Origin of the sequence: Streptomyces sp. NPDC058326 (assembly GCF_042879855.1) — a bacterium.
Lineage (GTDB): Bacteria > Actinomycetota > Actinomycetes > Streptomycetales > Streptomycetaceae > Streptomyces.
In genome coordinates this window covers 200,655-258,084 of record NZ_JBHVZO010000004.1, presented here as the reverse complement: position 1 = coordinate 258,084, position 57,430 = coordinate 200,655, and the positions used below count along the sequence as shown (strand labels likewise).

The 57,430-nt window shown below is 73.0% G+C and carries 46 protein-coding genes (1 of these 46 running past the window's edge); 32 read left to right on the top strand and 14 right to left on the bottom strand.

Translation table 11 applies throughout. The features are described from left to right. The 3 genes from ACFVYX_RS09810 to ACFVYX_RS09800 all read left to right on the top strand — a co-directional run. Positions 1-1,398 carry the 3' portion of a serine/threonine-protein kinase gene (locus ACFVYX_RS09810; protein ID WP_389680835.1) on the top strand. 393 nt of this gene lie to the left of the window's left edge, so only the last 1,398 of its 1,791 coding nucleotides appear in the window; its start codon lies beyond the left edge, outside the window; the stop codon is at positions 1,396-1,398. Between the two features lie 153 nt (positions 1,399-1,551). Next, the gene (locus ACFVYX_RS09805; RefSeq protein WP_389680834.1) at positions 1,552-3,210 is read left to right on the top strand and encodes a succinic semialdehyde dehydrogenase; all 1,659 of its coding nucleotides are present in this window, start codon (positions 1,552-1,554) and stop codon (positions 3,208-3,210) included. A 39-nt stretch (positions 3,211-3,249) separates the two neighbouring features. Next, on the top strand, positions 3,250-5,055 hold the full coding sequence (locus tag ACFVYX_RS09800) for a GMC family oxidoreductase N-terminal domain-containing protein (RefSeq protein ID WP_389680833.1): 1,806 nt from the start codon (positions 3,250-3,252) through the stop codon (positions 5,053-5,055). Between the two features lie 746 nt (positions 5,056-5,801). On the opposite strand, the gene ACFVYX_RS09795 is transcribed toward ACFVYX_RS09800, so the two are convergent. Beyond that, positions 5,802-6,092, bottom strand: a complete 291-nt coding sequence (locus ACFVYX_RS09795) for a chorismate mutase (RefSeq protein WP_389680832.1) — start codon at positions 6,090-6,092, stop codon at positions 5,802-5,804. Positions 6,093-6,421: 329 nt separating this feature from the next. Here ACFVYX_RS09795 and guaA point away from each other — a divergent pair, with 329 nt between their 5' ends. The 4 genes from guaA to ACFVYX_RS09775 all read left to right on the top strand — a co-directional run bounded on the left by guaA (position 6,422) and on the right by ACFVYX_RS09775 (position 11,013). Beyond that, positions 6,422-8,023, top strand: a complete 1,602-nt coding sequence (guaA, locus tag ACFVYX_RS09790; RefSeq protein WP_389680831.1) for a glutamine-hydrolyzing GMP synthase — start codon at positions 6,422-6,424, stop codon at positions 8,021-8,023. A 105-nt stretch (positions 8,024-8,128) separates the two neighbouring features. Continuing rightward, entirely contained in the window at positions 8,129-8,917 is a 789-nt protein-coding gene (locus ACFVYX_RS09785) for a class II aldolase/adducin family protein (RefSeq protein WP_389680830.1), read from the top strand. 175 nt (positions 8,918-9,092) lie between these two features. After that, positions 9,093-10,325: a hypothetical protein gene (locus ACFVYX_RS09780; RefSeq protein ID WP_389680829.1), complete on the top strand. Its 1,233-nt coding sequence runs from the start codon at positions 9,093-9,095 to the stop codon at positions 10,323-10,325. A 91-nt stretch (positions 10,326-10,416) separates the two neighbouring features. Continuing rightward, positions 10,417-11,013, top strand: a complete 597-nt coding sequence (locus tag ACFVYX_RS09775) for a DoxX family protein (protein WP_389680828.1) — start codon at positions 10,417-10,419, stop codon at positions 11,011-11,013. A 156-nt stretch (positions 11,014-11,169) separates the two neighbouring features. Here ACFVYX_RS09775 and ACFVYX_RS09770 read toward each other — a convergent pair whose 3' ends face one another. Further along, a complete protein-coding gene (locus ACFVYX_RS09770) occupies positions 11,170-12,516 on the bottom strand; it encodes a PspC domain-containing protein (protein WP_389680827.1) in 1,347 nt (448 codons plus the stop codon). A gap of 156 nt (positions 12,517-12,672) precedes the next feature. Between ACFVYX_RS09770 and ACFVYX_RS09765 the strand changes: the two genes are divergently transcribed. Both ACFVYX_RS09765 and ACFVYX_RS09760 read left to right on the top strand, forming a co-directional pair. Continuing rightward, a complete protein-coding gene (locus tag ACFVYX_RS09765; protein WP_389680826.1) occupies positions 12,673-13,935 on the top strand; it encodes a PspC domain-containing protein in 1,263 nt (420 codons plus the stop codon). Then, positions 13,932-14,648 (top strand): LuxR C-terminal-related transcriptional regulator, encoded by a 717-nt coding sequence (locus ACFVYX_RS09760; protein ID WP_389680825.1) that lies wholly within the window; start codon positions 13,932-13,934, stop codon positions 14,646-14,648. The genes ACFVYX_RS09765 and ACFVYX_RS09760 overlap by 4 nt, the downstream gene beginning before the upstream one ends. Before the next feature lie 8 nt (positions 14,649-14,656). On the opposite strand, the gene ACFVYX_RS09755 is transcribed toward ACFVYX_RS09760, so the two are convergent. Next, entirely contained in the window at positions 14,657-15,772 is a 1,116-nt protein-coding gene (locus ACFVYX_RS09755) for an NlpC/P60 family protein (RefSeq protein ID WP_389680824.1), read from the bottom strand. A gap of 340 nt (positions 15,773-16,112) precedes the next feature. Here ACFVYX_RS09755 and ACFVYX_RS09750 point away from each other — a divergent pair, with 340 nt between their 5' ends. Together ACFVYX_RS09750 and pcrA are read left to right on the top strand one after the other, a co-directional pair. Continuing rightward, positions 16,113-16,466 carry a hypothetical protein gene (locus tag ACFVYX_RS09750; protein ID WP_389680823.1) on the top strand — a complete coding sequence of 118 codons (354 nt, stop codon included), beginning with the start codon at positions 16,113-16,115 and terminating at the stop codon, positions 16,464-16,466. Between the two features lie 123 nt (positions 16,467-16,589). Continuing rightward, the gene (pcrA, locus tag ACFVYX_RS09745; RefSeq protein ID WP_389680822.1) at positions 16,590-19,040 is read left to right on the top strand and encodes a DNA helicase PcrA; all 2,451 of its coding nucleotides are present in this window, start codon (positions 16,590-16,592) and stop codon (positions 19,038-19,040) included. Positions 19,041-19,105: 65 nt separating this feature from the next. On the opposite strand, the gene ACFVYX_RS09740 is transcribed toward pcrA, so the two are convergent. Next, a complete protein-coding gene (locus tag ACFVYX_RS09740) occupies positions 19,106-20,779 on the bottom strand; it encodes a M23 family metallopeptidase (RefSeq protein WP_389680821.1) in 1,674 nt (557 codons plus the stop codon). A 223-nt stretch (positions 20,780-21,002) separates the two neighbouring features. Further along, positions 21,003-21,794, bottom strand: a complete 792-nt coding sequence (locus tag ACFVYX_RS09735) for an esterase/lipase family protein (protein WP_389680820.1) — start codon at positions 21,792-21,794, stop codon at positions 21,003-21,005. Positions 21,795-22,098: 304 nt separating this feature from the next. Between ACFVYX_RS09735 and ACFVYX_RS09730 the strand changes: the two genes are divergently transcribed. Continuing rightward, a complete protein-coding gene (locus ACFVYX_RS09730; protein ID WP_389680819.1) occupies positions 22,099-22,506 on the top strand; it encodes a cobalamin B12-binding domain-containing protein in 408 nt (135 codons plus the stop codon). Positions 22,507-22,767: 261 nt separating this feature from the next. Here the strand turns inward: ACFVYX_RS09730 and ACFVYX_RS09725 are convergent, their stop codons facing one another. After that, the gene (locus tag ACFVYX_RS09725; RefSeq protein ID WP_389680818.1) at positions 22,768-24,438 is read right to left on the bottom strand and encodes a DUF5691 domain-containing protein; all 1,671 of its coding nucleotides are present in this window, start codon (positions 24,436-24,438) and stop codon (positions 22,768-22,770) included. A gap of 35 nt (positions 24,439-24,473) precedes the next feature. Further along, positions 24,474-25,820: an SWIM zinc finger family protein gene (locus ACFVYX_RS09720; protein WP_389680817.1), complete on the bottom strand. Its 1,347-nt coding sequence runs from the start codon at positions 25,818-25,820 to the stop codon at positions 24,474-24,476. 149 nt (positions 25,821-25,969) lie between these two features. Between ACFVYX_RS09720 and ACFVYX_RS09715 the strand changes: the two genes are divergently transcribed. The 6 genes from ACFVYX_RS09715 to sucD all read left to right on the top strand — a co-directional run bounded on the left by ACFVYX_RS09715 (position 25,970) and on the right by sucD (position 33,908). Beyond that, entirely contained in the window at positions 25,970-26,383 is a 414-nt protein-coding gene (locus tag ACFVYX_RS09715) for a hypothetical protein (protein WP_389680816.1), read from the top strand. A 267-nt stretch (positions 26,384-26,650) separates the two neighbouring features. Then, positions 26,651-27,808, top strand: coding sequence for an AAA family ATPase (locus ACFVYX_RS09710; protein ID WP_389680815.1), 1,158 nt, complete (start codon positions 26,651-26,653; stop codon positions 27,806-27,808). Beyond that, entirely contained in the window at positions 27,805-30,096 is a 2,292-nt protein-coding gene (locus tag ACFVYX_RS09705; protein ID WP_389680814.1) for a DUF5682 family protein, read from the top strand. The genes ACFVYX_RS09710 and ACFVYX_RS09705 overlap by 4 nt, the downstream gene beginning before the upstream one ends. Beyond that, positions 30,093-31,403, top strand: a complete 1,311-nt coding sequence (locus tag ACFVYX_RS09700; protein ID WP_389680813.1) for a VWA domain-containing protein — start codon at positions 30,093-30,095, stop codon at positions 31,401-31,403. Before ACFVYX_RS09705 ends, ACFVYX_RS09700 begins: the two co-directional genes overlap by 4 nt. 422 nt (positions 31,404-31,825) lie before the next feature. Continuing rightward, positions 31,826-33,004 carry an ADP-forming succinate--CoA ligase subunit beta gene (sucC, locus tag ACFVYX_RS09695; RefSeq protein WP_389680812.1) on the top strand — a complete coding sequence of 393 codons (1,179 nt, stop codon included), beginning with the start codon at positions 31,826-31,828 and terminating at the stop codon, positions 33,002-33,004. Between the two features lie 19 nt (positions 33,005-33,023). Beyond that, the gene (gene sucD, locus ACFVYX_RS09690; protein WP_189832909.1) at positions 33,024-33,908 is read left to right on the top strand and encodes a succinate--CoA ligase subunit alpha; all 885 of its coding nucleotides are present in this window, start codon (positions 33,024-33,026) and stop codon (positions 33,906-33,908) included. A gap of 130 nt (positions 33,909-34,038) precedes the next feature. On the opposite strand, the gene ACFVYX_RS09685 is transcribed toward sucD, so the two are convergent. Beyond that, positions 34,039-35,340, bottom strand: coding sequence for a sigma factor-like helix-turn-helix DNA-binding protein (locus ACFVYX_RS09685; protein ID WP_389680811.1), 1,302 nt, complete (start codon positions 35,338-35,340; stop codon positions 34,039-34,041). Between the two features lie 120 nt (positions 35,341-35,460). On the opposite strand from ACFVYX_RS09685, the gene ACFVYX_RS09680 reads away from it, so the two are divergent. Further along, positions 35,461-37,251 (top strand): DUF6350 family protein, encoded by a 1,791-nt coding sequence (locus ACFVYX_RS09680; RefSeq protein WP_389680810.1) that lies wholly within the window; start codon positions 35,461-35,463, stop codon positions 37,249-37,251. A 129-nt stretch (positions 37,252-37,380) separates the two neighbouring features. Here ACFVYX_RS09680 and ACFVYX_RS09675 read toward each other — a convergent pair whose 3' ends face one another. Next, entirely contained in the window at positions 37,381-38,127 is a 747-nt protein-coding gene (locus tag ACFVYX_RS09675; protein WP_389680809.1) for a hypothetical protein, read from the bottom strand. Positions 38,128-38,425: 298 nt separating this feature from the next. On the opposite strand from ACFVYX_RS09675, the gene purN reads away from it, so the two are divergent. The 3 genes from purN to ACFVYX_RS09660 all read left to right on the top strand — a co-directional run bounded on the left by purN (position 38,426) and on the right by ACFVYX_RS09660 (position 42,235). Beyond that, positions 38,426-39,055 (top strand): phosphoribosylglycinamide formyltransferase, encoded by a 630-nt coding sequence (gene purN / locus ACFVYX_RS09670; protein WP_389680808.1) that lies wholly within the window; start codon positions 38,426-38,428, stop codon positions 39,053-39,055. Next, complete coding sequence (gene purH / locus ACFVYX_RS09665) at positions 39,030-40,595, top strand: bifunctional phosphoribosylaminoimidazolecarboxamide formyltransferase/IMP cyclohydrolase (RefSeq protein WP_389680807.1); 1,566 nt, start codon at positions 39,030-39,032, stop codon at positions 40,593-40,595. Before purN ends, purH begins: the two co-directional genes overlap by 26 nt. A gap of 185 nt (positions 40,596-40,780) precedes the next feature. Then, entirely contained in the window at positions 40,781-42,235 is a 1,455-nt protein-coding gene (locus tag ACFVYX_RS09660; protein WP_389681117.1) for a DUF2079 domain-containing protein, read from the top strand. A gap of 110 nt (positions 42,236-42,345) precedes the next feature. Here the strand turns inward: ACFVYX_RS09660 and ACFVYX_RS09655 are convergent, their stop codons facing one another. Beyond that, positions 42,346-42,948 carry a hypothetical protein gene (locus tag ACFVYX_RS09655; RefSeq protein WP_389680806.1) on the bottom strand — a complete coding sequence of 201 codons (603 nt, stop codon included), beginning with the start codon at positions 42,946-42,948 and terminating at the stop codon, positions 42,346-42,348. A gap of 250 nt (positions 42,949-43,198) precedes the next feature. Between ACFVYX_RS09655 and ACFVYX_RS09650 the strand changes: the two genes are divergently transcribed. The 7 genes from ACFVYX_RS09650 to ACFVYX_RS09620 all read left to right on the top strand — a co-directional run bounded on the left by ACFVYX_RS09650 (position 43,199) and on the right by ACFVYX_RS09620 (position 50,570). Beyond that, a complete protein-coding gene (locus tag ACFVYX_RS09650; RefSeq protein ID WP_389680805.1) occupies positions 43,199-44,059 on the top strand; it encodes a bifunctional methylenetetrahydrofolate dehydrogenase/methenyltetrahydrofolate cyclohydrolase in 861 nt (286 codons plus the stop codon). Continuing rightward, positions 44,001-44,582 (top strand): DUF3017 domain-containing protein, encoded by a 582-nt coding sequence (locus tag ACFVYX_RS09645; RefSeq protein ID WP_389680804.1) that lies wholly within the window; start codon positions 44,001-44,003, stop codon positions 44,580-44,582. The genes ACFVYX_RS09650 and ACFVYX_RS09645 overlap by 59 nt, the downstream gene beginning before the upstream one ends. Before the next feature lie 233 nt (positions 44,583-44,815). Then, entirely contained in the window at positions 44,816-45,934 is a 1,119-nt protein-coding gene (locus ACFVYX_RS09640) for a DUF2690 domain-containing protein (RefSeq protein ID WP_389680803.1), read from the top strand. 221 nt (positions 45,935-46,155) lie between these two features. Continuing rightward, positions 46,156-47,145 carry a malate dehydrogenase gene (locus ACFVYX_RS09635; protein ID WP_389680802.1) on the top strand — a complete coding sequence of 330 codons (990 nt, stop codon included), beginning with the start codon at positions 46,156-46,158 and terminating at the stop codon, positions 47,143-47,145. A gap of 252 nt (positions 47,146-47,397) precedes the next feature. After that, positions 47,398-49,143: a hypothetical protein gene (locus tag ACFVYX_RS09630; RefSeq protein WP_389680801.1), complete on the top strand. Its 1,746-nt coding sequence runs from the start codon at positions 47,398-47,400 to the stop codon at positions 49,141-49,143. After that, positions 49,136-49,528, top strand: a complete 393-nt coding sequence (locus ACFVYX_RS09625; protein ID WP_389680800.1) for a hypothetical protein — start codon at positions 49,136-49,138, stop codon at positions 49,526-49,528. The genes ACFVYX_RS09630 and ACFVYX_RS09625 overlap by 8 nt, the downstream gene beginning before the upstream one ends. A 1-nt stretch (position 49,529) precedes the next feature. Beyond that, entirely contained in the window at positions 49,530-50,570 is a 1,041-nt protein-coding gene (locus tag ACFVYX_RS09620) for a hypothetical protein (protein WP_389680799.1), read from the top strand. Between the two features lie 85 nt (positions 50,571-50,655). On the opposite strand, the gene ACFVYX_RS09615 is transcribed toward ACFVYX_RS09620, so the two are convergent. Continuing rightward, complete coding sequence (locus tag ACFVYX_RS09615; protein ID WP_389680798.1) at positions 50,656-51,402, bottom strand: isocitrate lyase/phosphoenolpyruvate mutase family protein; 747 nt, start codon at positions 51,400-51,402, stop codon at positions 50,656-50,658. After that, a complete protein-coding gene (locus ACFVYX_RS09610; RefSeq protein WP_389680797.1) occupies positions 51,399-51,914 on the bottom strand; it encodes a carboxymuconolactone decarboxylase family protein in 516 nt (171 codons plus the stop codon). Before ACFVYX_RS09610 ends, ACFVYX_RS09615 begins: the two co-directional genes overlap by 4 nt. Before the next feature lie 46 nt (positions 51,915-51,960). On the opposite strand from ACFVYX_RS09610, the gene ACFVYX_RS09605 reads away from it, so the two are divergent. Then, a complete protein-coding gene (locus ACFVYX_RS09605) occupies positions 51,961-53,382 on the top strand; it encodes a PLP-dependent aminotransferase family protein (protein WP_389680796.1) in 1,422 nt (473 codons plus the stop codon). A gap of 143 nt (positions 53,383-53,525) precedes the next feature. Here ACFVYX_RS09605 and ACFVYX_RS09600 read toward each other — a convergent pair whose 3' ends face one another. Further along, positions 53,526-54,404, bottom strand: coding sequence for a hypothetical protein (locus ACFVYX_RS09600; RefSeq protein ID WP_389680795.1), 879 nt, complete (start codon positions 54,402-54,404; stop codon positions 53,526-53,528). Between the two features lie 144 nt (positions 54,405-54,548). Between ACFVYX_RS09600 and ACFVYX_RS09595 the strand changes: the two genes are divergently transcribed. Both ACFVYX_RS09595 and ACFVYX_RS09590 read left to right on the top strand, forming a co-directional pair. Next, positions 54,549-54,842, top strand: a complete 294-nt coding sequence (locus ACFVYX_RS09595; protein ID WP_389680794.1) for a hypothetical protein — start codon at positions 54,549-54,551, stop codon at positions 54,840-54,842. Positions 54,843-54,855: 13 nt separating this feature from the next. Further along, entirely contained in the window at positions 54,856-56,040 is a 1,185-nt protein-coding gene (locus tag ACFVYX_RS09590) for a glutathionylspermidine synthase family protein (RefSeq protein WP_389680793.1), read from the top strand. A gap of 32 nt (positions 56,041-56,072) precedes the next feature. On the opposite strand, the gene rocD is transcribed toward ACFVYX_RS09590, so the two are convergent. Beyond that, positions 56,073-57,278, bottom strand: a complete 1,206-nt coding sequence (gene rocD, locus ACFVYX_RS09585; protein ID WP_389680792.1) for an ornithine--oxo-acid transaminase — start codon at positions 57,276-57,278, stop codon at positions 56,073-56,075. Positions 57,279-57,430: the final 152 nt, after the last annotated feature.

Sequence of the window (57,430 nt, the reverse complement as noted above, 5' to 3'; positions counted from 1 at the left end):
CTGCGCGCCGCGCACGCGGCCGGGGTGCTGCACCGGGACGTCAAGCCGGGCAACGTGCTCCTCGCGCGCGACGGGCGCGTCCTGATCACCGACTTCGGGATCGCGGCGATCGAGGGGGACGCGACGATCACCCGGACCGGCGAACTCGTGGGCTCCATCGACTATCTCGCGCCCGAGCGGGTAAGGGGCGGCGACCCGGGCCCGGCCTCCGACCTCTGGTCCCTCGGAGCCACGCTGTACACGGCGGTGGAGGGCACCTCACCCTTCCGCCGCACCTCGCCGATCAGCACCATGCAGGCCGTGGTGGCCGAGGAGCCCCCGTACCCCGAGAAGGCGGGGCCGCTGGCCGCCGTCATCGTGGCCCTGCTGCGCAAGGACCCGGAGCAGCGGCCGCAGGCCGACGAGGCCGGGCGGATGCTGCTCGACGCCATGGAGGGGCGGACGCCGGAGGCGGCGCAGGCGTACGTACCGACCCAGCGCGTGGCCAGGGAGGACCTGGACCGGACGGGGGACGGGCCTGGCTTCGGCCACGGCCTGGTGGAGCTGAGCGAGGAGGACGACGGGGAAGGGGCGCGGGATGCCACGGGGCCGACGGGTGCGTCCCGTGCGTCCGCACCGGCGCGTACGGCCCAGTGGCCCCACCAGCCGCATGACCCCCACCAGCCCCACGACCCCCACCGGCCGCAGCGGCCCGAGTCGCGCACGCACCACCCCGCCGCCGCCCCGCCCACCGTGGTGCCGCCGTCCGCCGCTCCCGCGTCGGCCCCCGGCCGGGGCCGTTGGCGTACCGCGGTCCTCGCGGCCGTGCTCGCCGGACTCGTCGCGGGCGGCGCCGTCTTCGCCGCCATGAACTACGCGGACGACGACCGGAACGGCGGCGGAGGCGGGCGGACCTCGACCACCGGGTCCGCCCCCTCCACCGCCGCCGACGGCCCCGCGAACGACGTGCCGGCCGGCTGGCACCGCGTCCACGACCGGGAGGGCTTCAGCCTGCTCGTACCGGACGGCTGGAAGCGCCAGACGGAGGGCGACCAGATCGACTACACCCCGGACAACGGCAACCACCGCATCCGGATCAGCATCGACCGGAACCCCGACTTCGAGAACCCGTACATGCACGCCCTCGACCTGGAGCGGGTCCTGCGGAAGCGGATGGACTACACCAGGATCAAGCTCAATCAGGTCACCTACCGCGACCAGGTCAACTCCGCCCAGTGGGAGTTCACCTGGACCGAGAAGAAGGACTTCCCCGGACCGCGCCACGCGATCGACCTCATGTACTACGAGGACGACGGCACCGAGTACGCCGTGTACATGTCGTCCCCGGAGTCGAGCTGGGAGACCACCCGAGAGCAGTTCGACATCGTCCTCCAGCACTGGCGGGCGCCGGGCGACTGAGCCCTTCGGGAAATCTCGGAGGAGGGCCTGCTTCCGTCATAAGCCCCTGATCAGGGCTTATGTGCCAGTGATCGCTGGCGCGATGTGTGTACCCGGTGAAAACGCGTTACCGACGGGTACCCAAAGGGCGGAACGCCGCCTACGCTCGCCCTCATGACGGACTCGCAGGCCCCCGCCGCCCCCTCGGTTCCCGACGTCCCCGCCGCGAAGGCCGGAGCACCCGCCGCGGCGACCAACCCGGTCGCGCCCGCGCCCGCCGGCGCGCGCACCGCCGCCGACGTCGTGACGCCCGAGGTGGTCGCCCGGCTCACCCGTGGCGTCGTCGGCTCCGGCCGCACCGCCAACCACACCCCGTTCACCGGGGAGAAGCTGGCGGACCTGCCCGAGTCCACCCCCGAGGACGTCGCCGAGGCCTTCACGCGTGCCCGCGCCGCCCAGGCGGTCTGGGCCGCCACCCCGGTCAAGGCCCGCGCCGCCGTCCTCCTCCGCTTCCACGACCTGGTCCTCCAGCGTCAGGCCGAGGTCCTCGACCTCATCCAACTGGAGACCGGCAAGGCCCGCCTGCACGCCCACGAGGAGGTGCAGGCGGTGGCCGTCGCCGCACGCCACTACGGCCGCAAGGCCTCCTCGTACCTGCGCCCCCGCCACCACACCGGTGTCGTCCCGACCCTCACCAAGGTCACCGAACTGCGCCAGCCCCGCGGGGTCGTCGGCCAGATCGCCCCGTGGAACTACCCCCTGGAGCTCTCCGTCGGCGACGCGCTGCCCGCCTTCGTCTCGGGCAACGCCGTCGTCATGAAGCCCGACACGGAGACCGCGCTCACCGCGCTCTGGGCCCGTGACCTGCTCATCGAGGCCGGCCTGCCCGCCGAGGTCTTCCAGGTCGTCCTCGGCGAGGGCCCGGTCGTGGGCCCGGAGGTCGTCAAGCACGCCGACTACGTCTCCTTCACCGGCTCCACCCGCACCGGCCGCGAGGTCGCCCAGGGCGCCGCCGCCCGGCTCGTGGGCGTCTCCCTCGAACTCGGCGGCAAGAACGCGATGCTCGTCCTCGAGGACGCCGACATCGAGAAGGCCGCCGCCGGAGCCGTCCGCGCCTGCTTCTCCTCCGCCGGCCAGCTCTGCATCTCCATCGAGCGCCTGTACGTGCACGAGTCCGTCGCCGACGACTTCCTCGCCCGCTTCGCCGCCCGTACGAAGGCGATGCGGCTCGGCAAGGCCCTCGCGTACGGCGCCGACATGGGCTCCCTCGTCGGCGAGCGGCAGCTGGAGACCGTCACGAAGCACGTCGAGGAGGCCGTCGCCAAGGGCGCCACGCTCGTCGCCGGCGGCGTCGCCCGCCCCGACATCGGCCCCCTCTTCTACGAGCCGACCATCCTCGACGGCGTCGAGGCCCCGATGGCCGTCTGCACCGAGGAGACCTTCGGCCCGGTCGTCTCGATCTACCGCTTCACGGACGAGGACGAGGTCATCGCCCTCGCCAACGCCACCCCGTACGGTCTGAACTCCTCCGTCTGGACGAAGGACTCGCGCCGCGGCCACGCCGTCGCGGCCCGCCTGCGCACCGGCACCGTCAACATCAACGAGGGGTACGCCCCCGCCTACGGCAGCGTGCAGTCCCCGATGGGCGGCATGAAGGACTCCGGGCTCGGCCGGCGCCACGGCTCGGAGGGCATCCTCAAGTACACCGAGGCCCAGACCGTCGCCCAGCAGCGGCTCATGCCCCTCGCGCCCTCCTTCGGGATGGACGACGAGAAGTACGCCGCGTTCATGAGCGTGTCCCTGAAGGCGATGAAGGCCCTGCGCCTGCGCTGACGCCCTTCCCCTTCCACCCCTTTTCGTACGAGGAGAGCCATGACCGTGGTACCCCCTGCCCAGAATCAGGACGAGGACAGTGCGTACGACTACGACGTGCTCGTCGTCGGCTCCGGCTTCGGCGGTTCGGTCACCGCCCTCCGTCTCACCGAGAAGGGCTACCGGGTCGGCGTCCTGGAAGCCGGGCGCCGCTTCACCCGCGCGACCCTGCCGAAGAACTCCTGGGACGTGAAGAACTTCCTGTGGGCCCCCGCGCTCGGCCTCTACGGCATCCAGCGCATCCACCTGCTCGGCAACGTCATGGTGCTCGCGGGCGCAGGCGTCGGCGGCGGCTCCCTCAACTACGCCAACACCCTCTACGTACCGCCCAAGCCGTTCTTCGACGACCCGCAGTGGAAGGACATCACGGACTGGCAGGACGAGCTGCGGCCGTACTACGACCAGGCGCAGCGCATGCTCGGCGTCCGGCTCAACCCGACGACGACCCCCTCCGACGTGCACCTCAAGGCGGCCGCCCAGGCGATGGGCATCGGCGACACCTTCCACATGGCACCGGTCGGCGTCTTCTTCGGCGACGGTGACGACGCCGACGGAACGGCGAAGGCGAAGCCGGGCGGCGAGGTCGCCGACCCGTACTTCGGAGGTGCGGGGCCGGCCCGGCGCGCCTGCACCGAATGCGGTGAGTGCATGACCGGCTGCCGTCACGGCGCCAAGAACACCCTCAACGAGAACTACCTCCACCTCGCCGAGCAGGCGGGCGCCACCGTCCACCCCCTGACCACGGTCGTCACCGTCACCGAGGACTCGCGGGGCGGCTTCGCGGTGAAGACCCTTCCCACGGATCGGCGGAGGAAGGGGAAGGGGCGGACGTTCACCGCCCGCCGTGTGGTGATCGCGGCCGGCACGTACGGCACCCAGACCCTGCTGCACCGGATGAAGGACAGCGGGCTGCTGCCCCGGATCTCGCACCGGCTCGGCGAACTCACCCGTACCAACTCCGAGGGACTGGTCGGCGCGCAGACCACCGACCGCCGCTACCGCAGGAAGTTCGGCAAGGAGAAGGCCGACTTCACCCGCGGTGTCGCCATCACCTCCTCGGTCCACCCCGACGCCAACACCCACATCGAACCGGTGCGCTACGGCAAGGGCTCCAACTCCATGGGCAGCCTCACCGTCCTCCAGGTGCCCTACGGCGCCCACCGGGTACGCAACTGGTTCCTCAACCTGGTCAGACACCCCGCCCTCGCCGCCCGCTCCCTCTCCAACTGGCACTGGTCGGAGCGGACCATCATCGGCCTGGTCATGCAGTCCCTCGACAACTCCCTGACGACCTACCGCAAGCCGGGCGGCCTCGGAAAGGGCCTGCTCACCGCACGTCAGGGGCACGGCGCACCGAACCCGGTCCAGATCCCGGAGGCCACCCGGGCCGCCACCCTCCTCGCCGAGGAGATCAACGGCTTCGCCGGCTCCAACATCGGCGAACTGATGGGCACCCCGCTCACCGCCCACTTCCTGGGCGGCTGCCCCATCGGCGCCGACGCGGAGACCGGCGTCATCGACCCCTACCACCGGCTCTACGGCCACCCCGGGATCTCCGTCGTCGACGGGGCCGCCGTCTCCGCCAACCTCGGCGTCAACCCGTCGCTGACGATCACGGCCCAGGCCGAGCGGGCCATGTCCTTCTGGCCGAACAAGGGCGAGGAGGACACCCGCCCGCGGCAGGGGGAGGCGTACGTACGGCTCGCGGCGATCGAACCGAAGTCCCCCGCGGTCCCGGCCGAGGCCTTCGGCGCCCTGCGGCTGCCGTTCCTTGGGATGCCCGCGGTCCCGCCGAGGAAGGCCTGACACGGCCCGGACGGCCCGGCTCACAGGAAAGGGCGCTGCACCCCCCTCCGAGTGCAGCGCCCTTACCAGTTTTGGTGATGCTGCATAGATGACCCGCGACCGACGGGATTGGTTGTAGCGGTTGCGCAGGATCTTCGTGTGACGTGCGTCACGCTCGTGTCGGGTGGGTGTCAGCTCCCTTTCGGGCCGCGCGTCAGGGTTCCTTCTCGGGTCGCGCGCACAAGGAAGGGCCCCGCGCGCGCGACGTCTGGTCGCGGCGGCACGGGGCCCTGGGGGTCGGCACCGGTGACAGGGCAGCGGCGGTGCCGAGCGGGGCGGCGCCGGGAGGTCGCGCCGCGTGGGGGGAGGAACGGGAGGACGGGAGGTTCGGAAGATCGGCCGGGTGCGGCCGGCCCCGGGCGTCCCCGGGACCGACCGCCCTTTCTGGGCGACCGGGCTGCTGTCCCCTGCTGTCCGGTCACAAGCGCTGGTGCGAGGTCCCACGACGTACCGGAGTACGCCACACGCCCCAGCGAAGCCACGCGTGGTTTCTTACGGGCCCGCCCCTGGCTGGCACGGACACCAGGACCAACGAAGCCGGGTCGGAGCCGGTCACGCGCCGTACGGGTGAGAGCGGGCCCGAACTCAGATGCGGGGGCCCACCCCATGGCCGGGCGGGGCCGCCGTGAAGCCGTGGGCGCCGGCCTGAAGCCGCGGGGCGCCCACCCCGAAGCCGGGCGGGGACCTCCTCGCCGCCCGGGGGCGTCTCAGATGCGCCCCCGGCACAGCTCCAGCATCGTCATCGCCAGCGTCGTGCCCGGCTTGCCCAGCGCGTCCCGGTAGTGGCCGAGGACCTCCATCTCGCGGGCCAGGTTCACCCGGCGGCCGCCGGAGGAGATCCGGGCCTCCTGGATCACGGCCGAGACGGCCATCCGTTCCTGGATCAACCCGATGATCCGGTCGTCGAGCGCGTCGATGCGCTCACGGGAGTCGCCGATCAGCGCCGCCGCCTCGTCGGTGCGGGCGCCGGTCTTCTCGGTCTCGGTCAGTGCGGTCATGGTGGGCTCCTCGTGATGTCGGAATCTCGGAGGCCCTGGACCGATCCGGCCCGGAAACAGCAGAACGCCCCGGGCCTTGTCGGCCCGGGGCGCCTGGGAAGTCGCTTGTCAGTTGCTCAAGCAGCACGACCATGGCAGCCGGTGGGCCGGTTGCCATAGGTAAAGACGAAGGTCGTGAGCTCGCGCATGACGACAGTATGGACCCGGCCGCCGAGCCCGAGCCAAACCGGGTTCGGATGGTGAGACGAAGAACGTCACCGGCGCGCCGGTAGAATCGACAAATAGCCCCCCTCTCGGGGGATCCTCCCTACCGCCGGAAGGCCGCCGTAGTGTCATCAGCGACTCCCGCTGCCGCGCCCGACGTCTCCAACCCGGACGTAGTCCTCGTTGTCGACTTCGGCGCCCAGTACGCCCAGCTCATCGCCCGCCGCGTCCGTGAGGCCCGGGTCTACAGCGAGATCGTCCCGTCCACCATGCCGGTGGCCGAGATGCTGGCCAAGAACCCGAAGGCGATCATCCTCTCCGGCGGCCCGTCCTCCGTGTACGCGGAGGGCGCTCCCCGTCTCGACCGCGCGCTCTTCGAGGCGGGTGTCCCCGTCTTCGGCATGTGCTACGGCTTCCAGCTGATGGCGACGACCCTCGGTGGCACCGTCGACAACACCGGCGCCCGCGAGTACGGCCGGACCCCGCTGCACGTCTCCAAGGCCGGCTCCACCCTCTTCGAGGGCACGCCGGTCGAGCAGTCCGTCTGGATGTCGCACGGCGACGCCTGCTCCGCCGCCCCCGAGGGCTTCTCCGTCACCGCGTCCACGGACGTCGTGCCGGTCGCCGCCTTCGAGAACGACGAGAAGAAGCTGTACGGCGTCCAGTACCACCCCGAGGTCATGCACTCCACGCACGGCCAGCAGATCCTGGAGCACTTCCTCTACCGCGGTGCCGGTATCCAGCCGAGCTGGACCACGGGCAACGTGATCGAGGAGCAGGTCGCGGCCATCCGCGCCCAGGTCGGCGACAAGCGCGCCATCTGCGGCCTCTCCGGTGGCGTCGACTCCGCCGTGGCCGCCGCGCTCGTCCAGAAGGCCATCGGCTCGCAGCTCACCTGCGTGTACGTCGACCACGGCCTGATGCGCAAGAACGAGACCGAGCAGGTCGAGAAGGACTTCGTCGCCTCGACCGGCGTCAACCTCAAGGTCGTCGACGCCCAGGACCGCTTCCTCGCCGCCCTCGCAGGGGTCTCCGACCCCGAGGAGAAGCGGAAGATCATCGGCCGCGAGTTCATCCGCGTCTTCGAGCAGGCCCAGGCCGAGATCGTCGCCGAGTCGGCGGGCACCGGCGAGGACGTCGCCTTCCTCGTCCAGGGCACGCTCTACCCGGACATCGTCGAGTCCGGCGGCGGCACCGGCACCGCCAACATCAAGTCCCACCACAATGTGGGCGGCCTCCCCGAGGACCTGGAGTTCGAGCTCGTCGAGCCGCTGCGCCAGCTCTTCAAGGACGAGGTCCGCATGGTCGGCCAGGAGCTCGGCCTGCCCGAGGAGATCGTCCAGCGCCAGCCGTTCCCCGGCCCCGGCCTCGGCATCCGCATCGTCGGCGAGGTCACCAAGGAGCGCCTGGACCTGCTGCGCGAGGCCGATGCCATCGCCCGCGAGGAGCTCACCGCGGCCGGCCTCGACCGGGAGATCTGGCAGTGCCCGGTCGTCCTGCTCGCCGACGTCCGCTCCGTGGGCGTCCAGGGCGACGGCCGCACCTACGGCCACCCGATCGTGCTGCGCCCCGTCTCCTCCGAGGACGCCATGACGGCGGACTGGTCGCGCCTGCCGTACGACGTGCTCGCCAAGATCTCCACCCGGATCACCAACGAGGTCGAGGACGTCAACCGCGTCGTCCTCGACATCACCAGCAAGCCGCCGGGCACCATCGAGTGGGAGTAGTCGCTCCCGCGGATGTGTGAGGCCGTCGTCCCGGTAGCCCGGGGCGGCGGCTTCGTCGTGTCCGGGCTCTGGTGACTTGCCCGGCCGGGCGTTACCTTCCGGCGCATGAGCGCGATACCCGAACCCGTCCCCGTCGACCGGCTCCCCTTCGCCCTGCCGCCCGTCCACGCGACGGCCGAGGAGGAACGCGTCCACCGCAAGCAGCGGCTCGCGGGCGCGCTCCGGCTCTTCGGACGGTTCGGCTACGAGGAGGGCGTCTCGGGCCACATCACCGCCCGCGACCCCGAGTACCCCGACGCGTTCTGGGTGAACCCCTTCGGGGCGCCGTTCGAGGAAGTGACCGCGAGCGACCTCATCCTGGTCAACGGCGAAGGACAGGTCCTCCGGGGCGGCCGGCACGTGAACCAGGCCGCGTTCACCGTGCACGCCCAGGTCCACCGGGCCCGGCCCGACGCCGTCGCCGTCGCCCACACCCACTCCCTCCACGGACGGGCCCTCGCCGCGCTCGGTGAACTCCTCGACCCGATCACCCAGGAGGCCTGCGCCTTCTACCAGGACCACGCCCTCTACGACGCCTACACCGGAGTCACCGTGGACGCCGAGGAAGCCCGCCGGATCGCCGTCGCCCTCGGTGCCTTCAAGGCGATCGTGCTCCGCAACCACGGAGTCCTCACCGTCGGCACCTCCGTCGACGCGGCGGCCTGGTGGTTCATCACCGTCGAGCGCTGCGCGCAGGTGCAGCTGGCCGCGCGGGCGGCCGGCAAACCGGTCCTGATCGACCACCGCGAGGCCGTCGCCACCCGCGAACAGCTCGGCGGCGACCTCGTCGCCTGGATCAACTACCAGCCCCTGTGGCGCAGGATCAGCCGAGCGGAGCCCGAACTCCTGTCGTAACACCATCGCTTCACCCTTCTGTACGTCAATGAGATGGCGCGGCAATCACTCTCCGGCGGGGCGCACGCGGGAGGCGCGGGAGCCGCCGGTACGGCACAATTCCGTGGAACCGACGACTGGTTGGCCCTGCGGACGCCCGGTACGTGTCGTGAAGTGAGCTCGGGAAGTGAGCACCGTGGCGGTTCAAGAGGCGAGACAGTACGGCGAGCACGCGACGGCCTGTGCCGGCTGCGCCCACTGCGGCGGGGCCGGCCACCGCCGCGCTGTCGCCGCCTTCCTCGCCCGGCGCGACGAACTCGCCGCCGGACACGGCGTCCCCGCGGCCGTCGCCCACTCCCCGGTCGCCGCCCGCCAGTGGGTCTCCGACGAGCTCGCCCAGTCCGCCCGCGCGGTTGCCGTACGGGACCGGGAGGCCGGCGCGGCGTGGCTCGACCGAGTACGGCGCGGAACCCTCGGCGTCGTCTGGGGCGCCGTCCTCGCCCTCCTCCTCGGCCAGGCCCTCACCGCTGTCGGGGCCGGCTGGACCGGCGCCCGCACGGCCGGCCTCTGCACCGCCCTCGTCCTCGCCGTCCTCCTCAGCGCCGCAGCCCACGTCCACCGCTCCCGAGGCGGACTCCTCGCCCCTCTCATCGGCGAGGACAACCGGCTCTCCACCACCCGTGCCGTCGCTGCCGCCTGGCTCCTGCTCCTCGGCTACACCCTCCTCTTCCTCGCCTTCCGGTCACCGGGCGCGACCGCCTTCGGCCTGGCCCGGGGCGCCGGTCTGCTGACCGCCCTCGCCCTCGTGTCGGCCCTCACGGTGGCCGCCCGCATCGTCGTGACGGTGGGGATCGCCGCCCGCCGCCTCCAGAAGGTGCGCGCCGACCGCCCGCGCCCCTCCGACCTCCTCTGCGACGACAACGGCCGGGCCGACCTCGCCGACGTCCAGTACCTCCTCGTCTCCGGTTCCGTCCTCGTGCTCGCGGCCGCCGGACTCGCCCGCCACCCCTCCGGGCTCCCCGAGGTGCCCTGGACCCTGGTGCTCCTCCTCGGCGGCTCGGCGGCCTGGCACCTCGCCGCCAAGTGCGCCGAGGGCGTCCGCCCCGCCATCCACTCGGTGGTCCGGTCCCGAGAGGCGGGCGACCTCGACGCCCCGATCCGGACGGGCGACGACATCGAGATCCGCGGCTACGGCTTCGTCCCGCCCGGCGCCCGCGCCCCCGACCCGCTGACCCGGCTCGTCGTCCGCATCGGCCCCGTCCACGCCCATGTGCCGCTGGTTCCGGTCCCGGGCGGCTTCGCCAACCCCACCGACACCTCCCTGACCGTCCCCCTCCCGGCCGATGTGGAACCGGGCCGGGTGGAGGTCTCGGTCGTGACGGCGGCGGGCCTGGAGAGCAACCGGGTCACGATCGATGTCGTGGACTGAGCGTCCGGCCCCCTTCCCGTATCCCCGGAGCGCGAGGACGAGGAGAATCGTTCAGCGAACAGTCGTACGGGGCGTGGAGAGGTGACCGACGATGACGGGACAGTCGAACCGGACGGACGACACGGGTGACGGCGCCCAGGGCACCGGCGGCACCGTCCGCCCCACCGAGAACACCCACCTCGACCGACGCGGGGCCGTCCGTGCCCGGTGGACGACCGTCCTCGAAGGGTGGAAGGCGGTTGCCTCCCGCTACGCCCTCCTTCCGCTCCGCCTCTTCCTCGGCATCACCTTCGTCTACGCCGGTCTGGACAAACTCACCGACTCCGCCTTCCTCGCCGACACCGGCAGCGGCTCCATCGGCGAGACGATGCGCGGTGTCCGGGACACCTCGGCCGTCCCCGCCCTGGTCGACCTCGCCCTCAGGAACCCCACCGGATTCGGCTACGCCATCTCCATCGGAGAGCTCGCCGTCGGGATCGGAACCCTGCTGGGCCTCTTCGCGCGACTGGCGGCCCTTGGGGGCGCGCTGATCTCGCTGAGCCTCTGGCTGACCGTGAGCTGGCAGGTGCAGCCCTACTACCTCGGCAACGACCTCGCCTATCTGATGGCCTGGCTCCCGCTGCTGCTGGCAGGTGCGTCCGTGCTGTCGTTGGACAGGCTCCTCGCCGATCGGCGCCGTATTCGGTAGGCGACCCAGGTCGCGAAGCCGGCCGCTCCCAGGCCACCACAGAGCACCGGGACCACTACGTACCAGGGGGTCGTCCAGGACCCGGTGGCGTCCCCCGCGTACACGGCGGCCAGGGCGAGGGCGGTGAGGCCGACGAGAAGCCGGCCGGGGCGGAACTCATGAAGCAGCACGGGTGACCTCCACCTGTCCGATGCCGACCTCGAGCGAGAGGTCCAGAGTGCCCGCCGGGGTGGTCCCGGCCGGCGGGTTGAGCGTGCGGTTCTCCGTACGGTCCGGCGAGATGTCGATGTCGTTCGGGGGCTGACCCGGCAGCTGCAGATCACCGAGCCCCACCTCGGCGCGCACCTTCACGACCGCGTCGTTCGGGACGATCACCTTGAGCTGCCCGGCGCCCACCCCGGCCGACGTCGAGACGGTCGTGCCCGCCGGCACCGGGAGCCGAGACAGATCGAGCGTGCCGACTCCGGTGCCCACCTCGTAGTGGGGCTGCACGGCGGTGACCGCGGTCGGTTCCCATGTCTCGCGGATCCACTCCGTGGAGATCCGGTCGGGCAGCGCCGTGGCCAGCGCCAGCAGTCCCGCCGTGAGCACGGTGTGGAAGATCGTGCCGAACCCCGTCCGGCCGAGGAAGCTGCTGACGGCCAGGCCGAGACCGAACACCGCGAGGGCGGCGACCAGACCGGTCTGCAGGCTTGTGCCGAGCGGCTCCGTCTCCCAGGTCAGCGCGGTGCCGAGAACGGCCGCGACCATGGCGAGCAGGTGGACGAGACCGCCGATGGAGAGCGGACTGCGCCGGACCGAAGGCGTAGGACGCCCGGGGACAGAACGATCGGGGCCCCACTGGCTGCCGGGCTTCGGCACCTCGCCGTCCACCCGGCCGTCCTCGTCCAGGAAACCGTGCGGCCCCCACAGATAGCCCACGGCCACCTTGCCCGTCGAGCCGTCCTTGACTATCGGGTCCTTCCACCACGAGGGGAACTCGACCAGCGGCGGCGCCTTCGTCTCCGGCGGGGCCTCGGCGACCGCGAGAGCGGCGGCGGCCGATTCCACCCGGCCTTCGGGCTCCACCGCACCGACCTGCCGGCGCCGCGACCAGACCGCGGCCGCGCACACCGCGAACGACACCAGGAGGGCGGACCCCAGCATCGTGCCGCTGTGCAGCATCGACAGGAAGATCCCGCAGCCCACCAGTGCCATCAGCACGGCGGCCAGCGACCCGCCGGAGACCCGGCCGGTCAGCAGTCTGCGCCCCTCGCTCTCCTCCTCGCCCGCGAGCGGGATCAGCAGCCAGGCGAAGCCGTAGAAGATCAGCCCGAGGCCGCCCGGCACCGACAGCACACCGATCGCGACCCGGAAGATCACCGGGTCCAGGTCGAAGTGCCGGCCGAGGCCGCCGCAGACTCCGCCCACGACCTTGCTGCCGCGCGAGCGCCGCAGTGGCGGGGCGGTGACGGCCTCCGCCGGCGGCGGGGCCACGTGCTGCGATGGCATCGAACTCGTCATGCCTCCATGGTGACGGCCCGTGACGTCGAAAGGCACCGGGGCCGACCCTGGCCCGACCCTGATATTCGGCACCCCTCCCTCCCTGAGGCGTTACCAGGGACGATCTCAGGGCAGACCCTGATGCCCCGGGCCCGCCGATCGTGTGACGATCAGTGCATGTCCGCAGCCGCTCGTCTCACCGAGACCGACGAACCGCCCGTGCGCAGGCTCTACAGGAGCGCCGACGGGCGATGGCTCGGCGGTGTCGCCCGTGGTCTCGCCGGACACCTCGGGCTGCCCGTCGTCTGGGTGCGGGTGGTCTTCCTGGCCCTCTTCCTCGCGGACGGCCTCGGCCTCCTGCTCTACGCGGCGTTCTGGATCGTCGTCCCGCTCGGCGTCGGCGGCCGCACCGCCCCGCGGCCCGTCTTCGAGATCACCCCCGACGGGCGTCGAAGACTGCGCAAGCCCGATCGCGGACAGGTCGTCGCCCTGATAGCCCTGGCGATCGGCGGCGCGGTCCTCGTCGGGAGCATCAGCTTCGAGAACGAGTCCGGGCGGTACATCTGGCCCTTGATCCTCGTCTGCGGCGGCGTCACCCTGGTCTGGCGCCAGGCGGACAACGCCCGTCGGGCCAGTTGGACCGACGGCGGGCGCCACAGCCGCGCCTTCCATCTCGCACGCGGCCTCGCCGGCGTCGCCCTGGTCGGCACCGGTCTCGCGGTCTTCGTGGTGGTCCGCGGCTCCGTCGCACAGCTGGGCACGGCCCTCACCGCCGCCGTCGCGGTGCTCACCGGGATAGCCCTGCTCGCCGGTCCCTGGCTCGTGCGGATGTCGCAGGACCTCACGGAGGAGCGGACCATGCGCATCCGCGCCCAGGAGCGTGCCGAGGTGGCGGCGCACGTCCACGACTCCGTGCTGCACACCCTCACCCTGATCCAGCGCAACGCCGACGACGTGGGCGAGGTACGCCGCCTCGCCCGGGCCCAGGAGCGGGAGCTGCGGAACTGGCTCTACAAGCCCGAGGGCACCGGCAGGGACGAGGAGCCCGACACCCTCGCCGAGGCTGTGAAGAAGGCCGCGGCCGAGGTCGAGGACAAGCACGGAGTCCCCCTCGAAGTCGTCGTCGTCGGAGACTGCCCGCTCGACGACGGACTGGTCGCGCAGATGCAGGCCGCGCGCGAGGCGATGGTCAACGCCGCCAAGTACGGTGGCGAGGGCGGCGCCGTGCAGGTGTACGCGGAGGTGGAGGGCCGCACGGTCTTCGTCTCGGTGCGGGACCGGGGGCCGGGCTTCGACCTGGACGCGGTGCCCGAGGACAGGATGGGCGTACGAGAATCGATCATCGGCCGGATGCAGCGCAACGGCGGCACCGCCCGGCTGCGGTCCGTGCCGGGCGGGGGCACCGAAGTGGAGCTTGAGATGGAGAGGGCGGACGGATGAGCGACGAGACCGGGGCGGCTACCGGGACCGATGCGGGGGCGGCGGGCACGGAGCGCCGGGTGCGGGTGGTGCTCGTCGACGACCACCGGATGTTCCGTACGGGAGTGCAGGCCGAGATCGGCCGGACCGAGGTCACCGGCGTCGAGGTGGTCGGCGAGGCCGCCGACGTCGACCAGGCGGTCACCGTCATCACGGCGACCCGCCCCGAGGTCGTCCTCCTCGACGTGCACCTTCCGGGCGGCGGCGGGGTGGAGGTGCTGCGGCGCTGCGCGAGCCTGATGGGCGCGGCGGAGGACCCGGTCCGCTTCCTGGCCCTCTCCGTCTCGGACGCGGCCGAGGACGTGATCGGGGTGATCCGGGGCGGTGCCCGTGGCTACGTCACCAAGACGATCACCGGTACCGATCTGGTCGACTCGATCTTCCGGGTCCAGGAGGGCGACGCCGTCTTCTCCCCCCGGCTCGCGGGGTTCGTCCTGGATGCCTTCGCCTCGACGGACGCGCCCCCGGTGGACGAGGATCTGGACCGGCTGACCCAGCGGGAGCGGGAGGTGCTGCGACTGATCGCCCGGGGGTACGCGTACAAGGAGATCGCGAAGCAGCTCTACATCTCGGTGAAGACGGTCGAGTCGCACGTCTCGGCGGTGCTGCGGAAGCTCCAGCTCTCCAACCGCCACGAGCTGACCCGCTGGGCCACCGCCCGCCGCCTGGTCTGAGCCCGTCCTCAGCTCACCCGGGTCGCTCCGGCGAAGGGCATCTCGTCGATCGGGGCGACCCGGATGGGGGCGCCCGGCCGGGGCGCGTGGATCATCCGGCCGCCGCCGATGTAGAGCCCGACGTGGCTGATCCCGGAGTAGAAGAAGACGAGGTCGCCGGGGGCGAGCTCGGAGCGGGAGACGCGCCGGCCGGCGTTGATCTGGGTGTACGTGGTGCGGGGCAGGGAAACGCCGGCCGCGCGCCAGGCCGCCTGGGTGAGGCCCGAGCAGTCGTACCCGGAGGGACCCGTCGCCCCCCACACGTACGGCTTGCCGAGCTGGGCGCGGGCGAAGGAGATGGCCTCGGCGGCCCGGCTGTTCGGCGCGGTCACCGGTCCCCGCTCGCCTCCCGTGGAGCGGTCGGCCCGCACCGTGGCGGAGCCGCCGGAGGCGGTCGTACCGGCGGTGCCGCCGTTCCCCGCCGAGGCGGCGGATCCGTCCCGGGCCGCGGTGGCGGCCTCGTACCGGGCCCGCTCCTCCGCGGTCAGCCGGGCGAGCAGGGTGCGCGCCGCCCGCAGCTTGCCGAGCACGGCCGTCTTCTGGCGCCGCAGCTCCGCCTCGTGCCCGCGCAGCGCCGTCAGGCGTCCCGCCGACTCCTCGCGCAGCTGCCGGATCGCGGCGAGCTCGCGCCGTACGGCGCTGACGGCGACCGCCTGCCGGTCCCCGGCCCTCTCGGCGAGCGCGGCCCGCTCCAGGTACTCGTCGGGGGCGGAGGTGAGGGCGAGCTGTACCGCGGGGTCGAGGCCTCCTGACCGGTACTGGGCGGCGGCCATGGCGCCGAGCCCGTCCCGCGCGGTGTTGAGCCGCTGGGTTCGGCGGGCGGCCTCGTCGCGCAGCCGGTCGAAGGCGGCGCGGGCCTCGTCCGCCTTCTCCTCGGCCCCGTTGTACCGCTCGGTCGCGACCTCGGCCTCCTCGTAGAGGCGGTCGACCTTCGCCTTGACCTGAGCGGTGGTGGGCCGGGGATCCGCGTGACCGGACCCCTCGAAGAGCGTCGCTGTCGCCGCGGAGGCGAGGGCGAGTGTGGCGGCGGTGCGGACCGCCTGACCACCGAGGGGGGACTGCTTGGGTTTTCGGTGTGCTGCCACGAGGGCGGGTCACATCCTCTGCCTGGGGGAACGGGCCCACCGGGCCGACGGCGGGCCGCACAGGGGGACGGCCCGCCGCCGGGTTCCTCGGCGGGGGTGACCGACGGCCGCCGGAGCGCCGGCGGTGGTGGGGAGCCGGCCACCTGGTGGAGGACGCTAAACCTGGGGTCACGCCAGGGCGGTGAGTTGACCGCTATTGGCGAGAGTTGACGGCCGGAGACCGGACTCTTTCGCCCGGGAGGACAGGCCGGGGGGCAATCCGGCGCCCGGCCGACCGAAGCGCCGGAGCGGGTGGACCCGGCCAGTGGGCGGTGCTATGGCCCCGGTTAGGCTCCGCTCCATGGACGTACTCATCAATGTCTTCGTCGCCCTGCACATCATCGGAATCGCCTCCCTGCTGGGCGGATTCCTCACCCAGATGAAGGCGATGGGCGCCGGTACGGCCCGCTTCAACCCCGCGATGCTGCACGGCGCGCTGCTCATGCTGGTCACGGGCGTCGCGCTCGTCGGCCTGAACCAGGCCGACGGCCAGACCGTGAACAACATCAAGATCGGCGTGAAGCTCGCGGTGCTCGTCGTCGTCCTCGGCCTCGTCTACGTCAAGCGCGACGAGGAGAAGATCGACAAGGGTCTCTTCGCCACCGTCGGCGCCCTGACCACGGCGAACATCTTCATCGCGACCCTCTGGACGTGACGCGCGGGCACCCCGGCGGCAACGGCGGAGCCCCGGGGTGTGACCGGTTCCGCAGGCCTCTGAGGAAGGCGGCTCCCGAAGGCGGGCCCGGATGTCGGTGGGGCGTCCTAGACTCGTGAGGCGATGAGCAGCCTCTTTGACGACAGCTTCCTGGCAGGCCTCCAGAACCACTCCTCGGAGGAGCCCCCGCCCCACCCCGAGGACCACGAGCACGGCTCACCGGCCGCGGAGGAGGTCCCGCACGACCTCTTCGGGGAGCACTTCGACGTGCCCCCGCCCGCCCGGGACCCGTACTACCGGGACGGCGCACCGCGCCCCGTCGTGGACCCCGCCACGCTCCTGGAGGGGCTGAACGAGCAGCAGCGCGCCGCCGTCGTCCACACCGACACCCCGCTGCTCATCGTCGCGGGCGCCGGCTCCGGCAAGACCCGGGTGCTCACCCACCGCATCGCCCACCTCCTGGGCACGCGGCACGTGCACCCCGGCCAGATACTGGCGATCACCTTCACGAACAAGGCCGCCGGCGAGATGAAGGAGCGCGTCGAGCACCTCGTCGGACCGCGGGCCAACGCGATGTGGGTCATGACCTTCCACAGCGCCTGTGTCCGCATCCTGCGCCGCGAGTCGAAGAAGCTGGGCTTCACCTCCTCCTTCTCGATCTACGACGCCGCCGACTCCAAGCGGCTGATGTCCCTGGTCTGCCGTGACCTGGACCTCGACCCGAAGAAGTTCCCGCCGAAGTCGTTCAGCGCCAAGATCTCGAACCTGAAGAACGAGCTGATCGACGAGGAGACCTTCGCCGACCAGGCCGTCGACGGCTTCGAGAAGACGCTCGCCGAGGCCTACCGGATGTACCAGGCGCGGCTGCGCGAGGCCAACGCCCTGGACTTCGACGACATCATCATGACGACGGTCCACCTGCTCCAGGCGTTCCCCGACGTCGCCGAGCACTACCGCCGCCGCTTCCGCCACGTCCTCGTCGACGAGTACCAGGACACCAACCACGCCCAGTACACCCTCGTACGGGAGCTCGTCGGCACCGGCTACGAGGACCTCGGCCCGGCCGAACTGTGCGTCGTCGGTGACGCCGACCAGTCGATCTACGCCTTCCGCGGCGCGACCATCCGGAACATCCTCCAGTTCGAGGAGGACTACCCGGACGCGACCACGATCCTCCTGGAGCAGAACTACCGCTCCACGCAGACGATCCTCTCCGCCGCCAACGCCGTCATCGAGCGCAACGAGTCCCGCCGTCCCAAGAACCTGTGGACGAACGCGGGCGCGGGTGCGCAGATCACCGGCTACGTCGCGGACACCGAGCACGACGAGGCCCAGTTCGTCGCCGACGAGATCGACCGGCTGACGGACGCGGGCGAGGCCAAGGCCGGGGACGTCGCCGTCTTCTACCGGACCAACGCCCAGTCCCGTGTCTTCGAAGAGATCTTCATCCGCGTCGGACTGCCCTACAAGGTCGTCGGCGGCGTGCGCTTCTACGAGCGCAAGGAGGTCAGGGACGTCCTCGCGTACCTGCGGGTCCTCGCCAACCCCGAGGACAACGTCCCGCTGCGCCGCATCCTCAACGTCCCCAAGCGGGGCATCGGCGAGCGCGCCGAGGCGATGATCGACGCCCTCTCGCTCCGCGAGAAGATCACCTTCCCGCAGGCCCTCAAGCGGGTCGACGAGGCGTACGGCATGGCCGCCCGCTCGGCGAACGCCGTCAAGAGGTTCAACGTGCTGATGGACGAGCTGCGCACCGTCGTCGAGTCCGGCGCAGGACCCGCCGTCGTCCTGGAGGCAGTCCTGGAGCGCACGGGCTATCTGGCCGAGCTCCAGGCCTCGACCGACCCGCAGGACGAGACCCGGATCGAGAACCTCCAGGAACTCGCGGCCGTCGCCCTCGAGTTCGAGCAGGAGCGCGGCGAGGAGCCCGCGACCCTAGCGGAGTTCCTCGAGAAGGTCGCGCTCGTCGCCGACTCCGACCAGATCCCGGACGAGGACGACGAGGGCAGGGGCGTCATCACCCTGATGACGCTGCACACCGCCAAGGGCCTCGAGTTCCCGGTGGTGTTCCTCACCGGCATGGAGGACGGCGTCTTCCCGCACATGCGGGCCCTCGGGCAGGCGAAGGAGCTGGAGGAGGAGCGGCGCCTCGCGTACGTCGGCATCACGCGCGCGCGTGAGCGGCTCTACCTCACGCGGTCGTCGATGCGCAGCGCCTGGGGTCAGCCCTCGTACAACCCGGCCTCGCGTTTCCTGGAGGAGATCCCGACCGCGTACCTGGAGTGGAAGCGGACCGGTCCGATGGCGAAGCCCGCCGGGCCGACCTCGGGGATCACCTCCTCGCTCTCCTCCTCCCGTTCGCGCTCCGGCCCCTCGGGCTTCGCCACCCGGCGCGCCGGGGAGAAGCCGGTGATCTCGCTCCAGGTCGGCGACCGGGTCACCCACGACCAGTTCGGGCTCGGCACGGTCATGGCGATGAAGGGCGCGGGCGTCGACGCCGAGGCGACGATCGACTTCGGCGACGAGAAGCCGAAGCGGCTGCTGCTGCGGTACGCGCCGGTCGAGAAGCTGTAGCGGATACGGGAGAGGCCCCGGACGGAAGTCCGGGGCCCTCTTTCGTGCGTGCGCGAAGGCGCGGGTCAGCTGGTCGGGTCGAGCCCCTGGCTCCGCAGCCAGGCCAGCGGGTCGATCGCGTAGCCCCCGCCCGGCCGGACCTCGAAGTGGAGGTGCGGGCCGGTGGAGTTGCCCGAGTCGCCGGAGTACGCGATGACGTCACCGGCTTTGACGGAACCGGAGCGGTACTTGGCGCTGCTGAGGTGGCAGTACCAGGTCTCGGTGCCGTCAGGGGCGGTCACGATCACCATGTTGCCGTAGGCGCTGTTGATCTGGGTGCGGACGGTGCCGTCCGTCGCGGCGCGTACGGGGGTGCCGGTCTGCACGGGGAAGTCGATGCCGGTGTGTACGGACATCCAGTTGACGCCGGACTGGCCGAAGCGGGCGCTGAGCTGGTGGAGCTCCACCGGCAGGCTGAACTTGGGGCGCAGTGCCTCCTTGCGGGCCGCCTCTTCCTCGCGCTTCTTCTTCTCGGCCACCTGGCGGGCCTTGAGGTCGATGCGTTCCTGGGTGCGGCTGGCGCGGTCACCGAAGTCGCGGGCGTCGGCGCTGAGCGCGGCGAGCTGGGTGTCGAGCGCGTTGTTCGCGGCGACCTGCTTGACGGAAGCGGGGTCGGAGGCGGCGAGCGAGGTGGTGTCGTCCTTCTTCTGCCCGCCGTCGCCGCCGGCTCCGGTGAGTCCGCCGACGGAGGCGGCGGCGATGCCGGCCACCCCCATGACGCAGGCGGAGGGGACGGCGACGGTCAGCAGCGCGGACCGTTTGGCGGGGGTACGGCGGCGGCCGCGGCTGCCACCGGGGGAACGGCGCACGGGGCGGCCGGCCGGCGGGGAGTCCGCGCGGACCTCGGCGGCGGGTTCGTCGCCGGGGCTGTCGGGGCTCTCGTGGCGGTCGTCGGTGAGGCCGTACGAGGCCTCGTCGTCGCCTTCGCCGGCGGCGTGGTCCCCGGCGTCACGGGTCTCGCCGGAGTGGCCGGTGTGCTCCGTGTGTTCCGCGGGGTGTTCGTCGTACGCGTACTCCGCCTGGGCGTGGGCATCGGCGGCCGCCCCTGTCTCGGGGACGTACTCGAACGCGAACTCCGCGGTGTGCTCGGCAGGGACGTACTGCTGGGGGACGACCGGCTCGGCTGCCGCGGCCTGGTTCCAGGCCGTCGCGTCGTAGGCACCGGTGTCGGTCGCGAAGGCGGGGGCGGCCCACTGGCCGGTGGCGTCGTAGGCCTCGTAGCCGTACGCGCCCTGGGCGGCGTAGGCGCCGGAGTGGACGGTCTCGTACTGGCCGGGGTGCTGGGCCTCGGTCCAGGCGGACGCGTCCCACTGGCCGGTGGTGTCGTACGACGGGGCGGCGTCGTACTGCGGGTTCGTGTCGTACTGCCCGCTCGTCTCGTACGACCCGGTCGTTGTCGCGTACGAGCCGGTGTCCTGATGGACGCCGGTGGTGTTCCACTGCCCGGTGGTGTCGTACGGGCCGGTCGTGTCGTACTGCCCGGTGGCGGTGCCGTACTGGGTGCCGCTGTCGTACGCCGTGGTGTCGTACTGCCCCGTCGTGCCGTACGCGCCGGAGGCGTCGTACCCGCCGAGATCCCACTGGCCGCTGTGGTCCGACGAGCCGTCGGCGTAGGCGCCGAACAGCGGGTCGGTGGCGAAACTGCCGGTGGAGTGGGTGCCGTCTCCGACGTACCCGGCGTGGGGGTGCTGGTCGTTCACCAACGTCTCTCTCGCCTCGGCAGCAGGACCAGTCCGGGGCGATCCCGACGAGGGGTGTCCCGGGGGTAAGCAGTGGCGCGACTGTACCCGGCGGTATGCGCAGCCGACAATCTTCGAAGGGGCCGGGGGCCGCAGGAAACGGGCAATCGGCCGTGTTTCGCCAGCTCACGGGCTGAGCTTTGGCCTTGTGTTCGATGAACGTTCGAAGAACGGTGTCGGAGTGTCAGGCGACGAAGCCCGCACCGGGCTCCTCCGGCCGGGCTTCCGTGGCACCCGTCCCCTCGGCGTCGAGGGCCTCCAGGACCCCGGCGGCCACCGTCGGGTGCACGGGCAGCGCGAGATGGCCGACCCCGCTGACCCGGACGTTGTGCACGAGGAGGTCGGCGTGGTCGAGACGGGCCGTCTCCGCGGGGACCATGACCTGGTCGAGATCGCTCCAGAAGCTCACGAACCGGGTCCGGCACCCCGGCGACGGACCGGCGAGCTCCCGCAGCACCTCCGAACCCGGCCGCATCTGCCGCACCAGCGGATGCGCGTCGGCGAGCGGAGCGATGGTGGTGCCGGCGTGCGGGGTGCCGAGCATGACCAGGGTGCGTACCCGGCTGTCACCGCCGAGACGCTGTACGTAATAGCGGGCGATCAGCCCGCCCAGGCTGTGTCCGACGACGTCGACCTCGGCGTGTCCCGTACGGGCGCGGATCTCCTCGACCCGGCGCCCGAGCAGCTCGGCGGCGGCCCGCAGGTCGCAGGTGAGCGGGGAGTAGTTGAGCGACTCGACGCAGTCACGGCCGTTGCGGGTGAGCGCGCGGCGCAGCAGGACGAAGACGGAGCGGTTGTCCACGAAGCCGTGCAGCAGGACGACCGGGCGCCGGCCCGGGATGTCCGCCGCCGGAGGAAGGGTGGGGGCGAGGCGCTCGGCCACGATCCCCGACGGGTAGAGGACGAGGTGGCCGGTGAGGATCGCCAGCTCCAGAGCGGTGGCCTTCATCAGGGCGGTGACCTTGGTGAGCTCCATGGCCGGCCTCCCGAACGGCACGCGGGGCCGGACGGCACGCCGGTCCGCCGTGCCCCCGTGCCGCACGGACGGCGGCGCGGAGGCGCGGCGGACCTCGTCGCGGCTCCCTTTGCGACCGGTCCCCGCTTGCGGCTGGTGGGCCCAGGAGGAGGGCCCGTAAGCGGGGGACGGTGCAGAGCGAACATGTCCCACGTGTGATTTCCCCCTCGCTCGCCTCCGCGAAACAGCCGGGTGCATGATGCTGGAGATAACGTTCGTTCACCTCCCCGGCAATCAGGCGCGGGGGTCGCATGTGGAGGCAGTGATGGGTGTGAGCGGTCCGATCCGCGTGGTGGTCGCCAAGCCGGGTCTCGACGGTCACGATCGCGGGGCCAAGGTCATCGCGCGGGCACTCCGCGACGCCGGTATGGAGGTCATCTACACCGGGCTCCACCAGACACCGGAGCAGATCGTCGACACCGCGATCCAGGAGGATGCCGACGCGATCGGTCTCTCGATCCTCTCCGGAGCGCACAACACGCTGTTCGTGAAGGTCCTGGAGCTCCTCAAGGACCGCGACGCGGAGGACATCAAGGTCTTCGGTGGCGGCATCATCCCGGACGGGGACATCGCGCCGCTGAAGGAGAAGGGCGTGGCCGAGATCTTCACGCCGGGCGCGACGACGGCGTCCATCGTCGACTGGGTGAACGCGAACGTCCGGGTGGCCGTGTAACACGCGTCGGTCTGGTACGCACCTCACGATCAGGCCTTCGGGGCCCTCTTCCCGGGATGGATGCCGGGGGAGGGCCCTTCGTGCTGTCGGGCCGGACGCCGGGTTCCGCTCGTCGGGCCGGTCGCTCGGTTCCGCCCGTCGGGCCGGGTGCTCGGGTCAGGGCCGTTGTCAGGGGCGCTCACGTCGGATTCGTCGTGTCGGGGCGTCGGCGTCAGGGCCGCCGCGTCACGGGCTCGTCGGTTCGTAAGGTCATCCGTGCGGTCATCCGTCCTGGGCTGTCGGCGGTTCCATGAGTTCGGCTCTCATCGCCGCGCGCAGGCGGAGTGTGGACACCAGGCGCTGGAAGGCCTCGGACCAGTAGCCGCCCGCGCCGGGGGAGGCGTGCTCCGTCTCGTCCGGCCGGGTCGTCAGGGATTCCAGCCGCAGCGCCGCCTCCGGGGCCAGGCAGCGCTCCGCGAGACCCATCACCCCGCTGAAGCTCCACGGGTAACTGCCCGCGTCGCGCGCGCTGTCGAGGGCGTCGATCACCGCCCCGCCGAGCGGCTCCGCCCAAGGAACCTCGCAGACGCCGAGCAGCTGGAACGCCTCTGACAGACCGTGCGCCGCGACGAACGAGGCGACCCAGAGCGCCCGTTCCGCCGGGGCCAGCGTCGACAGGAGCTGGGCCCGCTCGGCCAGCGAGGAGGTGCCGGGGCCCGTCGCGGGTGGGGTCGCCGGGGAGCCGAGGAGCGCGCGCGACCAGGCGGCGTCCCGCTGCCGCACGGCCGCACGGCACCAGGCCGCGTGCAGTTCGTCCTGCCACTCGTCGGCGACCGGGAGGGCCACGATCTCCTCCGGGCCGCGTCCCCCGAACCGGGGCGGCCAGCAGGACAGCGGAGCGGATTCGACGAGCTGGCCCAGCCACCAGGACCGCTCGCCCCGGCCCGCCGGAGGCGTCGCGGTGAGACCGTCCCGCTGCATGGCCGCGTCACACTCGTGCGGGGCCTCCACGACGATCGTCGGCGTCCGCGCCGTCCGGTCGAGACCGACGCAGGAGACCGCCCGGCCCGCCATCCGGCCCGCGAGAGCCGAGGCGGGCAGGGCGGACAGCAGCTCGGCGGCGGTGGCCCGGACGTTACGGCTGCGGTCGCCGAGGGCCGCCTCGAGGAACTCCTCGTCCGCGCCGGAGAGTCCGGTACGCAGCGAGTCCAGGAACATCAGCCGGTCCTCCGCACGCTCGGCGGACCAGGTGGACGCGAGGAGGGAGAGTCCGGCCGCCGGGTCCTCCGTCCGTACGGCGACGAGCAGGGCGACCCGCTCGGCGAACAGGCCCTCGTCCCACAGGGCCCTCACGCCCTCCCGGTCGTCGAGGGCCGGCAGGGAGCCGCCGGCGCCCGCACCGCGGAGGGCGAACCTCCACTCGGGATTGAGCCGGGCCAGCCACAGGCCGCGCGGTCCGGCCAGACGCAGGGCCTGGGGCCGCAGATCGGTGCGGGCACGCGCCGCGTCGAGCAGGGCGGGCAGGGCGGCGGCGGGCGCCTTGTACCCGAGCTCATTGGCGAGTGCCAGCCACTGCGGGAGCAGTTCGGCGAGGTCGGGGGCCGCCCCGCGACGCCCCGCCGGCGAGGGTGCGGTCCGGCCGGCGAGCAGCTGGCCGAGCCGCCGCCCGGCCGCCTCGGGCAGGGGTCCGCGCGGGTCCTCGGGAGCGGGCTCCGGCGGCGCCGCGGCGGGCCCGGGACGCAGCCCCGCCCTGCGCCGTACGGTGAGCAGCGCGGCGGCGTCGAGCAGGGCGCCCGGCAGGTCCCGGCCGCCCGCCCCGGCGAGCGCGGCGGGCGGCCGTCGGTCCGTACCGAGCAGCGCCGAGGTGACCAGGTCCTCCCAGACGCCGTCCTCCCCGGCGCCCTCGCCGACGGTGGGAACGGGCGCGGTGGGGCTCGTCGTGTCCTTCTCCATCGGTCCTCCGGGAGGGTTGTGGGCCGTGGGCGGGGTCATATGAGCGGGACCGTCTCTCCCGGGACCTCCGGGGACCAGGCGGCGAGCGGGGTGAAACCCCGGTGCCCGCACTCCCCGAAGACCGTGACCGGCGCGCCGCCCGACAGAGCGACGAGGCGCCAGAGCCCGGGCCGGGACTGGGCGGCGGGCGTCAGCGGCAGGGCCTCGCGGCCGTTCGCGTCGGCGAGCTGCCAGCCGTACTCCGCGCGCGCGGGGACGACCCCGCTCAGCGTCACGGGCCAGGAGTCCAGCCAGGGGTCCTGGGTCAGCGCGCGGCCGTACGCGTCGAGAGCGTCGCCCACCGGGCCGCCCGGCGGCGGGGCGGCCGGGACGGCGACCGGGACGAACTCCCCGCCCGGCTCCGCCCGCAGCTGACCGGAGCCCCCGTGCGGAGTGATCTCGCCTTCGAGCACCGCGCCCACGGGGAGCGCGAGGAGGGGGGCCCGGCCGGCCGCTCCGAAGGAGAGCAGCAGCGCCGTGCGCCCGCTCGTCGTGCCGTGCAGCCAGATGCGACGGGTGGTCAGCCGCGCGTCGGCCGCGTCGTACTGGGCGAGGACAAGCCAGTGGTCGCGCACCGGGGCACCGTCGACCGGGGCGGTGAGGCCCACCCGGGTCCGTACGGTCGTCGCGAACGGAGCGGGCAGCCGGTCGGCCGCCAGCCAGGCACGGTCGAGGAGGTGGGTCAGCGCGCACTCCTCAAGAAGCCGCACGGGCCAGCCGGGCCCCGAGCCCGGTATCGACGCCAACTCCCTGACTCTTCCCGCGAGTCCGGGCGCCTGGGCGTCGACCATGCGGGCCGCAGTCTCCTCCCACAGCCCGTACCCCGGCTGCTCGGCCGCCGCGAGACCGCCGCGCAGCAGGTCGGCGAGCCGCTGCTCCAACTCCTGGGCGCCCGAGGTGATCCGGGCGGCTCTCCGCTCGGCCCTCCGGCGCGCCGCCTCGGGGTCCCCCGGACCTTCGGGGGCGCCGTCCCCGGTCCGCCCGGCGGTGCTCCCGGCGCGCCCGCGCCGTGCCTTCAGCCAGGGCCCGGCCCAGTCGGGCGCGGCCGACTCCTCGAACCCCGCCCCGTCCGACGCGTGGAGCAGCAGCAGGCCGAGGGCGTGCTTGCACGGGAACTTACGGCTGGGGCAGGTGCACGTGTACGCCGGCCCCGTGGTGTCGACCACCGTCCGGTACGGCGAGCTGCCGCTGCCCTTGCACTCGCCCCAGACGGCGCCTTCGCCGCAGCCCGTGCCGGACCACGGCCCGGCCGTGCCGAGCCTGCTTCCCGCTCTGCGCGACGCGTCGTCAGGAGCCAGTGCCAGCACCTGCTCGGACGTGAAGCGCACCCCCATGGCATTCATGTCACCGACGGTAGATGCCGCCACTGACAACGCCGTTGGCCTGGGCGTTCGGGCATGACAGATGAGCAGGAGGCAATTTGACTTTACCCTCCCTTTACGATTCCCTGCCCGGACCAATCGATCCGCACCACGCGTCCAGGGGGAACCCCATGAAGCGCACTGTCCGCACCGCCGTCTCGGCCTTCGCCGTCGCCGGCCTCGCCCTCGGCCTCGGCGCCTGCTCGGAGGCCGCGGAGAAGGCCGTCGACCAGGTCGACAAGTCGGTGACCGAGTCCTACGAAGTCACCTACGAGGTCACGGGCACGGGCATCGAGTCCATCGACTACCACGCCGGTGACGGCACCGCGATGGAACCGAAGGTCGAGTCGGAGAAGAAGCCGACCACGCCGTGGAAGAAGACGGTGAAGCTCCGGGGCATCATGCCGCCGGCCGTCATGCCGGTCTCCCTCACCCCCGCCGACCTCACCTGCAAGGTGATCTACCAGGGCAAGGTCATCAAGGAGGCCAAGGCCGAGCAGGCGATGGCCGGCGGCTGCGTCGCCGTCTCCCCGGTCGTGGGCTGACCTCGGCCACTCCCGCGGCCGCGCGGGGCTGACCTCGGCCACTCCCGTGGCCACGCGGGGCTGACCTCGGCCACTCCCGTGGCCGCGCGGGGCTGACCCTGTCCGCTCCCGTGGCCGCGCGGGACCCCCGGCCGCTCCCGTGGCCGTACCCGGGTGAGCTGCCCCCCTCACCCCACCAACCGCCCCTGACCAGCGGCGACATCCGATTGTCAGTGGCATGGTGCACGGTGGATCACACAGCAGGTCGAACGATCTGGAGGGGGATCCATGCCCGTGCCCGAAACCATCGCGCAGCCCGGTTCCGGTGTCGAGACGGACACCGGACAGGTGCGGCCGCAGCCTGCGACCGAGGTCCTGCGGCCGCACGCCGAGCACGCCTTCGCCGGCGAACTCGCCGCGCTGCGCGCGGCCGACGACCGGCCCCGCCCCGCCCGCTGGCGCCTCTCGCCGTGGGCCGTCGCCACCTACCTCCTCGGCGGCACCCTCCCCGACGGGACGGTGATCACACCCAAGTACGTGGGACCGCGCCGCATCGTGGAAGTCGCCGTCACCACCCTCGCCACCGACCGGGCGCTGCTGCTTCTCGGCGTGCCAGGCACCGCCAAGACCTGGGTCTCCGAGCACCTCGCCGCCGCCGTCAGCGGCGACTCCACCCTTCTCGTCCAGGGCACCGCCGGCACCCCCGAGGAGGCCGTCAGATATGGCTGGAACTACGCCCGGCTCCTCGCCCACGGCCCCAGCCGGGACGCCCTCGTGCCCAGCCCCGTCATGCGGGCGATGGCACAGGGCCTGACCGCCCGCGTGGAAGAGCTCACCCGCATCCCCGCGGACGTCCAGGACACGCTCATCACGATCCTGTCCGAGAAGACCCTCCCCGTCCCCGAACTGGGCGAGGAGGTGCAGGCCGTCCCCGGTTTCAACCTGATCGCCACGGCCAACGACCGCGACCGCGGCGTCAACGAACTCTCCAGCGCGCTGCGCCGCCGCTTCAACACGGTGGTCCTGCCCCTGCCCGCGACCCCCGAGGCGGAGGTCGACATCGTCGCCCGCCGCGTCGAGCAGCTCGGGCGCTCCCTGGAACTGCCGGCCGGCCCCGAAGGAGTCGACGAGATCCGACGGGTCGTCACCGTCTTCCGTGAGCTGCGCGACGGGGTCACCACCGACGGGCGGACGAGGGTCAAGTCCCCCTCGGGGACCCTCTCCACCGCCGAGGCCATCTCCGTCGTCACGGGCGGCCTCGCCCTCGCCGCCCACTTCGGCGACGGCGTCCTGCGCCCCTCCGACATCGCGGCCGGCATCCTCGGCGCGGTCGTCCGTGACCCGGCGGCCGACCGGGTCGTCTGGCAGGAGTACCTGGAGACGGTGGTCAGAGAGCGGGACGGCTGGAAGGACTTCTACCGTGCCTGCCGCGAGGTGAGCGTATGACGCCCCCCACCACCGCCCGGGGCGGCGGCGGGCCGCTCCTGCTCGGGGTGCGGCACCACGGGCCCGGGTCGGCGCGTGGAGTGCGGGCCGCCCTGGAGGCCGAGCAGCCCGCCGCGGTCCTCGTCGAGGGTCCCGCCGAGGCCGACGCCCTCGTCGCGCTCGCCGGGGATCCCGGCATGCGGCCGCCGGTCGCGCTGCTCGCCCACGCCGTGGACGACCCCGGGCGGGCCGCGTTCTGGCCGATGGCCGCGTTCTCACCCGAGTGGGTGGCGATCCGCTGGGCCCTCGACCGGGGCGCCGCCGTCCGGTTCATCGACCTGCCCGCCGCCCACACCCTCGCCGCCTCCGACCCCACCTGGGACGACAGCGAGGACGAGGTCTCCGGAAGCGGCCGGCGGATCGACCCGGTCGCCGAACTCGCCGGGGCGGCGGGGGCCACCGGACCCGAGGACGCCGAGCGCTGGTGGGAGGACGTCGTCGAACTGCGCGGCGACGGCGGCCCCACCGCGCCCTTCGAGGCCCTCGCCGAGGCCATGGGCGCACTCCGCGAGGCGTACGGGCACGGTGGACACCCCCGCGACCTCGTCCGCGAGGCCCACATGCGGATCCAGCTCCGCGCCGCCCGCAAGGAGTTCGGCGACGCCGTCGCCGTCGTCTGCGGCGCCTGGCACGTCCCCGCCCTCACCCGCAGGACCACCGTCGCCGCCGACCGGGCCCTGCTCAAGGGCCTGCCCAAGGTCAAGACCGAGATGACCTGGGTCCCCTGGACCCACCGCAGGCTCGCCCGCCGCTCGGGGTACGGCGCCGGGATCGACTCGCCCGGCTGGTACGCACACCTCTTCGCGGCCCCCGACCGGCCCGTCGAGCGCTGGATGACCAAGGTCGCCGGACTCCTCAGGGCCGAGGACCACCCCGTCTCCTCCGCCCATGTCATCGAGGCCGTCCGGCTCGCCGAGACCCTCGCCGCCCTGCGCGGCCGGCCGCTGCCAGGCCTCGACGAGACGACCGACGCCGTCCGCGCCGTCCTGTGCGAGGGCTCCGACGTGCCGCTCGGCCTCGTCAGGGACCGCCTCGTCGTCGGCGACGTCCTCGGCGAGGTCCCGGCCGATGCCCCCGCCGTACCCCTCCAGCGGGATCTGGCCCGCCGTCGGCGCACCCTGCGCCTCAAGCCCGAGGCCACCGAGCGCGACCTCGAACTCGACCTCCGCAAGGAGATGGACGGCGACCGCAGCCGGCTGCTGCACCGGCTGAGGCTCCTGGGCGTCCACTGGGGCGAACCGGCCACCGGACGCGCCGGCACCGGCACCTTCCGGGAGACCTGGCGGCTGCGCTGGGAGCCCGAGCAGCACGTCCAGGTCGCCGAGGCCGGCGTGTGGGGCACCACCGTCGAGGCCGCCGCCACCGCCAGGGCACGCTCCCGCGCCGCGTCGGCGACCGCCCTCGGTGACATCACCGCCCTCGCCGAGCAGTGCCTGCTCGCCGGGCTCGCCGACGCGCTCCCCGCCGTGATGCGGGCGCTCGCCGACCGGGCGGCACTCGACACCGACGTCGCCCACCTCGCCCAGGCCCTTCCGGCCCTCGCCCGCTCCCTGCGCTACGGCGATGTCCGGGGCACCGGCACGGAGGCCCTCGCCGAGGTCGCCGCCGGCCTCGCCGAGCGCATCTGCGTCGGCCTGCCGCCCGCCTGCGCCGGGCTCGACACCGATGCGGCGACCGCCATGCGCGAGCGGATCGACGAGGTCCACCATGCCGTCGGCCTGCTGCCGGGTGCGGACGGTCTGACCGAGCGCTGGGCGGGCGTCCTGCACCGGCTCGCCGACCGCGACCGGATCCCGGGCATCCTCAGGGGCCGGGCCGCCCGGCTCCTCCTCGACGAGGGCCGGATCGCCGACGGGGAGGCCGCCCTGCTCATGAGCCGTGCCCTCTCGCCCGGAGCCCCGCCGCCCGACGCCGCCGCCTGGATCGACGGCTTCGTCGGCGGGGCCTCCGGCGGCGGACTGCTCCTCGTCCACGACGAGCGGCTCCTGGGCCTGGTCGACGCCTGGCTCACGAGCGTTCCGGCCGAGGCGTTCACCGGTGTGCTGCCGCTGCTGCGCCGCACCTTCTCCGCGTACGAGCCCGGCGTGCGCCGCACCCTCGGCGAGCTGGTCGCCCGCGGCCCCGGGACCCGAGGCCCGAGGCACGCCGCGGCGGGGGTCCCCGGCTTCGCCGCCACGCCCGACCGGGAGCGGGCGGACGCCGTGCTGCCCCTCCTTCACCTCGTCCTCGGCACGGAGGTCATGGCATGAGCACCGCCACCAGCACCAGCGCCGTCACCGCCATCAGCACCGCCACCAGCGCCACCTGCGCCAGCACCGTCACCGGCGCAGGCGCCCGTACCGGCGCCGACACCGGCACCCGGGCCGACGTCGGCACCCGGGCCGACACCAACCCCCGCGCCCGCGCGGGAAACGCGAATGACGAGCGGCTGCGCCGCTGGCGGCTCGTTCTGGGGGGCGGGGAAGCCGACGGCACCGGCCGGGCGCTCACCGGCACCGACGCCGCCATGGACGGAGCCCTCGGCGCGCTCTACGGGAGCAAGAGCCAGGGCGAGCGCGCCGGGCGGGACCGTTCGGCCGGGCTCGGTGCTTCGGCGCCCTCCGTCGTCCGCTGGCTCGGCGACATCCGGACGTACTTCCCCAGCTCCGTCGTGCAGGTCATGCAGCGCGACGCGATCGACCGCCTCGGCCTCGCCACCCTCCTCCTGGAGCCGGAGATGCTGGAGGCCGTCGAGCCGGACGTCCACCTGGTCGGCACCCTGCTCTCCCTCCACAAGGCCATGCCCGAGACGACGAGGGAGACGGCGCGGGCCGTCGTCCGCAAGGTCGTCGACGACCTGGAGAAGCGCCTCGCCGCCCGCACCCGCGCCACACTGACCGGCGCCCTCGACCGCTCCGCCCGGATCAGCCGGCCCCGCCACCGGGACATCGACTGGGACCGCACCATCCGCGCCAACCTCCAGAACTACGTGCCCGAGCACCGCACGGTCGTCCCCGAGCGGCTCATCGGCCACGGGCGGGCCTCCCGGGGGATACGGAAGGAGGTGGTGCTCTGCGTCGACCAGTCCGGCTCCATGGCCGCCTCCGTCGTCCACGCCTCGGTCTTCGGTGCGGTGCTCGCCTCCATGCGGTCGATCGCCACCCGGCTCGTCGTCTTCGACACGGCCGTCGTGGACCTCACCGACCGGGTCGACGACCCCGTCGACGTCCTGTTCGGCACCCAGCTCGGCGGCGGCACCGACATCAACCGCGCCCTCGCCCACTGCCAGGCGAGGATCACCCGTCCGGCCGACACCGTCGTCGTCCTCATCAGTGATCTCTACGAGGGGGGGATCCGTGACGAGATGCTGAAGCGGGTCGCGGCGATGAAGGCCTCCGGCGTCCAGTTCGTCACCCTGCTCGCCCTCTCCGACGAGGGCGCCCCGGCCTACGACCGCGACCACGCGGCGGCGCTCGCCGCGATCGGGGTTCCGGCCTTCGCCTGCACCCCCGACCTGTTCCCGGAGGTCATGGCGGCCGCCCTGGAGAAGCGCCCCCTGCCGATACCCACCGACTGACGTGCGGCCGCGTGCGCGGCCGACGCCGGAGGTGCGGAATTCGTCGTCGCGGGACCCCCGCACGGGTGTCCGTGACCCCACTGAGGCCCATATCACACCGGTGCGGGAATGCCCCTCACTCACTTTCCCGGCGCGTCGTGAGGGGCCGGGAAGCCAAGCCCCGCCTACGGCGAACACCGCACGTCCCCACCCTTCGCCCCCTACGGACGGCCTGTCGGCCCCTACGGTCTGTGACCCGTATCACCGCTCTGGTGTGACCTGCGATTTAGGGACCCACGTGCCTCGGCGATAACCTGCGAGACGGACATGCCGCGTCCACGGACACCGTGAACGCCTCCCTTGTGACAGTGCAGTCACGTTGCCCTTCGCGGCACGCCCACGCAGACAACGAACCGCGATCATCAGAAAAGGGACGGACGCGCGTGGACCTGTTCGAGTACCAGGCGAGGGACCTCTTCGCCAAGCACGGTGTACCGGTGCTGGCCGGTGAAGTCATCGACACGCCTGAGGCGGCGCGCGAGGCCACCGAGCGTCTTGGCGGCAAGTCGGTCGTCAAGGCGCAGGTGAAGGTCGGTGGCCGAGGCAAGGCCGGCGGCGTCAAGCTGGCCGCCACCCCCGACGAGGCCGTCGCCCGCGCGACGGACATCCTCGGGATGGACATCAAGGGCCACACGGTCCACAAGGTGATGATCGCGGAGACCGCTCCGGAAATCCTCGAGGAGTACTACGTCTCGTACCTCCTCGACCGCACCAACCGCACCTTCCTCGCCATGGCGTCCGTCGCCGGTGGCATGGACATCGAGGAGGTCGCCGCGACGACCCCCGAGAAGCTGGCGAAGGTGCCCGTCGACTCCAACACCGGTGTCGACATCGAGAAGGCCCGCGAGATCGTGGCCCTGGCGCAGTTCCCGGCCGAGGTGGCCGAGAAGGTCGCCGAGGTCCTCGTGACCCTGTGGAAGACCTTCGTCGCCGAGGACGCGCTCCTCGTCGAGGTTAACCCGCTGGCCAAGGTCGCCTCCGGCGACATCCTCGCGCTGGACGGAAAGGTGTCTCTCGACGAGAACGCCGACTTCCGTCAGCCCGAGCACGAGGCGCTCGAGGACAAGGCCGCAGCCAACCCGCTCGAGGCTGCCGCCAAGGCCAAGAACCTCAACTACGTCAAGCTCGAGGGCGAGGTCGGCATCATCGGTAACGGTGCCGGTCTGGTCATGTCGACCCTGGACGTCGTCGCGTACGCCGGTGAGAACCACGGCGGCGTGAAGCCGGCCAACTTCCTCGACATCGGTGGCGGCGCCTCCGCCGAGGTCATGGCGAACGGCCTGGAGATCATTCTGGGCGACCCGGACGTCAAGTCCGTGTTCGTCAACGTCTTCGGTGGCATCACCGCCTGTGACGAGGTCGCCAACGGCATCGTCCAGGCCCTGGAGCTCCTCGCCTCCAAGGGCGAAGAGGTCACCAAGCCGCTGGTCGTGCGCCTCGACGGCAACAACGCGGAGCTGGGTCGCAAGATCCTGTCGGACGCGAACCACCCGCTCGTGCAGCGTGTGGACACCATGGACGGCGCGGCCGACAAGGCCGCCGAGCTCGCGGCTGCGAAGTAAGGGACGAGGTCAGAACACCATGGCTATCTTCCTGACCAAGGACAGCAAGGTCATCGTCCAGGGCATGACCGGTGCCACGGGCATGAAGCACACCAAGCTCATGCTGGGTGACGGCACCAACATCGTCGGTGGCGTGAACCCGCGCAAGGCCGGCACGTCCGTCGACTTCGACGGCACCGAGGTCCCGGTCTTCGGCTCCGTCGCCGAGGCGATGAAGGAGACCGGCGCCAACGTCTCGGTCCTCTTCGTCCCGCCGGCCTTCGCGAAGGCCGCCGTGGTCGAGGCGATCGACGCCGAGATCCCGCTGGCCGTCGTCATCACCGAGGGCATCGCCGTCCACGACTCCGCCGCCTTCTGGGCGTACGCGCAGGCGAAGGGCAACAAGACCCGCATCATCGGCCCGAACTGCCCCGGTCTCATCACCCCGGGCCAGTCCAACGCCGGCATCATCCCGGGCGACATCACGAAGCCGGGCCGCATCGGCCTGGTCTCGAAGTCCGGCACGCTGACGTACCAGATGATGTACGAGCTCCGTGACATCGGCTTCTCGTCCGCCGTCGGCATCGGTGGCGACCCGGTCATCGGCACCACGCACATCGACGCCCTCGCGGCGTTCGAGGCGGACCCCGACACCGACCTGATCGTCATGATCGGCGAGATCGGCGGCGACGCCGAGGAGCGTGCGGCCGACTTCATCAAGGCCAACGTCACCAAGCCGGTCGTCGGCTACGTCGCGGGCTTCACCGCGCCCGAGGGCAAGACCATGGGCCACGCCGGCGCCATCGTCTCCGGCTCCTCCGGCACCGCCCAGGCGAAGAAGGAGGCCCTTGAGGCCGCGGGCGTCAAGGTCGGCAAGACGCCGACCGAGACGGCCAAGCTGGCACGCGCCATCCTCGCGGGCTGAACGGGCTGACACGCACAGCAGCCTGACAGGCAGTACGTGAGAGGGCCCCGCCCCTCCCGGGAGACCGGGTGGAGCGGGGCCCTCTCACGTACGGGCGGGCCGTGTCGCCTGCGGCGGGTCCCTCCCGGGGCTACTCGGCCGCCGGGATCAGCCGCTCGGGGCCCGGGTTCGGCTGGGAGCGGAGCTGGTCGCGGAGCTCCAGGTCCTCCGGGCGGAGCTTCTCCGGGCCGCCGCGCACCGGCACCCCGTTGACGGTCTCGCCGGGGGCGTTCACCGGGATGTACCGGGTCGGCGCGGTCGCCGCCGTGAAGCCCGTCACGCCGATGAGGACCGCCGTCACCCCGAGGACCGCGCGCGTCCATGTACGGGCGAGCCGCTCGCTGCCCGTACGGACCACGCGGGCCGCCGGGAGGGTCGCCGTAGGCGCCTCCGTGACCAGCGCGGCCATCCGCCGGTGCAGGGCCTCCGGCTCCGCGAGCTCGGGGATCCGCTGCCCGAGGACCGTCCGGGCGTGCAGCAGCCGGTTGGCGGCGGCCGGGGTGCTCGCCTCGGTCTCGGCCGCCGTCTCCGGCAGGTCGAGGCCGAGCCCCTCGTAGAGCAGGACGGTACGGCGGTACGGCGGCGGCAGTTCGAGGAGCGCCGTCAGCAGCGCCCTGCGGTTCGCCTCGGTCGGCGGGGCGTCGGGGTGCTTGTGCGCCCGGCGCAGCCGGTGCCAGGGGGACAGGGCGTACTCGTACGCCGTCGCCCGCACCCAGCCGACCGGGTCCGCGTCGACGGCGACCTCGGGCCAGTGCTGCCAGGCGTGGTGGAAGGCGTACTCGACGGCCTCGCGGGAGAGCCGCCGGCGGCCGGTCAGCAAGTACGTCTGGTGGACGAGACCGGGCGCGGCGTGGGCGTAGAGCGCGTCGAAGGCCTCCTCCGGGGTGAGCTCCGGAACGGGGGGCGGCGGCGCCGGCTCAGGGGCCGGGGCCGGTGCCTCCGCCACCACCGGTTTCAGGCGCTCCTGCGGCCTGGGTGTGCCCTTGCGCGCGGAGCCCGGGGCGACGGCCGGGGAGGGGGAGGGGCCTCGTGGCGGCTTGGCGGCCCGCTTGGCAGCGGCCTTGGGCCGGACGTTGGCGGAGACGGACGCGGAGCCCTCGCGCCTCGGCGGTGCGGGGGTCTCCGGTTCCGGTGGCGCGGACCCCGTCGGCCGTTCGGGTGAGGGAGCGGCGCCGTCCGGCTCGTACGAGCCGAGCAGCTTCGCGTACGCCTCGCGCTTGCGGCCCCGTGGCGCCGAGCGCCCGGTCTCCCACGACTTGACCGTGGCCTTCGTGACGCCCATGGCCTCGGCGACCTGCTCCTCGCTCAGCGCGAGGGCCTCACGCAACCTGCGCCGCTCCTTCGGGGTCGGCAGGGTGACGGAGGGTGCGGAATCCGCTGTGCTCCGGCTCATCGGTGTCGACCTCCCGCAGAGCTGCTCTGGGCGGAAAAGTACATAAAACGTATATTGAGCGACACAGCGGAGGTTTGCCTGTTACGCGGTAGAAGCGCGTGTCGTTGGCAGCATGACCCCGTGACCCATGTGACCGAGTACCCGCTGGTCCAGGGCGGCCGCTCCGCCGCGCTCGCCACCGCCTGCGTCCGCGGCGGAGTCGCCGCCGGACTCGGTCTCGGTGCCCTCGCGGTCCTGGTGGTCGCCGCCTGGATCAGCTCCCCGTACCCCGACAGCGGCCCCGGCGGCGCGCTCCACCTCGCGGCCGGGCTCTGGCTCCTCGCCCACGGCGTGGACCTGGTCCGTACGGACACCCTGTCCGGCCTGGCCGCGCCCCTCGGCATCGTCCCGCTGCTCCTGGCCGCCCTGCCGGTCTGGCTCGTCCACCGGGCCGCCCGCGACACCCTCGACCCGGGGGCTGCCCCGGACCGGCCGCGCCTTTCCGCGAGCGCCGCCGTCGCCTCCGTGGCCGGGGGATACCTGCTGGTCGCCGCCGGGGTCGTGCTCTACAGCGCGAGCGGCCGGCTGCCCGCCGACCTGATCACCGCCGGACTCTGGCTGCCCGCCGTCGCCGTGGGCGCGGCGGGCGCCGGGGTCTGGACGGCCCTCGGCCGCCCGCTGCCAGGGCAGCGCCAGGCGGCCGCGGCACTGCGCGCGGCGGTGCTCGGGCTCGTGACCCTGCTCGGCGGCGGAGCGGTGGCCGCGGCGGTGTCGCTGGCCTGGCACGCGCGCGAGGCGCAGGCCGCGTACGTGGGTCTCGCGGGGGAGTGGTCGGGGCGGGTCGCGGTCCTGCTGCTCGTCCTCGCGCTGCTGCCGAACATGGCCGTGTGGGGGGCCGCGTACGGCCTCGGGCCGGGCTTCGCCCTCGGTACGGGGGCGCTCGCGACCCCGTTCGGCCTCGTCGGAGACCCGGCCGTGCCGCCCTTCCCGCTGCTCGCCGCGCTGCCCGCCGAGGGGCGCGGCACCTGGGTCCACTGGGCGGCGATGGCTGCCCCCCTGGCCGCCGCCGTGGTTCAGGGCCACCGGGTGGGCCGCTCGGCGCGGACCTGGACGGTCCGCGACACGACGCTCACGGCGCTGGGCGCCGCTGGGGGGTGCGGGGTGGCCGTCGCCGTCCTCACGGGCGCGGCGGGCGGCCCGCTGGGCACCGGACGGCTGTCGGCGTTCGGCCCGGTGTGGTGGCAGACGGGCGCGGCGACGGTCCTGTGGGGTGCCTGTCTGGGGGTCCCGGTGGCGTGGGGAGTACGGGCCTGGGGCCGCCGTGCCCCCCGCCCGAAGCCCCTGCCGGTGTCGCCGCCGGCGGGCGGTACGGGAGCGGGTGCGGTGGAGGCCGGTTCGGCGGCGGGTGCGGCGCCCGTGAATGGCCCGGAGACGGGGCTCCCCGCCGCGAAGGGCCCGGAGACCGTTCTCGGCGCCGCCGCCTCCCGGCTCGGCCGCCTCGCCGGCCTTCTCCGCCCCGGCCGCGCCGCGGGCCCCGGGCGGATGCCCGGCCCGGGACAGGCCCCGGAGACCGGCCCGGGTTCCGGCCCCGGCCGGTTTTCCGGACCCGGCCTCGACGGGGGCTCCGGCCTCGACACGGGCTCTGGCCTCGGTCTCGGCCTGGGGTCCGGCCTCGACACGGGCACGGGTCTCGGCCTGGATCCGGGTGTCGGGCCGGGCTCCGGTCTCGCGTCGGGCTCCGGAGGATCCTGGCCGGGCGTCGCGCCCGGGCCCGCCCGGCCCCCGTCGGCTCCCGCCGCCCGGTCGGGCTCCGAGCTCGGTCTCGATGACGACCCGTACGGCGACTCCGCCTTCGAGCCGTACGACTACCTCCCGGCGGCCTGGGAACCCTCCCCGCCGCCGCCCCCGGCCGACGACAGAGGACCTTCCTGACTCCGCGCGCCCGGCACGCACGCGCTCGGCGCACCGAACGGCGCCGCCTGACCCGGCACGCTCGCTCGGCGTACCGAACGGCCGCGCCCGGTCAGGCCGGCACGCACCGGTCGGACAGGCCCCGGGGCGTTACTCCCGGACCCCGAAGCCCGCGCGGAGCGGCTTCGGCAGGAGGTCGTTGCAGGCCAGCTGGCCCGCGTGGGTGAGGGCGTCGTCGCGGCACTCGTAGAAGTCGCTGTAGACGAGCTGCATGGTGAAACCCACCGCGACGATCATCAGGGCCACGCTCGCGGCGACCAGACCGCTGATCGCGGCCGTGCGCATCGAGCGGAGCGGGACCGCCGTGGCGCCCTGTCCGGAGGGCCGGCCCGACGGCTGTCCCGAGGGCTGAGACGCCGCCGCGGAGGCCGGCTGTGATGTCGGCGACAGGTCCGCCGCCTGCGTCGGCTTGGTCCGCAGTGAGCTGATCGCCCAGTAGAGGCCGAGGGCGCCGAGAAGCAGCGCCAGTTCCGGGATCTCGAAGATGGCGAAGAAGAAGGCCCACATGCCGGCGAGAATCGCGTACCGCGCGCGCCGCTGCGCCGGGTCCTTCGGGTCCCAGCGGAGCCCCTGGCGCCCGTTGCCGCCCTGGCCGGGGCCGCCCTCCCGGCCGCCCTGGCCGCCGCCCTGGCGCTCGGGCCCGCGGCCGAAGCCGTCGTCGGAGGGGCCCGGCTGGCGCGGGCTCCAGCGGCCGTCGGACGGCCCCGACGAGTCCGGGGCCCCGGACGCGTCGTCGTCCGAACCCTCCGGTCGCCGTGGCTGCCACGGCTGATCCGGCCGGCCTTCGGGCGGCGGTGCGAACGGGTTGTTCTCGTCCGTGGACTGGCGTTCCGGCATCTGCTGAACGTCTTCCCTCTGTCGTCTCGACCACGGCCGCACCCGTGGTCTCCGCTGCTGTCTCGTCTGCTGCTGCGTGCTGCTCGTCCGCTACGCCGTCCGGGTGTCCGACCGGTGTCGGCCGGGGCGTGCGTCGGCGTCGGACCCTGACGCTACCGCCCTGCTCCGCCCCCGTCCCGTGGGGGCCGTCCGGTGTGCCGGTATCGTTGCTGACGGTCGAGCCATTCGTAGGGTTCCCCGTATCGAGCGGCACGATTCGTTCGTACGACCGCACAAACACCACGGAAAGAGTGACCCAGTGGCTGCCGCCCGCCTCGTCGTCCTGGTCTCCGGTTCCGGTACCAATCTGCAGGCCCTCCTCGACGGCATCGCCGCGGACCCCGAGGGGTACGGCGCGGAGATCGTCGCGGTGGGCGCCGACCGCGACGGCATCGCCGGTCTGGAGCGCGCCGAGCGCGCCGGGCTGCCCACCTTCGTCTGCCGCGTCAAGGACCACGCCACCCGCGAGGAGTGGGACCGGGCGCTGACCGAGGCCACCGCCGCGTACGAGCCGGATCTCGTCGTCTCGGCCGGCTTCATGAAGATCGTCGGCAAGGAGTTCCTCGCCCGCTTCGACGGCCGGGTCGTCAACACCCACCCGGCTCTGCTGCCCAGTTTTCCCGGTGCCCACGGGGTGCGTGACGCCCTCGCCTACGGCGCGAAGGTCACCGGGTGCACCGTCCACTTCGTCGACGACGGTGTCGACACCGGCCCGATCATCGCCCAGGGCGTGGTCGAGGTGCGGGACGAGGACGATGAAGCCGCTCTGCACGAGCGCATCAAGGAAGTCGAGCGCTCGCTGCTCGTCGACGTCGTGGGGCGTCTCGCCCGGCACGGCTACCGCATTGAGGGACGAAAGGTTCATGTCGGTGAACACGGACACCGTTAAGCCCATCCGCCGCGCGCTGGTCAGCGTCTACGACAAGACGGGGCTCGAAGAACTGGCCCGCGGTCTGCACGAGGCCGGTGTCGAGCTCGTCTCCACCGGCTCCACGGCCGGGAAGATCGCCGCGGCCGGGGTGCCGGTCACGAAGGTCGAGGAGCTCACCGGCTTCCCGGAGTGCCTGGACGGCCGCGTCAAGACGCTCCACCCGCGCGTGCACGCCGGCATCCTCGCCGACCTGCGCCTGGAGTCGCACCGCGAGCAGCTCGCCGAGCTGGGCGTGGAGCCCTTCGACCTGGTCGTCGTGAACCTCTACCCGTTCCGCGAGACGGTCGCCTCCGGCGCCACGCCGGACGAGTGCGTCGAGCAGATCGACATCGGCGGCCCGTCGATGGTCCGCGCCGCGGCCAAGAACCACCCGTCCGTGGCCATCGTGACCAGCCCCGGGCGGTACGCCGACGTGCTCGCCGCCGTCAAGGCCGGCGGCTTCGACCTGACCGCCCGCAAGCGGCTCGCCGCCGAGGCCTTCCAGCACACCGCCGCGTACGACGTGGCCGTCGCCTCCTGGTTCGCCGCCGACTACGCCGCCGCCGACGACTCGGGCTTCCCGGACTTCCTGGGCGCCACGTACGAGCGGAACAACGTGCTGCGCTACGGCGAGAACCCGCACCAGGGCGCCGCGCTCTACGTCGACGGCACGGGCGGCCTCGCCGAGGCCGAGCAGCTGCACGGCAAGGAGATGTCGTACAACAACTTCACGGACACCGACGCCGCGCGCCGGGCCGCGTACGACCACACCGAGCCCTGCGTCGCGATCATCAAGCACGCCAACCCGTGCGGCATCGCGATCGGCGCCGACGTCGCCGAGGCCCACCGCAAGGCCCACGCCTGCGACCCGCTGTCCGCGTTCGGCGGTGTCATCGCCGTCAACCGCCCGGTGTCGGTCGCGATGGCCGAGCAGGTCGCCGAGATCTTCACCGAGGTCATCGTGGCCCCCGGCTACGAGGACGGCGCGGTCGAGATCCTCGCCAAGAAGAAGAACATCCGTGTGCTCCGCGCCGACGGCGCCCCGGCCAACCCGGTCGAGGTCAAGCCGATCGACGGCGGCGCGCTGCTGCAGGTCACCGACCGCCTCCAGGCCGAGGGCGACGAGCCGGCGAACTGGACCCTGGCGACGGGCGAGGCCCTGTCCGCCGAGGAGCTCGCCGAGCTCGCCTTCGCGTGGAAGGCCTGCCGCGCGGTCAAGTCCAACGCGATCCTGCTCTCCAAGGACGGCGCCTCGGTCGGCGTCGGCATGGGCCAGGTCAACCGCGTCGACTCCGCGAAGCTCGCGGTCGAGCGTGCCGGCGAGGAGCGGGCGGCCGGCGCCTACGCCGCTTCGGACGCCTTCTTCCCCTTCCCGGACGGCCTGGAGATCCTCACCGCGGCCGGCGTGAAGGCGGTCGTGCAGCCCGGCGGCTCGGTGCGGGACGAGCTGGTCGTCGAGGCCGCGAAGAAGGCCGGCGTGACGATGTACTTCACGGGGACGCGCCACTTCTTCCACTGAGTCGTAGGCGTCGTACGAGTCGACGGACAGCGGGGCGGCCCGCCGGTACCCACGAGGTGCCGGCGGGCCGCCCCGCTCCGCGCCGCGGGCGGCCTGCCGCGAGGCCGGTGCTGACGTCTCCGCCGATCGGGTGGACTCTGGTCTAATGGGTTGCTCTTTTGTCGACCACTGGTAGTGGGGGCGTGGTGTTGGACGTACAGAACAGGTCCGCCGAGGAGGCCGCCACCGGCTCTCGGGGCGCCGCCGGCACCGAGTCCCCGGACGGCCTCCCGCCCGCTCCGCTCCGCCCCTATCTGATCCTCGCGGTCGTCCTGTGCGGTCTGTACTTCCTCTACTCCTGGGTGCAGTACGCGCACTTCCGCACCCCTTCCTGGGACCTCGGCATCTTCGGGCAGTCCGTCCGGGCGTACGCCGAGTTCCGGGCCCCCGTGGCCGACATCAAGGGCCCCGGCTTCCACATACTCGGCGACCACTTCAGCCCGGTCACCGCGCTGCTCGCGCCGCTCTACTGGATCTGGCCCTCGCCGGTCGCCCTGCTCCTCGCCCAGGCCGCGCTCTTCGCCTCCGGCGCCGTCGTCGTCGGCCGCACCACCCAGCAGGTCCTCGGCAGCCGGGCCGCCGGCATCGGGCTCGCCGTCGCGTACGGGCTCTCCTGGGGACTTCAGGAGGCGGTCAAGTCCGACTTCCACGAGATCGCCTTCGCCGTCCCGCTGCTCGCCCTGACCTGCCGGGCCCTGATCCTGGGGCGCTGGACTGCGGCCGTCGCGTGGTCCGCGCCGCTCGTCCTGGTCAAGGAGGACATGGGCCTCACCGTGTCCATGGTCGGCGTCGTCCTCTTCCTGAAGGGGCAGAAGAGGCTCGGTGCGGCCCTGGCCGGCTTCGGCGCGGCGGCCTTCGCCCTGACGGTACTCGTCCTCATCCCGGCGGCGAGCCGGGTCGGTGAGTACGACTACTGGTCCAAGATCGAGAAGACCGGGGAGGGAGCCGACACCTCCTTCGGGCAGGTCGTCGGCGACGCCCTCGCCTCCGGCGAACGCTGGGAGATGGTGCTCTTCCTCCTCGCGATCACCGGTTTCCTCGCGCTGCGCTCCCCGCTGGTCCTGCTCGTCCTGCCCACCCTCGGCTGGCGCTTCCTCTCGCAGGACCCCAACCACTGGGGCATGCACTGGCACTACAGCGCGATCCTGATGCCGGTGGTCTTCCTGGCCCTGGTGGACGGCGTCCGCTCGGTGCGGACCTCACCGCGCGCGTGGCTCGTCTCGTACGGGAAGGTCGTCGTCCCGGTCGCCACGGCGGTCGCGCTCGTCCTCGCCGCGAACCTGCCGCTGCGGGAGCTCCTGAAGCCGGAGACGTACCGGTCGGACACCCGGACCGAGCAGGCGCGGGCGGCGGTCGCCGCGGTGCCGGAGGGCGCGAGCGTGGAGGCGGACGTCTCGCTCCTCGCGCACCTCACGGCGGACCACCGGGTCTACTGGGTGGGCACGTCGAAGGGCGCCACCCCCGACTATCTCGCCTACGACCTGCGCGGCTGGTCGCAGCAGGTGTCGGACCCGGTGCAGCTGGCTTCGCAACTGCACCCGGAGGCGCGGTACGAGATCACGTACCGCTCGGACGGCTTCGCGGTCCTGAAGAGGGTGTGACGCCGGGCTCAGGAGGGTGCGTGAAGTCGGACGAACGGCCGGGTGCGTGAAGCCGGGCGTACGGCAGGGGGCCCGGTTCCGTGCGGAACCGGGCCCCCTGCCGTACGGGCTCAGTACTGCTGCTTGTTGCGGTTGAACCAGGCCGAGCCGTCCGACTTCGCCACGAAGACGATGATCAGGATGCCGAGGACGAGGCCCACGATGCCGAGGGGCAGCGAGAAGAGGCTGAACAGCACGGTGATCGAGGCGTACACGATGGTGCCGATCCGGACGCCGTTGCCGCCGGAGCGGAACTTGGCGGCGAGCACCATGCCGACGACCGCGATGATCAGCGAGAGGACGCCGGCGGCGATCAGGATGCCCTGGCCGAGGTCGGCGAAGGCCTCGGTCTCGGCGGACGAGGCGCCCGCCTTGTCCAGCTCGCTGTCGATCGCGAAGGACATGCCGATCACGGCGAGGCCGCCGATGAGGTTGAAGGCGCCGAGGATCCACATCATCACGCGGGCGGCCTTCACCCCGCCGGACATCTCCGTGACCGCGCCGGGGTAGCCGCCGCCGTACGGGGAGACCGGGGGCGCGGCCGGGTAGCCGTAGCCGCCCTGCTGCGGCGGCACGCCCTGGGGGGCCTGCTGCGGGTAGCCGTAACCGGGCTGCTGGCCCTGGCCCTGACCCTGCGGCTGGCCGTAGGGGTTGTTCGGGTCACCGAAGCTCATCGCGGGATTCCTCCGTGAATCTCTCTGTGCGGGGACGACGCGGCCCGCGCGGAGGACTCTTCACGGCATGTGAGCGGATTCCCCCCGGCACTTTCCGCGGTACTTCGCCGATCATCGTCGTCGTACCGTCGACTTTTTGTCCAGTCGATACCCATCGGAGTTGTGCAAGTGCAACCTGTCGTTCCACGCGCCGGGCCCCTTGCCAGGAGCGAATTGGAACAAGGCGGGGGTCATCCGGGAGGATGTCTCCATGAGCGCCCAGATTCTCGATGGCAAGGCCACCGCAGCCGCGATCAAGTCCGATCTGACCGTCCGTGTGGCGGCCCTCAAGGAGAAGGGCGTCACACCCGGACTCGGAACCCTCCTGGTCGGCGACGACCCGGCCAGCCAGAAGTACGTGGCCGGCAAGCACCGGGACTGCGCGCAGGTCGGCATCGCCTCGATCCAGCGCACGCTGCCCGCCACCGCCACCCAGGAGGAGATCGAGGCGGTCGTACGGGAGCTCAACGAGGACCCGGCCTGCACGGGTTACATCGTCCAGCTCCCGCTGCCCAAGGGCATCGACGAGAACCGCATCCTGGAGCTGATGGACCCGGCCAAGGACGCGGACGGGCTGCACCCGACCAACCTCGGCCGGCTCGTCCTCAACGAGCCCGCCCCGCTGCCGTGCACGCCGAACGGCGTCATCACCCTGCTCCGCGCGCACGGCGTCGAGATCAACGGCGCCGAGGTCGTGGTCGTCGGACGCGGTGTCACCATCGGGCGCCCGATGCCGCTCATCCTCACCCGCCGCTCGGAGAACGCGACCGTGACCCAGTGCCACACCGGCACCCGCGACCTCTCCGCGCACCTGAGGAACGCCGACATCATCGTCGCCGCGGCCGGCGTGCCGCACCTGATCAAGCCCCAGGACGTGAAGCCGGGCGCGGCCGTCCTCGACGTCGGCGTCTCGCGCAACGCCGAGGGCAAGATCCTCGGCGACGTCCACCCGGACGTCGCCGAGGTGGCCGGCTGGATCTCCCCGAACCCCGGCGGTGTGGGTCCGATGACCCGTGCGCAGCTCCTCGTCAACGTCGTCGAGGCCGCCGAGCGCGCGGCCGCGGCGCTCTGACGTGACCTCCGGGACCCCGGGGCGGCCCGGGAACCCGGACGGGGCGGCAGGGGCGGACACCACGGAGCCCGAGGCCGGCGCCTCCGGCCCGGTCACCGCCGCCTCCTCCTCCGCTGCCGCCGGTGGTGTGCGGAGGCCACCGCCCCGCCTGACGACCGATACGGCCCGTCCCGAGGGCGGCGGCCGGGCCGCCTCCGGCGACGCCCCCGCGCCCGCGCGTCAGTGGCCGCTGCTCACCGTGCTCGGGCTCGCCGGGCTCGGTCTGCTGGTGGTGGGGACGGACCCGTTCCCGCAGGCCTTCCGGGTCGGGGCGATCCTGATCGGGGCCGCGCTCCTCGTGGGAGCCGTGATGCGCCGGGTGCTGCCCTCCGTGGGCATGCTGGCTGTCCGGTCCCGCTTCACCGACATGATCACGTACGGGGTGATGGGTGGCCTGATCGTGCTGCTCGCGCTCATGGTGCAGCCGTCGCCCTGGCTGAAGATCCCGTTCCTGGAGGACATCCTCCACCTGACGGTGACCTAGGCGAGCCTCGACCGGATCGTATGAGCGACGGCGCCCGCCCTCTCCCCCGTGGGAGGGCGGGCGCCGTCGTGATCAAGGGTCATGTACTTGCCAAGGCCGGTTCAAGGCCCGTCGGCGCGCTGTGGCACGGAAGTGACCATTCCGCTACCTGGGCTCCGCATCCGGGGCGCGCATCACCCCCGGACCTGCCATCCTTCGGAAGTCGAGGGAGCACGGGACAAGGGGGACCGCACATGCCTGGCTGGAAGGCGCTGCCGGACGAACTCGACCCGGAGGTCCGCGCGTTCACGGAACGGCTCCGCCGGCTGATCGACCGCAGCGGCCTCGGCGTCACCGCCGTCGCCGAGCGCACCGGCCACGAACGGTCCGCCTGGGACACCTATCTGAACGCGCGTCTGCCCGCGCCCCGGGGAGCCGTGGCGGCCCTCGCCGACGTGACCGGAACCGACCCCTCGGAGCTCGCCGCCCACGCGGAGCGCGCGGACCGGGCGTGGCACCGCTCGAACGCGATTGCCGTCGCGGGGGACGGGGACGGTGACGGGGGCGGCGACGGGCATGCGGATGGGGAGGGGTGCGGCGACGGGGACGGTGACCGAGGGGACCGCACCCTGCGGATCCGGCGCCTCGACGGACCGTTCCCGGCACCGGCTTCGCCCCCGGACACGGCCGCTCCCACTCCCCGTACTCCCGCCGCGGACGGCGACACGGCCGCTCCCGCACCCCGTACTCCCGCCACGGCCGGCGACACGGACGTGCCCCCTCCCCGTACTCCCGCCACGGACGCGGACGGGGCCGCGCCCCACCCCCCTACCCCCTCCGCCGCCCCCCGGCGCCGGGCCGTGCTGCTCTACGCCGCCGGAATCGTCGGCGCCCTGCTCGTCGTCACCGCCGCCCTGCTCCTCGTCGATCTGGGCGGCTCCGAAGGTGACGGCGAACGCGTGGCCGCCCCGCCCACCACGACCGCCCCACCCGTCACCCGGCCCGCCACCCTCCCCGCCGGGGTGATGTGCGCGGGAGGCGACTGCGCCGGCCAGGACCCGGAGGCCATGGGGTGCGGCGGGCCCCTCGCCGCTACCGTCGCACGCGCCCGCGTGGGCACCGCCCAGGTCGAGGTCCGCTACAGCGAGACCTGCGCGGCGGCCTGGGCCCGGATCACCGGGGCCGCCCCGGGGGACACCGTGACCGTCGAGGCCGGCGGCACCGAGCGGCGTGCCACCGTCGCCCCGGGGGCCGACACGGCGACGACGGAGACGTACGCGTACACCCCGATGGTCGCCGTCGGTTCCGGCGCCGACGCGCGCGCGTGCGGCACGCTCGCGGACGGGCGCGAGGGCTGCACCAGGGACCGGTGACGGACCGGCAGAGGTCCACGGCCCCTCCGCCGGAGGGGTGGCCGGGGGCGCGCGGACGGGCGGCAGTGAGCCGGACCACAAGGGGTCGGGGATTCAGGGGGGCCCGGGTCGGATAGCCTGACCGCTGGATATCTCTTCATGTCGAGACACCGATCGATCAAGAGAGCTATCCCGCACCAGGGGCAGGGACCCCCACCGCCAGCTGTCTTACGGAGATCGCCATGACCCGCACTCCCGTGAATGTCACCGTGACCGGCGCGGCCGGCCAGATCGGCTACGCGCTGCTCTTCCGCATCGCCTCCGGCCACCTGCTCGGCGCGGACGTGCCGGTCAAGCTGCGCCTCCTCGAGATCCCGCAGGGCGTGAAGGCCGCCGAGGGCACCGCCATGGAGCTCGACGACTGCGCGTTCCCGCTGCTCAAGGGCATCGACATCTTCGACGACCCGAACCAGGGCTTCGAGGGTGCCAACGTCGCGCTGCTCGTCGGCGCCCGCCCGCGTACCAAGGGCATGGAGCGCGGTGACCTGCTCGCCGCCAACGGCGGCATCTTCAAGCCGCAGGGCAAGGCCATCAACGACCACGCCGCGGACGACATCAAGGTCCTCGTCGTCGGCAACCCGGCCAACACCAACGCCCTGATCGCCCAGGCCGCCGCCCCGGACGTGCCGGCCGAGCGCTTCACCGCGATGACCCGCCTGGACCACAACCGCGCGCTGTCGCAGCTGGCCGCCAGGACCGGCGCCTCCGTCGAGGACATCAAGCGCCTCACCATCTGGGGCAACCACTCGGCGACCCAGTACCCGGACATCTTCCACGCGGAGATCGCCGGCAAGAACGCCGCCGAGGTCGTCAACGACGAGGCGTGGCTGGCCGACACCTTCATCCCGACCGTCGCCAAGCGCGGCGCCGCGATCATCGAGGCCCGTGGCGCGTCCTCCGCCGCCTCCGCCGCGAACGCCGCCATCGACCACGTCCACACCTGGGTCAACGGCACCGCCGCCGGCGACTGGACCTCCATGGGCATCCCGTCGGACGGCTCCTACGGCGTCCCCGAGGGCCTCATCTCCTCGTTCCCCGTCACCTGCGTCGACGGAAAGTACGAGATCGTCCAGGGCCTGGAGATCAACGACTTCTCCCGCACCCGCATCGACGCCTCCGTGGCGGAGCTCGCCGAGGAGCGCGACGCGGTGCGCGGGCTCGGCCTCATCTGAGACCGGCCCAACTGAGCCGGAATCACCTGACTTCGGCGCACCGAGCCGGAATCACCTGTGTCCGGCCCACTGAGCCGGAACACCTGAGTCCGGCTCCACACTCTCGGCGCCCCCGGGACGTACGACCGACCGTACGTCCCGGGGGCGCCGTTCTTCCCGCCGACAGGGAACCCCGAACTCCCCTATGCTGTCCCACCGGTTCGCAGCCGAACGAGCTGTCGGAACCAGCGGTCACACACCATCGGGGGAGCCTTGACGCAGTCGTCCGTACCGCAGCAGCCAGGCCGGCCGCCCCAGGCGCCACCGGCCGTCGACCCGCGCCGGTCACCCGCCTCCAGCGAGGCGACCCGGCTGCTCTGCGCCGGCACGTACCTCGACGACGGCTTCCGTGACGCGGTCATCGACCAGCTGTACGTCCACGAGGAGCGCTTCGCCGCCCCCTCCCTCGGCTACGACGCGAGCCGCGTGCTCGCCCACGCCCTGCGCGCCCGCCGCGTGGAACTGGGCTGGGCCGCCGGCATCCTGGCCCTCTGGATCATCGCGGTCCCGCTCACCAAGGGCCTGATCGCCCTCCTCATCGCGCCCTTCCTGGTCCTCGGGCTCGCCCGCTGGGTGCGCGGCCGGTCGGCCGACGCCCCCGTCTACCGTCTCGTCCCCGCCTTCGTCCTGCGCTGGTACGGACGGATCATGCTGCTCCAGTCCGCCCTGTTGCTCCTCTTCCTCGCCCTCGGCGACGAGGACTCCGGCGGCGGATTCCTCGGCGAGGTCTCCGAGACGGGCGAGGTCCTCGACCTCGCGGTGAGCCTCGCCGCGCAGGAGATGTGGGGCATCGGCCCGCTGGAGGTGTGGATCACCGTCGCCGTGCCGCTCCTCGTGGCGTGGGCGGTGGCCACCCAGCGCGGCCAGTTCGCCCGCGCGCTCACCCAGGAGCTGTCCCGGGAACGCTTCCCCGACCAGGCCTCCGACCCGGCCGAGCGGGCCGAGGGCGTCCGCTCCCGCCGCCTGCGCGACCGGATCCGTACCGAACAGCACGCGCGGCTCGTCATGTACGGGGCCGACGACCCGTTCTGCGGAGCCGGTGAGCCGTACGAGCCCTGGTCGCTCTCCGTCGAACTGCGGCCCCGCAAGAACCTGGAGGGCGCGGCGCCCGAACCGCTCGACAACAGCGCCATCCTGCGGCACGTCGTCCCGCTCGTGGAGGCGCTGCGCGTCCCCTCGCCGCACGGCTCGCCGCTGATCCAGGCGGCGGTACGGGACCGGCTGCGCGAGCTGGAGATCGACGAGGTCGTCTTCCTGCCCGTCGACGGACTGCCGGCCCGCGACGCCGCCCCGTACAGCCCCGGGGGCTTCGAGACCCACCGCTCGGGATCCATCGAGGAGGGCGGCGAGAGCCGTCGTCACTTCCTGCGCATCCGGGTCGGCGGCTGGGGCGAGGAGATCGTCACCACCGTCTTCGTCCGCGTCCACACCCAGGGCGGGATGCTGATGCTGGAGGTGGCGCCGCACGTGCTGCGGCCGGTGAAGCCGCTCTACCGGTACGCCGACCGGATCGCCCACCGCTACCGGAACAACCACCACTTCGGCAAGGCGGTCTGGGCCCTGGGCCAGACCCCGCGCTCGGCCGGGCAGGCCCTGGTCACGGTCGGGCGCTCGCTCGTCCACGGCTGGCGGCTGCTCACCGCCGGCCACGCCAACGCGCTCCCCGAGGGCCCCGAGGTCTCGGTCCGCGAGCTCGGCTCCGACGACGAGGCCTCGCTCTTCCAGGAGATGGACGTCAGCCGCTATCTGAAGAGCGTCCAGGACCGGGTCGCGAACGGCGTGACGGTCGCGCTCCGCGAAGCGGGCTACGAGACCGCCGAGTTCGAGCAGAAGATCGTGCACGTCGCCGAGGGCGGCACCTTCATCGAGAACACCAAGGGCAACGTCACCCTCGGCAACCACAACACCGTCACCAGCAAGAGCTTCACCACCGCGACGACCGGAGGCAACCGTGGCTGAGACCGGGAACGGCACCCCTGACCATCGCGCTCCTGGCGGCATTCACGTCACCAACACCGGGGGCAGCGTCACCATCGGCGACCACAACACCGTCACCCACACGGTGAACGGCACCCAGCCGGACCGCGACCCGGAGCAGGAGGCGCTGCTCCAGGCCATCCGCCGGCTCCGCGCCGACCTCGGCGGCGTCGTCCCCTCCGAGCAGACGGCGGCCCTCGACGCCGAACTCTCCGACGCCGAGGACGAGATCGAGGGCACGGGACGGGCCGACGCGGGGCGGCTGACCCGGCTGCGCCGCGCTCTCACGGACGCGGGCGCGGTCGCCGGGATCCTCGCCTCGGGAGTGGCCGTCGGACAGGCCGTCGGCACGCTGCTCGGAGGGTGAGATGAGCGGTCACGGGGGCGGCGGCGAGGCCCGCTGGAACGACGAGACGCAGAGCTGGGAGAGCGGCGGCACGGCGCCGGCTCCGCCGGCGGGGGCCGGGGGCGGCCCCGTCGTACCCCTGGCACCGCCCCCGCCGGAGTACGCGCCGGATCGCGCCCCGGCGCACGCCCCTACGGACGTCCCCGAACGTGTCCCGACGGGCGTCTCCGAACACGTCCCGACGGGCGTCTCCGAGCACGTTCCGACGGGCGGTTCCGAGCACGCCCCCGCGCAGGTCTCCGTGTACGTGCCGGAGGCGGGCGGCTGGCAGCCTTCCCCGCCCGGCACCGCCCCGCAGGCCACCCGGTCCCGTTCGCGGGCGGCGGTCGTGGCCGGGGTCGCCGTGGCCGTCCTGGCGGCGGGCTCCGTGGGCGGCTGGCTGCTCTGGGGCAGGGGCGACGCGCAGCCCCCGGCGGCGGGCGGCCCGCCGGCCTCCGTCCCGGTGGTCCCGGAGACCACCGGACCCACCGACCCCACCGACCCCACCGACACCACTGACCCCGCCGCGCCGTCGTCCTCCGGCACGTCTGCCTCTCCCACCGCCGACGTGCCCCCGCCCGGCTACCGCGCCGTCGAGGACCTCAAGGGCTTCACGGTCGCGTTCCCCGACGGCTGGGACCGCACCGAGTCAGACCAGGGCGTGTTCTACAACGCGCCGGACCGCAAGAGCCTGCTCCAGGTCTTCGTGGTCACCGAGGGTGACCTGTCACCGTACGAGGCCCTCCGAGGGGCATCCGAGGACGGCCGGGCCAACAAGCCGGGCTATCAGGAGATCAGCCTCGAACGGGTCACCGGCGAGGCGGGCGCCCCGGCGGACTCCGCCGAACTGGTGTACGCGTACACCCGGGACGACGGCAGCCGCCGCAAGGTCGTCGACCGGGCCTTCACGGCCGCGGACGGCAACCACTACGCGATCCTGGCCGCAGGACCGGAGAGCGCGTGGCCGAAGCAGCGCGAAGTGCTCAGCGTGGCCCTGCGGTTCTTCCGACCGGGCGCGCACTGACCGGAGGCCTGCCGCCAGAGGCCAGAAGCCGGCCTGCCGCCCTGACACCCGACGTCTGACACCTGACGCCTGCCGGCCCCGTCGCTCAGAGCGCCCCGGCGTCCCTGAGCTTCGCCGCCAGCGCCGTCAGGTCGTCCGCCGCCCGCAGGAGCAGTCCGTCGCCGAAGGTGATCCGGGTCGCGCCGAGCCGGCCGAGCTCCGCGAAGGGCGGATCGCCGGGTCCTGCCAGGGCGTTGAGGGGGAGGTCGCCGAGGGCCGCCCGCAGGACGGGAAGGTCGGCGGGCGGGGCCGCGATCGGGTAGACGCAGTCCGCTCCCGCCGCCGCGTAGAGCCGGGCGCGGGCGATCGCGGCCTCCACCGGCACGGGTGCCCGGCGGATGTACACGTCCACGCGTGCGTTGACGAAGAGCTCGGGCCCCGCGGCGGCGCGCACCTCCGCCAGCCACTCGGCGTGCGCCTCCGCGTCCTTGAGCACGCGGCTCTCGCCGGTGTCCTCCAGGTTCACGCCGACGGCGCCCGACTCCACGACCCGCTCGACCAGTTCCGCCGCGGGCAGCCCGTAACCACCCTCCAGGTCCGCCGTGACCGGCACGGAGACCGCGCGGACGATCCGGGCCACGGCGGCGAACATCTCCGCCGCCGGCGTCGCCCCGTCCTCGTACCCGAGGGAGGCGGCCACGCCGGCGCTCGGCGTGGCGAGCGCCGGGAACCCGGCCGCCTCGAAGGCGCGGGCGCTCACCGCGTCCCACGGGCCGGGCAGCACCAGCGGATCGCCGGCCGCCCGGTCCCGGTGGAGGGCGCGCAGGACCTCGGCCTTCGCGCCCCCGCTCACGCGGAGCGGGGGGTGTAGTGGCCGGGCGTCATCCGGGTGGTGACGGCGATCCGGTTCCAGGCGTTGATCACGACGATCGCGCCGATGACCCGGGCCAGTTCGGTCTCGTCGAAGTGCTCGGCGGCGCGGGCGTACACCTCGTCGGGGACGAAGCCGTCGGTGAGCACGGTGACGGACTCGGTCAGCGCGAGGGCCGCGAGTTCCCGCTCGGTGTAGAAGTGCCGGGACTCCTGCCAGGCGGAGAGCTGCACGATCCGCTCGACGGTCTCGCCCTCCGCGAGGGCGTCCTTGCTGTGCATGTCGATACAGAACGCGCAGCGGTTGACCTGGGAGGCCCGGATCTTGATCAGGTGGTAGAGCGTCGGGTCGATGTCCTTCGCGGCGGCCGCCTCCAGCCGGAGCATCGCCCGGTAGAACTCGGGGACGCGCTCCGCGAGGGGGAGGCGAGGGGCGTGCTCGTGGGCGTACGCGGTGGGGTCGGCGGTCTCGGCGAGGGTGGTGTCGGTGGTCATGTCCTCACCGTACGAGCCAGGTGGCGTAGGAGTATGGTCCATTCCCATGGCAAATGAGTGGGCCAGTTTCGGCACCGACCTCCATCTGGAACTCCGCGGTCCACGCCTTCGTGCCGGCCTCATGGACGCCCTGCGGGAGGCCGTACGCAGCGGGCGCCTGGAGGCGGGCACGCGGCTGCCGTCCTCCCGGTCGCTCGCCGCCGACCTCGGCATGGCCCGCAACACCGTCGCCGACGCCTACGCCGAACTCGTCGCCGAGGGCTGGCTGACGGCCCGCCAGGGCTCCGGCACCCGGGTCGCCCGCCGCGCCGCCGAACCCCGTACGGCGACGCGGCCGCCCAGGAGCCCCGCGCCCGTGCTCTCCCTGCCCCGGCCCTCCGCCCCCGTGCACGACCTGAAGGCCGGCACGCCCGACCTCGCGTCCTTCCCGCGCGCCGAGTGGCTCAGGGCATACCGGCGGGCGCTCACCGCCGCCCCCAACGAGGCATTCGGATACGGAGATCCGCGCGGCCGGATCGAACTGCGCACCGTCCTCGCCGAGTACCTCGCCCGCGCTCGGGGCGTGCACGCCCGCCCCGAGCGGATCGTCGTCTGCGCTGGCTTCATGCACGGACTGATGCTGATCGGCCAGGTGCTGCGGAGCCGGGGTGTCCGGGACGTCGCGGTCGAGTCGTACGGGCTCGGCCTCCACACCGGCCTCCTCGCCGGGGCGGGACTCGGCACCCCGGCCCTGCCCTTCGACGAACGCGGCACCCGCGTCGAGGAACTGGCCGGGCAAGGAGGCTCTGTCGGGGCCGTGCTCATGACGGCCGCCCACCAGTTCCCGCTGGGCGGCGCGCTGCCCCCCGACCGGCGGGCGGCGGTCGTCGACTGGGCGCGGGCCTCGGGCGGTCTGGTCCTGGAGGACGACTACGACGGGGAGTTCCGCTACGACCGGCAGCCGGTGGGCGCGCTCCAGGGCCTCGATCCGGAGCGGGTCGTCTACCTCGGCACCGCGAGCAAGTCCCTCGCCCCCGGACTGCGGCTCGCGTGGATGGTGCTGCCGGAGCGCCTGGCCGGCGAGGTGGCGGCGGCGAAGGGGGCCGTGGATTGGTCGTCCAGTGCGCCGGACCAGCTGGCGTTCGCGGAGTTCCTGGGCTCGGGGGCGTACGACCGGCACGTACGGGCCATGCGGCTGCGCTACCGGCGCCGCCGCGACCAGCTGGTGGCTGCGGTCGCCGCGCACTCGCCCGAGACCCGGGTCAGCGGGATCGCCGCCGGGCTCCACGCCGTCCTGACCCTGCCGCCCGGCACCGAGCAGGCCGTCCTGCGGTCCGCCGCCTGGCACGGCCTCGCCGTCCAGGGCGTCAACCAGTTCCGCCGCCCCACGGTCCCCGCAACCCTGGACGGCCTCGTCGTCGGCTACGCCACACCTCCCGACAGCGCCTGGCAGAGCGCCCTCCAGACCCTCTGCCGGGTCCTGCCCTAGGGGATGCCCTGCCGACCAGGCCGAGCTTCCGTCCCGGCTCAGGGCGCGTCGCGTCCCGAGCTCCCGTCCCGGCTCAGCGCGTGCCGCATCCCGAGCTTCCGTCCCGGCTCAGGGCGCGTCGCGCCCCGACCTCCCGTCCCGGCTCAGGGCGCGTCGCGTCCCGGGCCCCGTCCCGGCTCCGTGGCCGCCGCGTCGCCCAGGTCTCCGGCCGGGTCCACCGCCGGCGCCTCGCCGAAGCGGGCCAGGGTCAGGGAGCCCGCCACGGCCACGGCGAAGCCGACGACCGCGAGCCACCCGAGCCCCTCCCGCGTACGGTCCCCGAGCCAGATCACCCCGACCACCGCCGGCCCGATCGTCTCGCCGAGCACCATGCCCGCCGTCGCCGTGGTCACCGAGCCCCGCTGGAGCGCCGAGGTCAGCAGCAGGAACGCGGCCCCGCCCCCGGCCGGCAGCGCGTACCAGACCGGGTCGGTGGGATCGAAGCCGTCGACCAGCCGGACCGCCACCTCCACCACCCCGAAACCGAGGCCCGCGCCCAGGCCGAGGACGAGCGAACGCGGCCGGTCCGCGAGCCGGCCGCCCACCACACCGAGCAGCAGCACGCCGAACACGGCCGCGAGCAGCGCCCACCGCAGCGCCTCCGAGCCGTCCCGGTGGCCCTCGTCGCCGGAGGCGAGGGCGAGCAGGGCGAGCCCGGCGCAGACCACCCCCACGGCCGACCACTCCACCCGGCTCAGCCGCACCGGCAACCATCGCGAGGCGACGACCGCCGTGACCGCCAGGCTCGCGGCGAGGGCGGCGCCCACCGCGTAGAGGGGCAGCGTCCGCAGGGCGACGACCTCCAGGACGAAGCCCAGACCGTCGAGGCCGAGACCGACCGCGTACCGCCACTGCCGCAGCGCCCGCCACATCAGCGCGACGTCGACGCCCCCGCCGGTCCCCGGTGTCGCCGCGCGGGCCGCCATCGCCTGGAGAACCGAGGCCGTGCCGAAGCAGACGGACGAAGCGAGCGCACAAATCATCCCGAGGAGCACGAAAGGACTCTAGGCGGTGCGGCTTGAAATGACCGGCCTACACTGTGCGGTCGCGACAGACGTGAACGCGACAAGCGTGAGCGTGGAGGCCGCGACCGTGGAGGTCGTGACCGCGAAGGGGAGGCGACGGAGATGCGCAGGCTGAGGTCGAGCACGGTGGTGCTCGGCGGGATGGGCGTGCTCGCGGCGACGATCACCGCGTGCGGCTCCGAGCCGGACAAGCGGTGCGTGGACCCGCTGACGCGGGAGGAACTGCCACGCTACGAGTGCGAGAGCGGCGGCGGCAGGGACGACGACGACTCGACCCACCGGGGCTCGTACTACTACGGAGGCTCCGTCCGCGACAAGCGGGTGAGCGGCGGCAGCTTCGACAAGACCGCCGTCGACACCGGCGGCTTCGGCTGCTCCGGTTCCGGCGGCGGCTGAGAGGGCCCGGCACATGGAACGGCACACGATCGAACCCCGCCCCGGCTGGCAGGAGACGGTGGAGGAGCAGGGGCTCGTCTACCCGCTGACCCGGTACCCGGACGGAACGCTGCGCCCGTACTGGGACGAGAGCGCGTACTACTCCTTCACCCTGCCCGAGGTCGAGGCCCTGGAGGAGGTCGTCGAGGAGCTGCACGCCATGTGCCTGGCGGCGGCCGCGCACATCGTCGAGCGGGACCGGTTCGCCGAGCTCGGGATCACCGATCCGAAGCTCGCCGCCCGGGTCGCCGAGTCCTGGCGCCGCCGTGCCGAACTCCCCTCCCTCTACGGGCGGTTCGACCTGCACTACGACGGTACGGGCCCGGCGAAGATGCTGGAGTACAACGCCGACACCCCCACCTCGCTCGTGGAGGCCGCCAGCCCGCAGTGGTTCTGGATGGAGGAACGGTTCCCCGGCGCCGACCAGTGGAACTCCCTCCACGAACGGCTCGTCGACGCCTGGCGGAAGCAGGCGCACCTGCTGCCGCCGGGACCCCTCCACTTCGTCCACTCCGACGGCGACGAACTCGGCGAGGACCTGATGACGGTCGCGTACCTGCGCGAGACCGCCCAGCAGGCCGGCCTGGAGACCGAGGCGCTCTCCGTCGAACGGATCGGCTGGGACCGGCTCTCCCGCCGCTTCGTGGACGACCGGCTCCGCTTCATCCGCAGTTGCTTCAAGCTCTACCCGTGGGAGTGGCTGACCACCGACCGCTTCGGCCGGCACGTGCTCGACACCCTCGACAACGGCGGCGGCACCGGCACGACCTGCTGGATCGAGCCCGCCTGGAAGATGCTCCTCTCCAACAAGGCGCTCCTCGCGATCCTGTGGGAGCTCTACCCGGGCCACCCCAACCTGCTGCCCGCCTACCTCGACGGGCCGCGCGACCTCGCCACGACCACCGGCTGGGTGGCCAAGCCGCTCCTCGGCCGCGAGGGCGCGGGCGTCACCCTGCACGAGGCCGGCACGGAGCCGTTCGTACGGGACGGGGAACCCTGCTGCTACCAGGAGCTGGCCCCACTGCCGGACTTCGACGGCAACCGGGTGGTGCTCGGCGCGTGGGTCGTCGAGGACGAGGCGGCGGGGCTCGGCATACGGGAGTCGGCGGGCCTCGTCACCGACGAGTACGCCCGCTTCCTCCCGCACGTCATCCTCTGACCGCCCGCACCGCCTTCACGGTGTGGGGCCGGTCAGCCCGACAGAACGCCCCTCAGCTGCTCCAGACCCCAGTCCAGGTCCTCCTTCGAGATCACCAGGGGCGGGGCGATCCGGATCGTCGAGCCGTGGGTGTCCTTCACCAGGACACCCCGCTCCATCAGCTTCTCCGAGATCTCCCGGCCCGTGCCCCGGGACGGGGCGACGTCGACCCCGGCCCACAGGCCCCTCCCGCGCACCGCCTCCACCGCACCGCCGCCCACGAGGAGACCCAGCTCCGCGTGGAGGTGCTCGCCCAGCTCAGCCGCCCGCTCCTGGAACTCGCCCGTCCGTAGCATCGCGATCACCTCGAGGGCCACCGCGCACGCCAGCGGGTTCCCGCCGAACGTCGACCCGTGCTCACCCGGCCGGAACACCCCGAGCACGTCACGGTCGGCGACCACCGCCGACACCGGTACCACCCCGCCGCCCAGCGCCTTCCCCAGGATGTACACGTCGGGCACCACCCCCTCGTGCTCGCACGCGAACGTCCGTCCCGTCCGGCCCAGACCCGACTGGATCTCGTCCGCCACGAACAGCACGTTCCGCCGGCGCGTCAGCTCCCGCACCCCCGCCAGATACCCGGCCGGCGGGACCAGGACCCCCGCCTCGCCCTGGATCGGTTCGATCAGCACGGCCACCGTGTTCTCCGTGACCGCCGCGTCCATGGCCGTCAGGTCCCCGTACGGCACGATCTCGAACCCCGGCGTGTACGGGCCGAAGTGGTCCCGTGCCTCGTGGTCCGTGGAGAAGCTGACGATCGTCGTCGTCCTGCCGTGGAAGTTGTTCGCCGCGACCACGATCTTCGCGTGCCCGTCCGGCACGCCCTTCACCTCGTACCCCCACTTCCGGGCGGTCTTCACGGCCGTCTCGACCGCCTCCGCGCCCGTGTTCATCGGCAGCACCGCCTCCTTGCCGCACAGCTCCGCGAGCTGCGAGCAGAACTCGGCGAACCGGTCGTGGTGGAACGCGCGCGAGGTCAGCGTCACCCGCTCCAGCTGCGCCTTCGCCGCGTCGATCAGACGCCGGTTGCCGTGCCCGAAGTTGAGCGCCGAGTATCCGGCGAGCATGTCGAGATAGCGGCGCCCCTCGACATCGGTCATCCAGGCGCCGTCCGCCGAAGCGACGACGACCGGCAGGGGGTGGTAGTTGTGAGCGCTGTGCGCCTCCGCCGAAGCGATCGCGTCTTGTGTACTCGACACGGGATCTCCGTTCGTCCTGCGGCTCGCGGGATGGACCCGCCGAAGGGGTGTGACCCTGTTTCTATCGTCGCTCGGATGCCGGACCGGGAAACCTCGCGCGCGGCGCGCCCTTCGCGGGTGTCTTGTCGGTCAGGCCGGGCTCCGGCCTGACC

Excerpts from the sequence above, each read along its gene's own strand:
- ACFVYX_RS09805 (WP_389680834.1), top strand. The coding sequence starts at position 1,552 with ATGACGGACTCGCAGGCCCCCGCCGCCCCCTCGGTTCCCGACGTCCCC.
- ACFVYX_RS09800 (WP_389680833.1), top strand. The coding sequence starts at position 3,250 with ATGACCGTGGTACCCCCTGCCCAGAATCAGGACGAGGACAGTGCGTAC.
- ACFVYX_RS09795 (WP_389680832.1), bottom strand. The coding sequence starts at position 6,092 with ATGACCGCACTGACCGAGACCGAGAAGACCGGCGCCCGCACCGACGAG.
- ACFVYX_RS09785 (WP_389680830.1), top strand. The coding sequence starts at position 8,129 with ATGAGCGCGATACCCGAACCCGTCCCCGTCGACCGGCTCCCCTTCGCC.
- ACFVYX_RS09775 (WP_389680828.1), top strand. The coding sequence starts at position 10,417 with ATGACGGGACAGTCGAACCGGACGGACGACACGGGTGACGGCGCCCAG.
- ACFVYX_RS09770 (WP_389680827.1), bottom strand. The coding sequence starts at position 12,516 with ATGACGAGTTCGATGCCATCGCAGCACGTGGCCCCGCCGCCGGCGGAG.
- ACFVYX_RS09765 (WP_389680826.1), top strand. The coding sequence starts at position 12,673 with ATGTCCGCAGCCGCTCGTCTCACCGAGACCGACGAACCGCCCGTGCGC.
- ACFVYX_RS09760 (WP_389680825.1), top strand. The coding sequence starts at position 13,932 with ATGAGCGACGAGACCGGGGCGGCTACCGGGACCGATGCGGGGGCGGCG.
- ACFVYX_RS09750 (WP_389680823.1), top strand. The coding sequence starts at position 16,113 with ATGGACGTACTCATCAATGTCTTCGTCGCCCTGCACATCATCGGAATC.
- pcrA (WP_389680822.1), top strand. The coding sequence starts at position 16,590 with ATGAGCAGCCTCTTTGACGACAGCTTCCTGGCAGGCCTCCAGAACCAC.
- ACFVYX_RS09735 (WP_389680820.1), bottom strand. The coding sequence starts at position 21,794 with ATGGAGCTCACCAAGGTCACCGCCCTGATGAAGGCCACCGCTCTGGAG.
- ACFVYX_RS09730 (WP_389680819.1), top strand. The coding sequence starts at position 22,099 with ATGGGTGTGAGCGGTCCGATCCGCGTGGTGGTCGCCAAGCCGGGTCTC.
- ACFVYX_RS09725 (WP_389680818.1), bottom strand. The coding sequence starts at position 24,438 with ATGGAGAAGGACACGACGAGCCCCACCGCGCCCGTTCCCACCGTCGGC.
- ACFVYX_RS09720 (WP_389680817.1), bottom strand. The coding sequence starts at position 25,820 with ATGAATGCCATGGGGGTGCGCTTCACGTCCGAGCAGGTGCTGGCACTG.
- ACFVYX_RS09715 (WP_389680816.1), top strand. The coding sequence starts at position 25,970 with ATGAAGCGCACTGTCCGCACCGCCGTCTCGGCCTTCGCCGTCGCCGGC.
- ACFVYX_RS09710 (WP_389680815.1), top strand. The coding sequence starts at position 26,651 with ATGCCCGTGCCCGAAACCATCGCGCAGCCCGGTTCCGGTGTCGAGACG.
- ACFVYX_RS09705 (WP_389680814.1), top strand. The coding sequence starts at position 27,805 with ATGACGCCCCCCACCACCGCCCGGGGCGGCGGCGGGCCGCTCCTGCTC.
- ACFVYX_RS09700 (WP_389680813.1), top strand. The coding sequence starts at position 30,093 with ATGAGCACCGCCACCAGCACCAGCGCCGTCACCGCCATCAGCACCGCC.
- sucD (WP_189832909.1), top strand. The coding sequence starts at position 33,024 with ATGGCTATCTTCCTGACCAAGGACAGCAAGGTCATCGTCCAGGGCATG.
- ACFVYX_RS09685 (WP_389680811.1), bottom strand. The coding sequence starts at position 35,340 with ATGAGCCGGAGCACAGCGGATTCCGCACCCTCCGTCACCCTGCCGACC.
- ACFVYX_RS09675 (WP_389680809.1), bottom strand. The coding sequence starts at position 38,127 with ATGCCGGAACGCCAGTCCACGGACGAGAACAACCCGTTCGCACCGCCG.
- purH (WP_389680807.1), top strand. The coding sequence starts at position 39,030 with ATGTCGGTGAACACGGACACCGTTAAGCCCATCCGCCGCGCGCTGGTC.
- ACFVYX_RS09655 (WP_389680806.1), bottom strand. The coding sequence starts at position 42,948 with ATGAGCTTCGGTGACCCGAACAACCCCTACGGCCAGCCGCAGGGTCAG.
- ACFVYX_RS09650 (WP_389680805.1), top strand. The coding sequence starts at position 43,199 with ATGAGCGCCCAGATTCTCGATGGCAAGGCCACCGCAGCCGCGATCAAG.
- ACFVYX_RS09640 (WP_389680803.1), top strand. The coding sequence starts at position 44,816 with ATGCCTGGCTGGAAGGCGCTGCCGGACGAACTCGACCCGGAGGTCCGC.
- ACFVYX_RS09635 (WP_389680802.1), top strand. The coding sequence starts at position 46,156 with ATGACCCGCACTCCCGTGAATGTCACCGTGACCGGCGCGGCCGGCCAG.
- ACFVYX_RS09620 (WP_389680799.1), top strand. The coding sequence starts at position 49,530 with ATGAGCGGTCACGGGGGCGGCGGCGAGGCCCGCTGGAACGACGAGACG.
- ACFVYX_RS09610 (WP_389680797.1), bottom strand. The coding sequence starts at position 51,914 with ATGACCACCGACACCACCCTCGCCGAGACCGCCGACCCCACCGCGTAC.
- ACFVYX_RS09605 (WP_389680796.1), top strand. The coding sequence starts at position 51,961 with ATGGCAAATGAGTGGGCCAGTTTCGGCACCGACCTCCATCTGGAACTC.
- ACFVYX_RS09600 (WP_389680795.1), bottom strand. The coding sequence starts at position 54,404 with ATGATTTGTGCGCTCGCTTCGTCCGTCTGCTTCGGCACGGCCTCGGTT.
- ACFVYX_RS09595 (WP_389680794.1), top strand. The coding sequence starts at position 54,549 with ATGCGCAGGCTGAGGTCGAGCACGGTGGTGCTCGGCGGGATGGGCGTG.
- ACFVYX_RS09590 (WP_389680793.1), top strand. The coding sequence starts at position 54,856 with ATGGAACGGCACACGATCGAACCCCGCCCCGGCTGGCAGGAGACGGTG.